Origin of the sequence: Blastococcus sp. KM273128 (genome assembly GCF_021698975.1) — a bacterium.
In the GTDB taxonomy this organism is placed as follows: domain Bacteria; phylum Actinomycetota; class Actinomycetes; order Mycobacteriales; family Geodermatophilaceae; genus Blastococcus.
Genome location: NZ_SSXA01000006.1, coordinates 56,950 through 111,534, shown reverse-complemented (window position 1 = coordinate 111,534; position 54,585 = coordinate 56,950). Strand labels below are relative to the sequence as shown.

The 54,585-nt window shown below is 74.7% G+C and carries 59 protein-coding genes, 1 tRNA gene and 2 pseudogenes (2 of these 62 cut by a window edge); 27 read left to right on the top strand and 35 right to left on the bottom strand.

The features are described from left to right. Positions 1-189, top strand: the 3' portion of a protein-coding gene (locus E9529_RS03450) for a hypothetical protein (protein ID WP_236829702.1). 210 nt of this gene lie to the left of the window's left edge; only the last 189 of its 399 coding nucleotides appear in the window; the start codon falls outside the window, past its left edge; the stop codon is at positions 187-189. Continuing rightward, the gene (locus E9529_RS03445) at positions 186-1,088 is read left to right on the top strand and encodes a cytochrome c oxidase assembly protein (RefSeq protein WP_236829701.1); all 903 of its coding nucleotides are present in this window, start codon (positions 186-188) and stop codon (positions 1,086-1,088) included. The genes E9529_RS03450 and E9529_RS03445 overlap by 4 nt, the downstream gene beginning before the upstream one ends. A gap of 6 nt (positions 1,089-1,094) precedes the next feature. On the opposite strand, the gene E9529_RS03440 is transcribed toward E9529_RS03445, so the two are convergent. Beyond that, complete coding sequence (locus E9529_RS03440; RefSeq protein ID WP_236829700.1) at positions 1,095-1,505, bottom strand: phage holin family protein; 411 nt, start codon at positions 1,503-1,505, stop codon at positions 1,095-1,097. Positions 1,506-1,598: 93 nt separating this feature from the next. Next, positions 1,599-3,068 carry an NAD(P)/FAD-dependent oxidoreductase gene (locus E9529_RS03435; RefSeq protein ID WP_236829699.1) on the bottom strand — a complete coding sequence of 490 codons (1,470 nt, stop codon included), beginning with the start codon at positions 3,066-3,068 and terminating at the stop codon, positions 1,599-1,601. A 190-nt stretch (positions 3,069-3,258) separates the two neighbouring features. Here E9529_RS03435 and fdh point away from each other — a divergent pair. The 3 genes and pseudogenes from fdh (at position 3,259) to nrfD (ending at position 8,623) form a co-directional block, all read left to right on the top strand. Beyond that, positions 3,259-6,558: pseudogene (fdh, locus tag E9529_RS03425) on the top strand (formate dehydrogenase). Next, entirely contained in the window at positions 6,555-7,592 is a 1,038-nt protein-coding gene (locus tag E9529_RS03420; RefSeq protein ID WP_236829696.1) for a 4Fe-4S dicluster domain-containing protein, read from the top strand. The pseudogene fdh and the gene E9529_RS03420 overlap by 4 nt, the downstream one beginning before the upstream one ends. Beyond that, positions 7,589-8,623 (top strand): NrfD/PsrC family molybdoenzyme membrane anchor subunit, encoded by a 1,035-nt coding sequence (nrfD, locus tag E9529_RS03415; protein WP_236829695.1) that lies wholly within the window; start codon positions 7,589-7,591, stop codon positions 8,621-8,623. The genes E9529_RS03420 and nrfD overlap by 4 nt, the downstream gene beginning before the upstream one ends. A 6-nt stretch (positions 8,624-8,629) precedes the next feature. Here nrfD and E9529_RS03410 read toward each other — a convergent pair whose 3' ends face one another. After that, positions 8,630-9,655: an SDR family oxidoreductase gene (locus tag E9529_RS03410; RefSeq protein WP_236829694.1), complete on the bottom strand. Its 1,026-nt coding sequence runs from the start codon at positions 9,653-9,655 to the stop codon at positions 8,630-8,632. 155 nt (positions 9,656-9,810) lie between these two features. Next, on the bottom strand, positions 9,811-10,350 hold the full coding sequence (locus E9529_RS03405; protein WP_236829693.1) for a hypothetical protein: 540 nt from the start codon (positions 10,348-10,350) through the stop codon (positions 9,811-9,813). 115 nt (positions 10,351-10,465) lie between these two features. Between E9529_RS03405 and E9529_RS03400 the strand changes: the two genes are divergently transcribed. The 4 genes from E9529_RS03400 to E9529_RS03385 all read left to right on the top strand — a co-directional run bounded on the left by E9529_RS03400 (position 10,466) and on the right by E9529_RS03385 (position 12,506). Further along, positions 10,466-10,542, top strand: a tRNA-Met gene (locus tag E9529_RS03400). A 133-nt stretch (positions 10,543-10,675) separates the two neighbouring features. Next, the gene (locus E9529_RS03395; RefSeq protein ID WP_236829692.1) at positions 10,676-11,992 is read left to right on the top strand and encodes a cytochrome P450; all 1,317 of its coding nucleotides are present in this window, start codon (positions 10,676-10,678) and stop codon (positions 11,990-11,992) included. Continuing rightward, the gene (locus tag E9529_RS03390) at positions 11,989-12,207 is read left to right on the top strand and encodes a ferredoxin (protein WP_236829691.1); all 219 of its coding nucleotides are present in this window, start codon (positions 11,989-11,991) and stop codon (positions 12,205-12,207) included. The genes E9529_RS03395 and E9529_RS03390 overlap by 4 nt, the downstream gene beginning before the upstream one ends. A gap of 8 nt (positions 12,208-12,215) precedes the next feature. Further along, complete coding sequence (locus E9529_RS03385) at positions 12,216-12,506, top strand: GNAT family N-acetyltransferase (protein ID WP_236829690.1); 291 nt, start codon at positions 12,216-12,218, stop codon at positions 12,504-12,506. Between the two features lie 56 nt (positions 12,507-12,562). Here the strand turns inward: E9529_RS03385 and E9529_RS03380 are convergent, their stop codons facing one another. Continuing rightward, the gene (locus tag E9529_RS03380) at positions 12,563-13,072 is read right to left on the bottom strand and encodes a VOC family protein (RefSeq protein ID WP_236829689.1); all 510 of its coding nucleotides are present in this window, start codon (positions 13,070-13,072) and stop codon (positions 12,563-12,565) included. A gap of 101 nt (positions 13,073-13,173) precedes the next feature. On the opposite strand from E9529_RS03380, the gene E9529_RS22545 reads away from it, so the two are divergent. Further along, positions 13,174-14,043, top strand: a complete 870-nt coding sequence (locus E9529_RS22545) for a polysaccharide pyruvyl transferase family protein (RefSeq protein WP_236829688.1) — start codon at positions 13,174-13,176, stop codon at positions 14,041-14,043. Here the strand turns inward: E9529_RS22545 and E9529_RS03370 are convergent. Further along, complete coding sequence (locus tag E9529_RS03370; RefSeq protein WP_236829687.1) at positions 14,021-14,902, bottom strand: glycosyltransferase family 2 protein; 882 nt, start codon at positions 14,900-14,902, stop codon at positions 14,021-14,023. The two genes, E9529_RS22545 and E9529_RS03370, sit on opposite strands and share 23 nt — an antisense overlap. A 113-nt stretch (positions 14,903-15,015) precedes the next feature. On the opposite strand from E9529_RS03370, the gene map reads away from it, so the two are divergent. Together map and E9529_RS03360 are read left to right on the top strand one after the other, a co-directional pair. Continuing rightward, entirely contained in the window at positions 15,016-15,786 is a 771-nt protein-coding gene (map, locus tag E9529_RS03365) for a type I methionyl aminopeptidase (RefSeq protein ID WP_236829686.1), read from the top strand. 43 nt (positions 15,787-15,829) lie between these two features. Continuing rightward, positions 15,830-16,147 (top strand): antibiotic biosynthesis monooxygenase, encoded by a 318-nt coding sequence (locus E9529_RS03360; RefSeq protein ID WP_236829685.1) that lies wholly within the window; start codon positions 15,830-15,832, stop codon positions 16,145-16,147. Positions 16,148-16,149: 2 nt separating this feature from the next. Here the strand turns inward: E9529_RS03360 and E9529_RS03355 are convergent, their stop codons facing one another. The 4 genes from E9529_RS03355 to E9529_RS03340 all read right to left on the bottom strand — a co-directional run bounded on the left by E9529_RS03355 (position 16,150) and on the right by E9529_RS03340 (position 20,881). Next, the gene (locus E9529_RS03355; RefSeq protein WP_236829684.1) at positions 16,150-17,286 is read right to left on the bottom strand and encodes a cystathionine gamma-synthase; all 1,137 of its coding nucleotides are present in this window, start codon (positions 17,284-17,286) and stop codon (positions 16,150-16,152) included. Next, positions 17,283-18,665: a cystathionine beta-synthase gene (locus tag E9529_RS03350; protein WP_236829683.1), complete on the bottom strand. Its 1,383-nt coding sequence runs from the start codon at positions 18,663-18,665 to the stop codon at positions 17,283-17,285. The genes E9529_RS03355 and E9529_RS03350 overlap by 4 nt, the downstream gene beginning before the upstream one ends. A 70-nt stretch (positions 18,666-18,735) precedes the next feature. After that, positions 18,736-19,908: a zinc-dependent alcohol dehydrogenase gene (locus tag E9529_RS03345; protein ID WP_236829682.1), complete on the bottom strand. Its 1,173-nt coding sequence runs from the start codon at positions 19,906-19,908 to the stop codon at positions 18,736-18,738. A gap of 25 nt (positions 19,909-19,933) precedes the next feature. Beyond that, positions 19,934-20,881 carry an SRPBCC family protein gene (locus E9529_RS03340; RefSeq protein WP_236829681.1) on the bottom strand — a complete coding sequence of 316 codons (948 nt, stop codon included), beginning with the start codon at positions 20,879-20,881 and terminating at the stop codon, positions 19,934-19,936. Positions 20,882-20,982: 101 nt separating this feature from the next. Here E9529_RS03340 and E9529_RS03335 point away from each other — a divergent pair, with 101 nt between their 5' ends. Together E9529_RS03335 and E9529_RS03330 are read left to right on the top strand one after the other, a co-directional pair. Then, on the top strand, positions 20,983-22,005 hold the full coding sequence (locus E9529_RS03335) for an aldo/keto reductase (protein ID WP_236829680.1): 1,023 nt from the start codon (positions 20,983-20,985) through the stop codon (positions 22,003-22,005). Next, complete coding sequence (locus E9529_RS03330) at positions 22,002-23,345, top strand: FGGY family carbohydrate kinase (protein WP_236829679.1); 1,344 nt, start codon at positions 22,002-22,004, stop codon at positions 23,343-23,345. Before E9529_RS03335 ends, E9529_RS03330 begins: the two co-directional genes overlap by 4 nt. Here the strand turns inward: E9529_RS03330 and hisN are convergent, their stop codons facing one another. Together hisN and E9529_RS03320 are read right to left on the bottom strand one after the other, a co-directional pair. Then, complete coding sequence (gene hisN, locus E9529_RS03325) at positions 23,346-24,185, bottom strand: histidinol-phosphatase (RefSeq protein WP_236829678.1); 840 nt, start codon at positions 24,183-24,185, stop codon at positions 23,346-23,348. 22 nt (positions 24,186-24,207) lie between these two features. Next, positions 24,208-24,390, bottom strand: coding sequence for a DUF2795 domain-containing protein (locus E9529_RS03320; RefSeq protein WP_236829677.1), 183 nt, complete (start codon positions 24,388-24,390; stop codon positions 24,208-24,210). 53 nt (positions 24,391-24,443) lie between these two features. On the opposite strand from E9529_RS03320, the gene E9529_RS22540 reads away from it, so the two are divergent. Next, positions 24,444-24,980 carry a DUF2087 domain-containing protein gene (locus E9529_RS22540; protein ID WP_236829676.1) on the top strand — a complete coding sequence of 179 codons (537 nt, stop codon included), beginning with the start codon at positions 24,444-24,446 and terminating at the stop codon, positions 24,978-24,980. 86 nt (positions 24,981-25,066) lie between these two features. Then, positions 25,067-25,891 (top strand): hypothetical protein, encoded by an 825-nt coding sequence (locus tag E9529_RS03310; RefSeq protein ID WP_236829675.1) that lies wholly within the window; start codon positions 25,067-25,069, stop codon positions 25,889-25,891. 68 nt (positions 25,892-25,959) lie between these two features. Here E9529_RS03310 and rsgA read toward each other — a convergent pair whose 3' ends face one another. The 3 genes from rsgA to E9529_RS03295 form a co-directional block, all read right to left on the bottom strand. Further along, on the bottom strand, positions 25,960-26,949 hold the full coding sequence (gene rsgA, locus E9529_RS03305) for a ribosome small subunit-dependent GTPase A (RefSeq protein WP_236829674.1): 990 nt from the start codon (positions 26,947-26,949) through the stop codon (positions 25,960-25,962). A gap of 23 nt (positions 26,950-26,972) precedes the next feature. Continuing rightward, positions 26,973-28,253 (bottom strand): 3-phosphoshikimate 1-carboxyvinyltransferase, encoded by a 1,281-nt coding sequence (gene aroA, locus E9529_RS03300; RefSeq protein ID WP_374201306.1) that lies wholly within the window; start codon positions 28,251-28,253, stop codon positions 26,973-26,975. 109 nt (positions 28,254-28,362) lie between these two features. Beyond that, on the bottom strand, positions 28,363-29,826 hold the full coding sequence (locus E9529_RS03295) for an NAD-dependent succinate-semialdehyde dehydrogenase (protein ID WP_236829672.1): 1,464 nt from the start codon (positions 29,824-29,826) through the stop codon (positions 28,363-28,365). Positions 29,827-29,964: 138 nt separating this feature from the next. Between E9529_RS03295 and E9529_RS03290 the strand changes: the two are divergent. Together E9529_RS03290 and E9529_RS03285 are read left to right on the top strand one after the other, a co-directional pair. Further along, positions 29,965-30,576, top strand: a pseudogene (locus tag E9529_RS03290) (SOS response-associated peptidase); the annotation flags it as partial. Between the two features lie 97 nt (positions 30,577-30,673). Next, a complete protein-coding gene (locus E9529_RS03285; RefSeq protein WP_236829724.1) occupies positions 30,674-32,152 on the top strand; it encodes a fused MFS/spermidine synthase in 1,479 nt (492 codons plus the stop codon). On the opposite strand, the gene ybaK is transcribed toward E9529_RS03285, so the two are convergent. Beyond that, positions 32,140-32,679 (bottom strand): Cys-tRNA(Pro) deacylase, encoded by a 540-nt coding sequence (gene ybaK / locus E9529_RS03280; RefSeq protein ID WP_236829671.1) that lies wholly within the window; start codon positions 32,677-32,679, stop codon positions 32,140-32,142. The genes E9529_RS03285 and ybaK overlap by 13 nt on opposite strands. A gap of 196 nt (positions 32,680-32,875) precedes the next feature. Between ybaK and E9529_RS03275 the strand changes: the two genes are divergently transcribed. Then, on the top strand, positions 32,876-33,574 hold the full coding sequence (locus tag E9529_RS03275) for a sigma-70 family RNA polymerase sigma factor (RefSeq protein ID WP_308195248.1): 699 nt from the start codon (positions 32,876-32,878) through the stop codon (positions 33,572-33,574). Beyond that, the gene (gene rsrA, locus E9529_RS03270; protein ID WP_236824725.1) at positions 33,571-33,909 is read left to right on the top strand and encodes a mycothiol system anti-sigma-R factor; all 339 of its coding nucleotides are present in this window, start codon (positions 33,571-33,573) and stop codon (positions 33,907-33,909) included. The genes E9529_RS03275 and rsrA overlap by 4 nt, the downstream gene beginning before the upstream one ends. 132 nt (positions 33,910-34,041) lie before the next feature. On the opposite strand, the gene E9529_RS22930 is transcribed toward rsrA, so the two are convergent. Further along, a complete protein-coding gene (locus tag E9529_RS22930) occupies positions 34,042-34,116 on the bottom strand; it encodes a 50S ribosomal protein bL37 (protein WP_014377707.1) in 75 nt (24 codons plus the stop codon). 175 nt (positions 34,117-34,291) lie between these two features. Between E9529_RS22930 and E9529_RS03265 the strand changes: the two genes are divergently transcribed. Together E9529_RS03265 and E9529_RS03260 are read left to right on the top strand one after the other, a co-directional pair. After that, the gene (locus tag E9529_RS03265) at positions 34,292-35,338 is read left to right on the top strand and encodes a biotin carboxylase N-terminal domain-containing protein (RefSeq protein WP_236829670.1); all 1,047 of its coding nucleotides are present in this window, start codon (positions 34,292-34,294) and stop codon (positions 35,336-35,338) included. A 20-nt stretch (positions 35,339-35,358) separates the two neighbouring features. Beyond that, positions 35,359-35,619, top strand: coding sequence for a biotin/lipoyl-binding carrier protein (locus E9529_RS03260; protein WP_236829669.1), 261 nt, complete (start codon positions 35,359-35,361; stop codon positions 35,617-35,619). Positions 35,620-35,677: 58 nt separating this feature from the next. On the opposite strand, the gene E9529_RS03255 is transcribed toward E9529_RS03260, so the two are convergent. Both E9529_RS03255 and E9529_RS22535 read right to left on the bottom strand, forming a co-directional pair. Next, positions 35,678-35,872 (bottom strand): GNAT family N-acetyltransferase, encoded by a 195-nt coding sequence (locus E9529_RS03255; protein WP_236829668.1) that lies wholly within the window; start codon positions 35,870-35,872, stop codon positions 35,678-35,680. Then, entirely contained in the window at positions 35,785-36,174 is a 390-nt protein-coding gene (locus E9529_RS22535; protein ID WP_236829667.1) for a hypothetical protein, read from the bottom strand. Before E9529_RS22535 ends, E9529_RS03255 begins: the two co-directional genes overlap by 88 nt. A 75-nt stretch (positions 36,175-36,249) precedes the next feature. Between E9529_RS22535 and E9529_RS03245 the strand changes: the two genes are divergently transcribed. Continuing rightward, entirely contained in the window at positions 36,250-37,731 is a 1,482-nt protein-coding gene (locus E9529_RS03245; protein ID WP_236829666.1) for a sensor histidine kinase, read from the top strand. 125 nt (positions 37,732-37,856) lie between these two features. Here the strand turns inward: E9529_RS03245 and E9529_RS03240 are convergent, their stop codons facing one another. Both E9529_RS03240 and E9529_RS03235 read right to left on the bottom strand, forming a co-directional pair. After that, positions 37,857-38,108: a WhiB family transcriptional regulator gene (locus E9529_RS03240; RefSeq protein ID WP_236829665.1), complete on the bottom strand. Its 252-nt coding sequence runs from the start codon at positions 38,106-38,108 to the stop codon at positions 37,857-37,859. A gap of 279 nt (positions 38,109-38,387) precedes the next feature. Further along, complete coding sequence (locus tag E9529_RS03235; RefSeq protein WP_236829664.1) at positions 38,388-39,413, bottom strand: diacylglycerol kinase family protein; 1,026 nt, start codon at positions 39,411-39,413, stop codon at positions 38,388-38,390. A gap of 89 nt (positions 39,414-39,502) precedes the next feature. On the opposite strand from E9529_RS03235, the gene E9529_RS03230 reads away from it, so the two are divergent. Beyond that, complete coding sequence (locus E9529_RS03230) at positions 39,503-39,985, top strand: hypothetical protein (protein WP_236829663.1); 483 nt, start codon at positions 39,503-39,505, stop codon at positions 39,983-39,985. 16 nt (positions 39,986-40,001) lie between these two features. Here the strand turns inward: E9529_RS03230 and E9529_RS03225 are convergent, their stop codons facing one another. The 7 genes from E9529_RS03225 to sodN form a co-directional block, all read right to left on the bottom strand. Beyond that, positions 40,002-40,784 carry an HAD-IIA family hydrolase gene (locus E9529_RS03225; protein ID WP_236829662.1) on the bottom strand — a complete coding sequence of 261 codons (783 nt, stop codon included), beginning with the start codon at positions 40,782-40,784 and terminating at the stop codon, positions 40,002-40,004. A gap of 16 nt (positions 40,785-40,800) precedes the next feature. Further along, a complete protein-coding gene (locus E9529_RS03220; protein ID WP_236829661.1) occupies positions 40,801-41,238 on the bottom strand; it encodes a hypothetical protein in 438 nt (145 codons plus the stop codon). After that, positions 41,235-41,741 (bottom strand): GNAT family N-acetyltransferase, encoded by a 507-nt coding sequence (locus E9529_RS03215; protein ID WP_236829660.1) that lies wholly within the window; start codon positions 41,739-41,741, stop codon positions 41,235-41,237. Before E9529_RS03215 ends, E9529_RS03220 begins: the two co-directional genes overlap by 4 nt. Continuing rightward, entirely contained in the window at positions 41,738-42,535 is a 798-nt protein-coding gene (pssA, locus tag E9529_RS03210) for a CDP-diacylglycerol--serine O-phosphatidyltransferase (protein WP_236829659.1), read from the bottom strand. The genes E9529_RS03215 and pssA overlap by 4 nt, the downstream gene beginning before the upstream one ends. Positions 42,536-42,543: 8 nt before the next feature. Beyond that, positions 42,544-43,221 (bottom strand): phosphatidylserine decarboxylase, encoded by a 678-nt coding sequence (locus tag E9529_RS03205; protein ID WP_236829658.1) that lies wholly within the window; start codon positions 43,219-43,221, stop codon positions 42,544-42,546. Positions 43,222-43,302: 81 nt separating this feature from the next. After that, positions 43,303-43,716: a VOC family protein gene (locus E9529_RS03200; protein WP_236829657.1), complete on the bottom strand. Its 414-nt coding sequence runs from the start codon at positions 43,714-43,716 to the stop codon at positions 43,303-43,305. 181 nt (positions 43,717-43,897) lie between these two features. Further along, positions 43,898-44,302 carry a superoxide dismutase, Ni gene (gene sodN, locus E9529_RS03195; RefSeq protein WP_222194002.1) on the bottom strand — a complete coding sequence of 135 codons (405 nt, stop codon included), beginning with the start codon at positions 44,300-44,302 and terminating at the stop codon, positions 43,898-43,900. Between the two features lie 51 nt (positions 44,303-44,353). On the opposite strand from sodN, the gene E9529_RS03190 reads away from it, so the two are divergent. Beyond that, positions 44,354-44,740, top strand: a complete 387-nt coding sequence (locus E9529_RS03190; protein WP_236829656.1) for a S26 family signal peptidase — start codon at positions 44,354-44,356, stop codon at positions 44,738-44,740. Here E9529_RS03190 and E9529_RS03185 read toward each other — a convergent pair. Beyond that, positions 44,726-45,328, bottom strand: coding sequence for a dTDP-4-dehydrorhamnose 3,5-epimerase family protein (locus E9529_RS03185; protein ID WP_236829655.1), 603 nt, complete (start codon positions 45,326-45,328; stop codon positions 44,726-44,728). The two genes, E9529_RS03190 and E9529_RS03185, sit on opposite strands and share 15 nt — an antisense overlap. Before the next feature lie 53 nt (positions 45,329-45,381). On the opposite strand from E9529_RS03185, the gene E9529_RS03180 reads away from it, so the two are divergent. Then, on the top strand, positions 45,382-46,575 hold the full coding sequence (locus E9529_RS03180; protein WP_236829654.1) for an NADP-dependent malic enzyme: 1,194 nt from the start codon (positions 45,382-45,384) through the stop codon (positions 46,573-46,575). Here the strand turns inward: E9529_RS03180 and E9529_RS03175 are convergent. Genes E9529_RS03175 through E9529_RS03165 form a run of 3 tightly spaced genes read right to left on the bottom strand, consistent with a single transcriptional unit; the run spans position 46,565 to position 50,560 of the window. Then, positions 46,565-48,004: an aminotransferase class V-fold PLP-dependent enzyme gene (locus E9529_RS03175; RefSeq protein ID WP_236829653.1), complete on the bottom strand. Its 1,440-nt coding sequence runs from the start codon at positions 48,002-48,004 to the stop codon at positions 46,565-46,567. The genes E9529_RS03180 and E9529_RS03175 overlap by 11 nt on opposite strands. Further along, complete coding sequence (locus E9529_RS03170) at positions 48,001-49,341, bottom strand: MFS transporter (protein ID WP_236829652.1); 1,341 nt, start codon at positions 49,339-49,341, stop codon at positions 48,001-48,003. Before E9529_RS03170 ends, E9529_RS03175 begins: the two co-directional genes overlap by 4 nt. A gap of 22 nt (positions 49,342-49,363) precedes the next feature. Next, positions 49,364-50,560: an RtcB family protein gene (locus E9529_RS03165; RefSeq protein WP_236829651.1), complete on the bottom strand. Its 1,197-nt coding sequence runs from the start codon at positions 50,558-50,560 to the stop codon at positions 49,364-49,366. Between the two features lie 67 nt (positions 50,561-50,627). Here E9529_RS03165 and E9529_RS03160 point away from each other — a divergent pair, with 67 nt between their 5' ends. Further along, positions 50,628-50,912, top strand: a complete 285-nt coding sequence (locus tag E9529_RS03160) for a hypothetical protein (RefSeq protein ID WP_236829650.1) — start codon at positions 50,628-50,630, stop codon at positions 50,910-50,912. A gap of 6 nt (positions 50,913-50,918) precedes the next feature. Here E9529_RS03160 and E9529_RS03155 read toward each other — a convergent pair whose 3' ends face one another. The 3 genes from E9529_RS03155 to E9529_RS03145 form a co-directional block, all read right to left on the bottom strand. Continuing rightward, a complete protein-coding gene (locus E9529_RS03155; RefSeq protein ID WP_236829649.1) occupies positions 50,919-51,632 on the bottom strand; it encodes a metal-dependent hydrolase in 714 nt (237 codons plus the stop codon). A gap of 213 nt (positions 51,633-51,845) precedes the next feature. Continuing rightward, a complete protein-coding gene (locus E9529_RS03150; protein ID WP_236829648.1) occupies positions 51,846-52,025 on the bottom strand; it encodes a DUF6104 family protein in 180 nt (59 codons plus the stop codon). 76 nt (positions 52,026-52,101) lie between these two features. Next, on the bottom strand, positions 52,102-54,585 hold the 3' portion of the coding sequence (locus E9529_RS03145) for a multifunctional oxoglutarate decarboxylase/oxoglutarate dehydrogenase thiamine pyrophosphate-binding subunit/dihydrolipoyllysine-residue succinyltransferase subunit (protein ID WP_374201305.1). It continues 1,302 nt past the right edge of the window; only the last 2,484 of its 3,786 coding nucleotides appear in the window; its start codon lies off the right edge, out of view; the stop codon is at positions 52,102-52,104.

Here is a 54,585-nt window from a genome sequence, read left to right as displayed (position 1 = left end):
GACCTCGCCGTCCGCGTCGACGGTGACCAGCGCGCCGTCACACCGGTGCTCGACCCCGGCGAGGTGCACGAGCTGGGGTTCACCGTGGCGGCGGACGAGCGCGTCGAGCTCTGGTGCACGGTGACCGGGCACCACGCCGCGGGCATGCACACGGTGCTCGACGTCGTCACCCCGGAGGCCGGGCCGTGAGCGGCCTGCGTCCCGGCAGCATGCTGGCCCACCCGCTGGGTGGTGGTGACGACTGGTCGTACGCCACGATCGTCCTGCTGGGGCTGGCCGCCCTGGGCTACACCTGCCTGCTGGCGTGGTCGGCCCCACGCCGCCGGTCCCCCTGGGCGGTCGCCGCCCCGGGAGCGGCGTGGCTGGCCGGTCTGACGGCCCTCGGTGCCGCGCTCGCCTCGCCGCTGGAGCGGCTCGCGGAGGACTCCCTCACCGCGCACATGGTCCAGCACCTGCTGCTGACCATCGTGGCCGCGCCCCTGCTGGTCGTCGCCGATCCGGTGCCGCGGGTGCTGAGCGCGCTGCCGCCCCGCGCCCGGGAGGTGGTCGCGCGGCCGTGGTCGGCCGTGGTCCGGGGTGCCCGCCGTCCCGGCGTAGTCCTCGTCGTCGCCGTGGGGTACCTCGCCGTCGTCCTCCTGTGGCACCTGCCCGACGCCTACGAGGCGGCCGTCCGCTCGGAGGCCGTGCACGTCGCGGAGCACCTGACCTTCCTGGCCGCGGCGGCGGTCTTCTGGTGGTGCGTGCTGCGGATCCCGCGCCGGCGGCTCGGTCAGCTGGTGGCCGGGCTGGTCGCCGTCGTCGTGCCGGCGTTCGGGGAGGCGGTGCTCGGCGGGGCCATGATGCTGTCGTCCACCCCCTGGTACGCGGTGTACGTGGAGACGGCGGCCGACCACGGCTTCGACCCGGTGGCCGACCAGCAGGTGGCGGGCGCCGTCCTGTGGGCCGCCGGCACGCCGGTCTACCTGCTGGCCGCCGTCGTGCTGGTGCTGCGGCTGGTGCGTTCCGCACCCTCGGACGACGGGCCGCCGGTGCCGGTCCCGCCCATGCCCGACCGGGCCCGCCCGGCGCTGGACGCCGCAGGCCGTTGAGCCCGCTCAGCCCGCCGTCGGGGGCCCCTCGGCGGCGGTGACGGCGCGGACGTCCTCGCGGAGGCTGTCCACCACCTCGTCCGGGACGATCGGCCACGCCCGGCGGAGCTCGGCCAGCGCCCCGGCGGTCAGCGCGCCGGCGCCGCCGGCGAGGAGGCCGGTCGCCAGCGCGGCGGAGGTCGTGGGGGTGAGCCTCCGGTCCAGGAGCCGCAGCAGCAGGGCGGTGGTGCTGCCGACGGCCATCCCTCCGAGGACGCCGGCGGCGCCGAGGAGCGCGCCGGCGCGACCGGCCTGCCGCGCCTTCCCGGCCAGCTCGGCCTGGGCGTGCTGCAGCTCCTTCCGGACCAGGGTGGAGAGGTCGGCGCCCAGGGACTGGATCAGGTCGCTGGTGGAGCTGTTCGGGGTCGGCTCGCTCATGGGGAGCTCCTCGCGCTCGGGCGTATGGACCGGTGCGGCACCACGTCCGCTACCCGACGGCACCGGGCGCCGAACCCGGACCCGGCCGGGACGTCAGGCCGCGGGCGGCCGCAAGGGCGGCGCCGTCGCGACCCCGAAGACGTCCCGCAGCGCGACCCGGGCCGCGTTGTCGCCGCACATGCCGTGGACCGCAGGCCCCGGCGGGGTGGCCGACGAGGCCAGGTAGGTGCCCGGTACGGGGGTCCGGTACGTGTTCCACCGGGGCACCGGGCGGGCGAGCATCTGCCGGAGGGAGGCCTCGCCGTTGGAGATCTCCCCGCCGACGTAGTTGGGGTTGTAGGCCTCCATCTCCGGTGCGCGCATGGTGTGCCGGGCGAGGACGGTGTCGCGGAAACCGGGGGCGAACCGCTCCACCTGCGCCTCGACCCGCTCGGTCAGGTCGGCGTCGGAGCCGTTCGGCACGTGCGCGTACGCCCACAGCACGTGCCCGCCGGACGGCGCCCTCGTCGGATCGGCCACGGTGGGCTGCACGGCGATCACGAAGGGCCGGTCGGTGTGCCGCCCCGAGGCCGGGGCGGACTCGGCCGCGACCGTCTCCTCGAGGTCGCCGGAGAGGTGCACCGTGCCGGCGCGGCGCACGTCGGGGTGGGTCCAGGGCACCGGCTCGGACAGCGCCCAGTCGATCTTGAACACCCCGGGACCGTGGCGGTACCGGGACACCCAGCGGCGGTAGCCCTCGTGGACCCGGTTCCCGGCCATGCGCACGAAGGCCTGCGGCGTGGTGTCGAGCAGGACGGCGGGCACGCCGTCGAACTCGCGCAGGTCGGTCACCTCGTGCCCGGTGACCACCTCGCCGCCCTGCTCCCGGAGCGCCGCGACCATCGCGTCGGCCATCCGCTGCGAACCGCCCTCGACCAGCGGCCAGCCGCCGTGGTGGGCGAGCATGCCCTGCAGCAGGCCCAGCCCGCCGGTGATCGCGCGGGTCAGGTCCAGCGTCCCGTGCGCGGCCGCACCGGCGAGCAGCGCCCGCGGGGCGTCGGTGCGGAACCACCGGCGGGCCAGCCAGCGGACGTTCGGCAGGCCGTTGACGGCGAAGGAGGCCATCGCCGGGAGGCTCCGGGTCGGTATCCGACGCAGCGCGCTCCCGAGGAAGTAGTCGACGAGGTCGTCGCCCGCGTCGAGCAGCGGGCCGAGCAACCGGCGGTAGGCGGGGCCGTCGGGCCCGAACCCGTCGGCCGTCTCCGCCAGCGACCGGTGGGCCACCGCGGCCCGGCCGCCGTCGAGGGGGTGCGCATAGGGCACCTCGGGATGCACCAGGCGGACCCCGCGGGACGGGAGGTCGAACTCGCGGAAGAACGGCGCGACGGCCGCCATGGGGTGCACCGAGGCGCAGACGTCGGAGACGAAGCCCGGCCGGGTGAGCTCCGCCGACCGGATCCCACCGCCGGGCCGGTCGGCGCGCTCGACGACCCGCACCCGCAGGCCGGCGGCGGCCAGCCGCAGGGCCGCCGCCAGCCCGTTCGGCCCCGACCCGACGACGACGGCATCCGGCTTCCCGCTCACCACCCCATGCTGGGCGAGGTCCCGGGGACCGGCCAGCCGGCCCGTGAGGCCGCAGTCGCGGAGGTGCAGGTCACCCGGCCGGTGGCTAGGGTCGGGACCGGCAGCCGAACGGGCCGAGGTGTGCGACCGGAGACCGTGCCTGCACGCCCGGCACCCCGTCCGCCCCCGAGAGGGGCGGGCCCCCCAGGAGGTGCTCGTGAAGACCTGGCTCGATGCGTGGCCGGTGGTCCGGCAGCTCACCGGTGACGATCCCCTGGGCCGCGGCGACGCCGTCCGCAGCAAGCGGACCGACGGCCTCACCCCCCGGACGGCCACCGCCGACCGGGTCGTGCAGAGCGTGTGCCCCTACTGCGCGGTGGGCTGCGGCCAGCGGGTGTACGTGCAGGACGAGCAGGTCACCCAGATCGAGGGCGACCCCGACTCGCCGATCAGCCGAGGCCGCCTGTGCCCCAAGGGCGCGGCCAGCAAGAACCTCGTCACGAACTCGACCCGCGAGACGAGGATCCGCTACCGCCGCCCGTACGCGACGGAGTGGGAGGACCTCGACCTCGACACCGCGATGGACATGATCGCCGACCGGGTCATCCGGACCCGGCGCGAGACCTGGCAGGACGAGGTCGACGGCAAGCGGGTCAACCGCACGATGGGGATAGCGAGCCTCGGAGGGGCGACCCTCGACAACGAGGAGAACTACCTCATGAAGAAGCTCTACACCGCCCTGGGCGCGGTGCAGGTCGAGAACCAGGCGCGCATATAGCACTCCTCCACGGTCCCCGGTCTGGGGACCACGTTCGGTCGTGGCGGCGCGACGATGCCGCAGCAGGATCTCGCCAACTCCGACTGCATCGTCATCCAGGGCTCGAACATGGCCGAGGCCCACCCGGTCGGCTTCCAGTGGGTGATGGAGGCCAAGGCGCGCGGCGCCACGGTCATCCACGTCGACCCGCGGTTCACCCGCACCAGCGCGCTGGCCGACCTCCACGTCCCGCTTCGGGCGGGCACCGACATCGCCTTCCTCGGCGGGCTGATCAACCACGTGCTGCAGAACGGGCTGGAGTTCCGCGAGTACGTCGTCGCCTACACCAACGCCGCGGCCATCCTCCGGGACGACTTCCGGGACACCGAGGACCTCGACGGGCTGTTCTCCGGCTACGACCCCGACAAGGGGGAGTACGACGAGACGACCTGGCAGTACGAGGGCACGTCGGTGACCGCCGCCGCCGGGCAGCGCCAGGCGCCCAAGCCGGGGGCCTCGGGCTCCTCGGGGGGCGGGCAGCCCCCGAGCGCGCCGGACGCCGAGGAGCACTCGGAGGGCAGCTCGGAGCAGGCCGGCAGCGGGGGGATGCCCGTGGGCGGGAAGCCGGAGCGCGACGAGAGCCTCCAGCACCCCCGGTGCGTCTTCCAGGTGCTCAAGCGCCACTACGCGCGCTACACCCCGGAGATGGTGCACGAGGTCTGCGGCGTCGAACCGGCCGTGTTCCGGAAGGTGGCCGACGCGCTCACCGCCAACTCCGGACGCGAGCGCACCAGCGCGTTCGTCTACTCGGTCGGCTGGACGCACCACACCGTCGGCGTCCAGTACGTCCGCGCCGCGGGTGTGCTGCAGGCCCTGCTCGGCAACATGGGCCGGCCCGGCGGGGGCATCCTCGCGCTGCGCGGGCACGCCAGCATCCAGGGGTCGACCGACATCCCGACGCTGTTCAACCTGCTGCCGGGGTACATCCCGATGCCGCACGCCCGCGAGGACCGCGACCTCGACGACTTCGTCGCCGAGGCGTCGGGCTCGGTCGGTTACTGGGGCAACATGCGCAAGTACGCCGTCAGCCTGCTCAAGGCGTGGTGGGGGGATGCCGCGCAGCCGGAGAACGACTTCTGCTTCGACCACCTGCCCCGGCTGACCGGCGACCACAGCAGCTACCAGACGATCGCCCAGCAGATCCAGGGCACCGTGCCCGGCTACTTCCTGGTCGGCGAGAACCCGGTCGTCGGCCACGCCAACGGCAAGATGGCGCGGCTGGGGCTGGCCAACCTCGACTGGCTCGTCGTCCGCGACCTGCAGCTGATCGAGTCCGCGACGTTCTGGCAGAACGGTCCGGAGATCGAGACAGGTGAGCTGGTCACCGAGCAGATCCCCACCGAGGTGTTCTTCCTCCCCGCGGCCGCGCACGTGGAGAAGGACGGATCGTTCACCAACACCCAGCGGCTGCTGCAGTGGCACTCCCAGGCCGTCGAACCGCCGGGGGACTGCCGCAGCGACCTGTGGTTCTACTTCCACCTCGGGCGCAGGATCCGCGAGAAGCTCGCCGGCTCGACCGACCCCCGCGACCGGCCGGTCCTGGAGCTCACGTGGGACTACCCGACGCACGGGCCCCAGGACGAGCCCAGCGCGCACGCGGTGCTCCGCGAGATCAGCGGGACCGGACCGGACGGCACGGCGGTCTCCGGGTACACCGAGCTGGCCGACGACGGCTCGACCAGCTGCGGGTGCTGGATCTACTCCGGCGTCTTCGCCGACGAGGTGAACCAGGCCAACCGGAAGAAGCCGCGCACCGAGCAGGACCTGGTGGCGCTCGAGTGGGGCTGGGCGTGGCCGATGAACCGCCGGGTCCTCTACAACCGCGCCTCGGCCGACCCGGAGGGCCGGCCGTGGAGCGAGCGCAAGAAGTACGTGTACTGGGACGAGGACGAGGGGAAGTGGACCGGTCCCGACGTGCCGGACTTCCAGGCGACCAAGCCCCCCGACTTCGTCCCGGCGGAGGGCGCCACGGCCGAGGACGCCCTCTCCGGCACCGACCCCTTCGTCATGCAGGGGGACGGGAAGGCGTGGCTCTACGTGCCGGCCGGCCTGGCCGACGGGCCGATGCCGACCCACTACGAGCCGGCAGAGTCCCCGGTGCCCAACCCGCTGTACCAGCGGCAGGCCAACCCGGCCCGCAAGGAGCTGCGAGGGGCGTGGAACCGGGCGAACCCGGCGATGGACGAGACGTTCCCGTTCGTCGTCACCACCTACCGGCTCACCGAGCACCACACGGCCGGCGGGATGAGCCGCGCCCTGGAGTACCTGGCCGAGCTGCAACCGGAGTTCTTCTGCGAGGTGAGCCCCCAGCTGGCCGCCGAGCGCGGACTCGAGCACATGGGCTGGGCGACCGTGGTGAGCGCGCGCAACGCCATCGAGGCACGGGTGCTGGTCACCGAGCGGATGCGCCCGCTGCGGGTCGCCGGGCGGGAGGTCCACCAGGTCGGCCTCCCGTACCACTGGGGCCAGAACGGCATCACCACCGGGGACTCGGCGAACGAGCTGCTCGGGGTCGTCATGGACCCCAACGTGCACATCCAGGAGTCGAAGGTGGCCACCTGCGACATCCGGCCCGGCCGGCGACCCCGCGGACCGGCGCTGGTCGAGTTCGTGGAGGAGTACCGCCGCCGGGCCGGCGTCGCCAGCGGACGGCTCGGCCCCAACGGCCGTGCCCCGATCGAGGAGCGGTCATGACGACGATCAGCTCGGCGAGCACCGCGTTCTCCGGGGACGACCCGCGCAACCGGCTGTTCGGGCCGGTCCCCGACGTCGCCGGTGAGCGGGGGTACGGCGAGGACCACCCACCCCGGGTCGGCTTCTTCACCGACACCTCGGTGTGCATCGGCTGCAAGGCCTGCGAGGTGGCGTGCAAGGAGTGGAACACGCTCCCGATGGACGACGCCGAGGGGAACCGGGCCCAGCTCGGCCTGACCGGGGCGTCGTACGACAACACCGGCATGCTGGGCGCCAACAGCTGGCGGCACGTCGCCTTCGTCGAGCAGAGCCGTGCCGTCGACCTGCCGATGCCCACCGTCGGGGCGCCGGGGAGCGCCGGCGGGCAGCGCCCGCTGGAGGACCCGCCGGTCGTCCACCCCGGGGTGCCGGCGTCGTCGACGACGGCGGAGCAGAGCGCGCCGCAGCAGACGTCGTCCGGCGACCGGGAGATCCGGTGGCTGATGAGCTCCGACGTCTGCAAGCACTGCACCCACGCCGCCTGCCTGGACGTCTGCCCGACCGGCTCGCTGTTCCGCACCGAGTTCGGCAGCGTCGTGGTGCAGGAGGACATCTGCAACGGCTGCGGGTACTGCGTGCCCGCCTGCCCCTACGGCGTGATCGACCAGCGGCAGGACGACGGCCGGGTGTTCAAGTGCACCCTCTGCTACGACCGGCTGACCGACGGTCTCCAGCCCGCGTGCGCGAGCGCCTGCCCCACCGAGTCCATCCAGTTCGGCGACCTCGACGAGCTCCGGGCCCGCGCCGACGCCCGGCTGGCCGCACTCCAGGACAAGGGCGTCGAGGGGGCGCGCCTGTACGGGCACGACGAGGACGACGGCGTCGGTGGAGCCGGTGCGTTCTTCCTCCTGCTGGACGAACCGGAGGTCTACGGCTTGCCGCCGGACCCGGTGGTGACCACGCGCGACCTGCCGTCGATGTGGCGGCACGTCGCGGCCGGCGCGGCGATGGTCGTCGGGCTGGTGGCCTCGGCTTTCGCGGGGCGACGCCGGTGACGGCGGCCGAGGGCCTCCCCGGGGCCGGCTGGCGCCGGGCGGACGGCCCACCCGCGCAGGACCGGGAACGGCGCCGCCGGTCGGGGGGCCGGCCGCCGCGCCCCGGCGAGTCGCTGGTGGGCGAGGCGGAGTTCACCTCCTACTACGGGCGCCCGGTGATCAAGCCGCCGGTGTGGAAGACGCCGGACGTGCCGCTGTACCTCTTCCTCGGCGGGGCGGCGGGGACGTCGGCGCTGCTGGGGACCATGGCGGAGCTGACCGGCCGCCCGGCCCTGTCCCGGGCGGCGCACCTGGCCGCGGGAGGCGGAGCGCTCACGTCGGTGGGCTTCCTCATCCACGACCTGGGCCGGCCCGCGCGGTTCCTCAACATGCTGCGGGTCTTCAAGCCGACCTCGCCGCTGTCGGTGGGGTCGTGGGTGCTGGCGCCGTTCAGCGCGCTGGCCACGGCGACGGCCGGTGCCCACCTGCTCGGCCGCTTCCCGCGGCTGCGGCTGCTCACCGGGCTGGGGGCCGCGGCGCTCGGCGGGCCGATGACGACCTACACCGCCGCGCTGCTCGCCGACACCGCCGTGCCGTCCTGGCACGAGGCGCACCGCGAGCTGCCGTTCGCGTTCGCCGGTTCGGCGATGGCCGCGGGCGGCGGCATCGCCGTCGCCAGCAGCCCCGCGGAGGAGGCGGGTCCGGCCCGGCAGGTCGCCGTCACGGGTGCGCTCGTGGACCTGGTGGCCATGCACCGCATCGAGCACGGTCACGGGCTGGTGAGCGAGCCGTACCGCACCGGCCGCGCGGGCCGGCTGCTGCAGGCCGCGCGCGCCTGCACGGTGACCGGGACGGCGCTGACCCTCGCCGCCGGCCGGCGGCGGGTCCCCGCGCTGCTCGGGGGCGCACTCCTGGCGGCCGGCTCGGTGCTCACCCGCTTCGGCGTCTTCGACGCGGGCATGGCCAGCGCCAGGGACCCGAGGTACACCGTCGAGCCGCAGCGGGCCCGGGCGGCCGAGCGGGACGCCGCGGCCGCCGGCACCCGGTCCTGAGGACCCTCAGCGCGCCCGGCGCCAGGCAGCCAGCCCCGAGGCGACCGCCCCGGCGCCGAGCGCGGCAAGGGCTCCGTGGTTGCGGGAGGCCCAGATCTGCGGGTCCCGGTCCCGTGTCCGGTGCCGGAAGCTGCCCCGGGCCCCGAAGTCGCGCCCCTCGGGCCCGTCGGCCGGTTCCCAGAGGTTGACGGGGTCGCTCGGTGACGCGGGCTCGCCGCGCTGCTGCCCCTCGTACCCGTTCCGGGCGAGGTACCAGTCCATGAACTGCGGCCAGACCTTGTTGCCGACGATCGTCCAGACGGTCGGGTTGCCGACCCACCACGCGCGGCGCCGGGGGTGCTCGCTCGCGTGCACGAGCGCCCGGGCCATCAGGTCGACCGGGTAGATCGGGGGGACCGGCTGCGGCCGTTCGGGCAGCTTGTTGAGCACCCAGTCGAACTGCGGGGTGTTCACCCCGGGCAGGTTGACCATCGTGATGCGCACGTTGCTGCCGTCGTGCCGCAGCTCGGTCAGCAGCGACTCGGTGAAGCCCTTGATGGCGTGCTTGGCCCCGCAGTAGACGCTCTGCAGGGGGATGCCGCGGTAGGCGAGCGCAGAGCCGGTCTGCACGATCACGCCCCGGTCCCGCGGCTTCATCCGCCGCAGCGCCGACATGGTGCCGTGCACGAACCCCAGGTAGGTGACCCGGGTGACGCGCTCCCACTCCTCGGCGGTGATCTGCTCGAACGGCGCGAACACCGTGCTGAAGGCGACGTTGCACCAGACGTCGATCGGCCCGAGCTCCTGCTCCACCCGGTCCGCCGCCGCCTCGACGGCCGCCGCGTCGGCGACGTCCACCGGGACCACCAGCGGGGTACCACCGGCGTCCCGGACGTCCGCGGCGGCCCCGGCCAGGCCTTTCTCGCCCCGGGCCAGCAGGGCGACCCGGTCGCCTCTGCGGGCGAAGGCGGCCGCGGTGGCGCGGCCGATCCCGCCGCTCGCCCCGGTCACGACGACGACCCGACCGTTCCTGGCTCCGTCCGTTCCGCGCACGGCAGCTCCTCCCGTGGTGGGCGCGGCCCGGCCGCGCCGTGTGGGTGCAGCGCTCCCCTCGGCGCCTCGCATCGCCATCGGTGTGTTCGCCGGGCGCGGGCTGCAAACCCCGTGCCCGGCGATCGACGGGGTCGCCGGGCAGGGAGCGGGGAGGTTCAGTCGCCGGCGGCAGCGTCAGGGGCGTGGGCGTTCCCGCCGAACAACCGCGCGGCGACCTCGCGCCGCGTCTCGGTCAGCCAGGCGTGCTGCCGGTTCGCCTGCTCGACGAGCTGGTCGAGCCGGTCGGCGTCCAGGCGGTGGTCGGCGTCGGCGACTTCGCGCAGGCTCTCGAAGCCGCTGCGCTTGGCGCGGACCGCGGAGGCGAGGAACTCGAACTCCACCAGGTCGCTCAGCGGCGAGCGGGCGAGCAGGCGGCCGTTGAGCTTCAGCCGCGAGACCTTCTCGCCCACCCAGAGGGCAGCCTGCTTGTACCGCTGCTCGGGGAGTCCCAGGTCGTGCAGGATCGCGCGGAGCGCGGCGTTCTCCTCGTGCAGCTCGGCCAGCAGCTGCTGGAGCGGAGGCTCGTACGGCGTGCCGCGGTGTACCCCGATCATCCGTTGCACCAGCTGGATGCCCCCGACCGAGGCGGCCAGGTGGTCGTTGAGGTAGACGGTCAGCAGGTCGACGTTGCGCAGGCGGGCGGGGGGATGGGACACGTGACCTCCTGGGAGAGCGGCTGGGAACAGTGTCGGGGTGGCCGAGTGCTCCGCGCGCGGTCGGGGACCGGCTGGACGCCGCTCGCCCCGGGGCGTGTACCCTGGGATGCACCGACGCGGGGTGGAGCAGCTCGGTAGCTCGCTGGGCTCATAACCCAGAGGTCGCAGGTTCGAATCCTGTCCCCGCTACCACGACGGAGGCCCGGTCACCGCAGGTGGCCGGGCCTCCGTGCATGCACGGGCCGGTGGCGTGCGGGGTGTGTTGTGTGTCACCCCGATTCTCTCTAGCGTGCGGAGCACGACCGCCGCCCAGGGAGGACCTCTCGTGTCCGTCGACGCCGCACCAGCACCCGGAACCGTCCCGCAGCCGCGCAAGGCGGGCGCTGCCGACCTCGGCATCGACCTGTCCGACCGCGACTTCTGGTCGCGCCCGCCGGCCGAGCGGCACGCCGTCTTCGACCGGCTCCGCGCCGAGCGGCCGTTCGCGTTCTTCGCCGAGCCGGAGATCCCCAACCTGCCGACCGGGCCCGGCTACCACGCGGTCACCCGCTACGCCGACCTGGAGGCGATCAGCTCCCAGCCCGCCGTGTTCTGCTCGGGGGAGGGGGCCGTCTCCATCCAGGACATCCCCGCCGACCTCAACGAGTTCTACGGCTCGCTGATCAGCATGGACGACCCGCGGCACGCGAAGATCCGCCGCATCGTCGCCAAGACGTTCACGCCACGGATGCTGGAGCGGGTGGTCGACTCGGTGGGGGTCGTGGTCGACGACGTGCTGGCCGCGGTGCGGCGGAAGGCCGCGGAGGGGGACGGCACCTTCGACGTCGTCGCCGACCTCGCCGCGCCCATCCCGCTGCGGGTCATCTGCGACATGATGGGCGTCCCGGAGCAGGACCGGGCGATGGTGCTGGCCAAGTCGAACGTCATCCTGTCCGGCGGCGACCCGGAGCTCGTCGAGGACGAGGAGGACCCGCTCACCGGGGTGCTCATGGCGGGCATCGAGCTGGCCGGGCTGATGGAGCGGCTGGCCGCCGAGCGGCTGGAGCAGCCGACCGATGACCTGACCACGGCGCTGGTGACCACCGAGGTCGAGGGCGAGAAGCTCACCCACCAGGAGATCGCCTCGTTCTTCATCCTGCTGCTGGTGGCGGGCAACGAGACCACCCGCAACGCGATCTCCCAGGGGCTGCTCGCGCTGCAGGAGCACCCCGACGAGCGGGCCCGCTGGGTCGCCGACCCGGGGCTCACCCGCACGGCGGTCGAGGAGATCGTGCGGTGGACCAGCCCGGTCACCTGGATGCGCCGCACCGCCACCCGCGACGGCGAGCTGAACGGCTACCCGTTCGCCGCGGGGGACAAGTTCCTGCTCTTCTACGCCGCCGCGAACCGCGACCCCGCGGTGTTCCCCGACCCGCACCGCTTCGACCTCGGCCGCGACCCCAACCCGCACGTCGGCTTCGGTTCCAAGGGGCCGCACTTCTGCCTGGGTGCGCACCTGGCCCGGCGTGAGCTGGCGGTCACCTTCGCGCGGGTCTTCGAGCAGCTGCCCGACCTGGAGATCACCGGCCCGCCCGCCCGGCTGCGGTCCTCCTTCGTCAACGGGCTCAAGCGGCTGCCCGCCCGGCTGGCGGACAGCCGGTGAGCCGCCTGGAGGCCGATCTGGAGCGCTGCGTGGGGGCCGGGGCCTGCGAGGCCCTGGCGCCGGACCTGTTCGAGGTGGGCGACGAGGGGACCGTGCTGGTGCTGCGCCCGCACCCCGAGGGCGCGGAGCTGCGCGACGCCGAGGAGGCGGTCCGGCAGTGCCCCACCCGCGCGCTGCAGCTGGTGGCGGAACAGCCGGCTCCCGCGGCGGGTTGACCGCGGGCATGGAGACCACCGTCATCGACGTCCCCGAGGCCGACCGGTTCGAGATCCGCGACGGCGACCGCGTGCTGGGGCTGGCCGCCTACGAACGCCGCGGCGACACCGTCGTGTTCACCCACACCGAGATCGACCCCGACGCCGGGCAGTCAGGGCTGGGCAGCACCCTGGTCCGCGCCGCCCTCGACGAGGTGCGGTCCCGCGGCGGGTCCGTGGTGCCGCGCTGCTCCTTCGTCGCCGGCTGGATCGAGCGGCACCCGGACTACGGCGACCTGGTCGTCGACCGGGACCGCTGAGAGAGGACCCCGTCCTCCCACCCTCCGCATGCCAGGGCGGGGGACGGGGTCCTCTTTCACAGGACCTTGGTGCCGTACATCTCGCCGAGCGGGTCGGCGATGAGCTCGATGCGGGCGCCGTCGGGGTCGCGGAAGTAGACCGAGACCCCGCTGTGCACCTCGTGCTCGACACCGGCCTCGGTGAGCCGCCCGACCAGCTCCTCCCAGCGCTGCGGGTCCACGCTGATCGCCATGTGGTGCAGCCCGCCGAGCACCTCCGCGTACGGCCCGACGTCCAGGCCGGGGAAGTCGAAGAACGCCAGCAGGTTGCCGTTGCCGATGTCGAAGAAGAAGTGCGAGGAACCCGGGTAGTCGCGGTTCTCGATCAGCTCGGTGAGCGGGAACCCGAGGACGTCCTGGTAGAAGCGCACCGTGCGCTCGACGTCGCTGCTGATCAGCGCGGTGTGGTGCAGCCCCCGTGCGGTGGAGGCCGGCCGGGTGCCCGGCGGCCGCAGGTGCGCGGCCCTGATCCGGTCGCGCTCGGCCTCGAGGGCGGGCAGGTCGCGGTCCTGGTCGGTGGTGCTCACGGCGTCTCCTCGTGGGTCGGCGGTGACCGCTCCAACCCGTGGGACGCGGATCTCCTTCCCAGCGGATGCCCCGGGCGCACCCGGCTGCCAGGGTGGAGGTCGTGCGTGTTCTCGTGGCCGGGTGGTTCAGCTTCGACGAGGTGATCGCCACAGTCGGCGACGAGCTGGGGGCGGAGGCGGTGACCGGTTGGCTGACCGACCTGGGCATCGACCACGACGTCGCCTGGGCCCCGTACCTGGAGCGGGGGGTGCACTGGCGCGACGTCGACCCGGCCGGCTACACGCACCTGGTCTTCACCACCGGGCCGGTCGGCGACCTACCCGGCCTGCGTGACCTCACGTCCGCGTTCGCGGCAGCGCAGCGCTGGGCGGTGAACGTCTCCGTCGTCGACGCCGCCGGCCGGGCGATGTTCGACGAGGTCTGGGAGCGGGATGCCCCCGGCGTGACCCGGCCGGACCTCGCGATCGAGGGCTCCGCGGCGGAGGCCCCCGTCGTCGCCGTCGCGTTCGCCCCGCTGCAGGGGGAGTACGGCGACCGCAGCCGGGCCGACCGCGTGCGCGGTGTCATCGAGGAGTGGCTCGCCTCCCGGGCCCTGCCGTGGTTCCCGGTCGACACCGATCTGTACGAGAAGCCGCACCCCCGCCGGCCGGCGCAGGTGGAGGCCCTCCTCCAGCGGTGCGACGTCGTGGTCAGCATGCGGCTGCACGGGCTCGTGCTGGGGCTCAAGAACGACCGCCCGGTCATCGCCTGCGACCCGATTGCCGGCGGGGCCAAGGTGGCCGGCCAGGCCCGCGCGCTGGACTGGCCCCTGCTCCTGGACGCCGACGAGGTCACCGCCGAGGCGCTCGACGCGGCGCTGTCCCGCTGCCTGTCCGGTGAGCTGGCGGGGGCGGTCGGGCGCTCCCGGAGCCGCGGGGAGGCCGGGACCGACGAGGCGCGGCGCTGGTTCACCGCGCAGCTGGGTCGCTGAGCGGGCGCTGCGCCAGGGCGAACCGCCGCTCCACCTCCGCGGGGACCAGCCGCCGCTGCCGCAGCGCGGCGGGCAGCCGGCGGGCCCAGCCCCGCAGCGCCGTCCGCGCGGCCGCGTCCGACGGAGCCCGTCCGGCCAGCCGGGCGGTGGCGGCCAGCGCCACCGGGAGCGGCCGGCGCAGCCAGTCGACCAGCAGGTCGTTGCGGGTCTGCAACGCCCAGCGCCGCGGCGAGAGGGTCGGCGGGCCGGCCGGGTCGTGCCAGGCGACGACGTCCTCGGCGAAGCTCTGCTGCCAGCCGGCGGCCGCCAGGTCCAGTGCGAGCAGGTGCTCCTCGCCGGCGAAGAACAGCAGCGGGGAGAACCCGCCGACCGAGAGGTACGCCTCGCGCCGGACCACCGTCGCGAACGCGGGGTAGCTCAGCACGTCGGGTCCCGGCGTCCCCGGCGCCCGTCCCAGGACGGCGGCCCGGTGCTTGCGGGTGACCGGGTCGACCGACCCGTCGGCGGCCATGCGCACCTGCCCGGCGAGGAGGGCGACGCCGGGGTGCTCGTCGAGCAGGTCGGCCGCGCGGTCGAGGGCGCCGGCGGCCCACCACGAGTCGTCGTCGGCGAAGGCGACGAACGGGGTCCTGGCGTGCTGCACCCCCACGGTCCGCGCCACCGCCCCGCGGTTGACCGGCAGCTCCACCACCGCCACGGCCGGGTGCCGGGCGCGGACGGCGGCCGCGGTGCCGTCCGAAGAGCCGTTGTCGACGACGACCACCGGGTGGCGGCCGTCGTCGAGGTGGGCCAGCGACCGCAGCAGGGACTCCCGCCGGTCCCGGGTGGCGACGACGACGGTCACGCGCGGAGGGCTCATCCCGCCCTGCGTACCGCGACGGCGGGTTCCTCGAACACCGCCGCCGGCAGCCCGGGCCGGACCGCCGTCCACCTCCGGGATAGCTTGGCCGCTGACGACCAAGGAGGGTCACCGTGATCGAACTGCGCACCCCGGGCGAGCTGGACGCGATGCGGGCCGCCGGTGCCGTGGTCGCCGACATGCACGCGGCGGTCCGCGCGCTCGCGGCACCGGGTGTGCGGCTGACCCAGCTCGACGCCGTCGCCCGCGACGTCCTGGCCGACGCCGGCGCCACCTCGCCCTTCCTCGGCTACGCGCCGCTGCCCACCACCCCGCCCTTCCCCGGGGTGCTGTGCCTGTCGGTGAACGACGTCGCGCTGCACGGCATCCCGACGCCGGAGGTGCTCGAGGACGGCGACCTGCTCAGCGTGGACGCCGGCGCGGTGCTCGACGGCTGGGTCGGGGACGCCGCGATGACCTACCCGGTGGGCACGCCGCGGCCCGAGGACCTCGCGCTGGTTGAGACGACCGAGCGCGCGCTGGCGGCGGGGATCGCCGCGGCCGTCGTCGGCAACCGGATCGGCGACATCTCCGCCGCGATCGGCGCGGTCGGCCGGGCCGGCGGGTGCGGCATCAACACCGACCAGGGCGGCCACGGGGTGGGGCGCACCATGCACGAGGCGCCGTCGGTGCCCAACGAGGGGCGCGCCGGCCGCGGGGTGCCGCTGCGCCCGGGCCTGGTCATCGCCATCGAGCCGTGGTTCCTGGCCGGCGGCAACGACGACTACACGGTCGACGCCGACGGCTGGACGCTGCGCAGCGCGGACGGCAGCCGGGCCGCCCACGTCGAGCACACCGTCGCCGTGACCGCGGACGGACCCCGGATCCTCACGGCGCCGCGCTGACGACCCACCGGCGAGGTGCCCGGCGGGCCGTACGGTGCACGGCGTGATCCTCGAGCACGCGGAGCTGTCCGTGACCCCCGGCCGCGAGGCCGAGTTCGATGCGGCGTTCCGGTCCGCGGCCCCGATCATCTCCGCGTCGCCGGGCTTCCGGCGGCTGATGCTCTCCCGGTGCGTGGAGCGCGAGCACGTCTTCCTGCTGCTCGTCGAGTGGAACAGCGTGGAGGACCACACCGAGGGCTTCCGCGGGTCGCCGGGGTACCAGGAGTGGCGCCGCCTGCTGCACTCCTTCTACGACCCGTTCCCCGTGGTCGAGCACTTCCGCCCGCTGTTCATCGTCGGGCCGACCCCGGCGGGAGCCTGACCTCAGCCCAGCGCCTGCTCCAGGTCGGCCACGAGGTCCTCGACGTCCTCGATGCCGACCGAGAGGCGGACCAGGTCGCCCGGCACCTCCAGCGGGGAGCCCGCAGCGCTGGCGTGGGTCATCCGGCCCGGGTGCTCGATCAGCGACTCGACGCCACCCAGCGACTCGGCCAGCGTGAACAGCTTCGTCCGCTCGCAGACCCGCAGCGCCGCCGCCTCGCCGTCCCGGAGCCGGAACGAGATCATGCCGCCGAAGCCGGACATCTGCTTCGCCGCGACCTCGTGACCGGGGTGGCCGGGGAGCCCCGGGTAGAGCACCGCCGCCACCTCCGGCCGGCCGACCAGGAACTCCGCGATCCGGGCGGCGTTGGCGCAGTGCCGGTCCACCCGGACGCCGAGCGTCTTGAGGCTGCGCAGCACCAGCCACGCGTCGAACGGGCCGGCGACCGCCCCCATCGCGTTGTGGTTGTAGGCCAGCTTCCCGCCGAGCTCCGCGTCGCGGGTGACCAGCGCCCCGCCGACGACGTCGGAGTGCCCGCCCAGGTACTTCGTGGTCGAGTGCACGACGACGTCGGCGCCGAGCGTCAGCGGCCGCTGCAGGTAGGGCGAGGCGAAGGTGTTGTCGACGACGAGCAGCGCGCCCGCCTCGTGCGCGATCGCCGCCGTGGCCTCGATGTCGGTGATGTTCAGCAGCGGGTTGCTCGGCGTCTCGCACCAGACCACCCGCGTGGTGGGCCGGATCGCCGCCCGCAGTGCGTCGGGGTCGTCCAGCGCGACCGGCGTGTGCTCCAGCCCCCACTCCGACAGCACCCGCGAGATCAGCCGGAAGGTCCCGCCGTACGCGTCGCCACCGAGGACGACGTGGTCACCGGCCCGGCAGACCGTCCGCAGCAGGGTGTCCTCGGCGGCCAGCCCCGAGGCGAAGGCCAGCGCGGTGCTGCCCTCCTCGAGCGCGGCCAGGGCGGCGTGCAGGGTGTCGCGGGTCGGGTTGCCGCTGCGGCTGTACTCGTAGCCGCCGCGCAGCCCGCCGACGCCGTCCTGCTTGTACGTCGTCGTCAGGTGCAGCGGCGGGATCACCGCGCCGGTGGCCGGGTCGGGCTCCTGCCCGGCGTGGATGGCCCGGGTGTTGAAGCCGGTCACCGGGCCACCCCCGCGAGGTGGCCGAGCACGTCCTGCCGGGTGACGACGCCGGCGGGCTTGCCGTCGACGTGCACGAGCAGCGCGTCGGCCGAACCCAGCTGGGCGACGGCCGCGTGCACCGCCTCGCCCGAGCCGACGATGGGCAGCGGTGGGGACATGTGCTTCTCCACCCGGTCGGCGAGCGAGGCGCGGCCGGCGAACAGCGCGTCGAGCAGCGTCTTCTCGTCGATCGAGCCGACGACCTCGCCCGCGGTGACCGGTGGCTCGGCCCGGACGACGGGGAGCTGGCTGACGCCGTACTCGCGGAGGATGTCGATCGCGTCGCGGACGGTCTCGTTGGGGTGGGTGTGCACCAGCGTCGGCGTCTCGCCGGACTTGGTGTGCAGCAGCTCGCCGACGGTCTCCCCGCCGGACTCCTCGAGGAAGCCGTAGTCGGCCATCCACGCGTCGTTGAAGATCTTGCCCAGGTAGCCGCGGCCGCCGTCGGGCAGCAGCACCACGAGGACGTCGTCCTTGGTCAGCCGCTCGGCCACGCGCAGCGCCGCCACGACCGCCATCCCGCAGGAGCCGCCGACCAGCAGGCCCTCCTCGCGGGCGAGCCGGCGGGTCATCGCGAACGAGTCGCCGTCGGAGACCGCGACGATCTCGTCGGCGACCTCCTTGTCGTAGGTGCTGGGCCAGAAGTCCTCGCCGACGCCCTCGACCAGGTAGGGGCGGCCGGTGCCCCCGGAGTAGACCGAGCCCTCGGGGTCGGCGCCGATGACCTGCACCCGGCCGCCGGACTGCTCCTTGAGGTAGCGGCCGACCCCGCTGATCGTGCCGCCGGTTCCGGCCCCGGTGACGAAGTGGGTGATCCGGCCCTCGGTCTGCGCCCAGATCTCCGGGCCGGTCGTCTCGTAGTGCGAGCGCGGGTTGTTCGGGTTGGAGTACTGGTCGGGCTTCCACGCGCCGGGGGTCTCGCGGGCCAGCCGGTCCGACACCGAGTAGTACGACCGCGGGTCCGCCGGGTCGACGGCGGTGGGGCAGACGACGACCTCGGCGCCGTAGGCCTTGAGCACGTTGATCTTCTCCTGCCCGACCTTGTCGGGGCAGACGAAGATGCAGCGGTAGCCGCGCTGCTGGGCGACCAGGGCCAGGCCGATCCCGGTGTTGCCGCTGGTCGGCTCGACGATCGTGCCGCCGGGCTGCAGCTCGCCGCCGGCCTCGGCGGCGTCGACCATGCGCACCGCGATCCGGTCCTTCACCGAACCGCCGGGGTTGAGGTACTCGACCTTGGCCAGCACCAGCGGGGCGTCCGGGCCCAGGTGGCGGGTCACGGACGACAGCCGGACCAGGGGGGTGTTGCCGACCAGGTCGACGACGGACTCGGCGTACTGCACGGGTGCCTCCTCGGACCCGGGCCGGCCTCGTCGCCGGCCCGGTCGTGCTCATCCCACCAGACGGGGCCGGTCAGGGCTTGAGGACCACCTTGGTGCAGTCGTCCTCCTTGTCCCGGAACATCCGGTAGCCCTCCGGTGCCCGGTCCAGCGGCAGGGTGTGCGAGATCAGGAACGTCGGGTCGATCTCGCCGTCGCGGATCTTCTCGTACAGCGGCTTCAGGTAGCGGTGCACGTGCGCCTGACCGGTGCGCACGGTCAGCGACCGGTTCATCAGCGAGCCGACCGGGAACTTGTCCATGAGCCCGCCGTAGACGCCGATGACGGAGACGGTGCCGCCGCTGCGGCACGCCATGATCGCCTCGCGGAGGGCGTGCGGGCGCTCGGTCTCGGCCATGACGGCGGTCTTGGCGCGGTCGTAGGCGTCCACCGCGGTGGTGGGGTGGGTGGCCTCCAGCCCGACGGCGTCGATGCACCCGTCCGGCCCACGGCCGGCGGTGAGCTCGTTCAGCGCGTCGAGGACGTCGACCTCCTCGTAGTTCAGGACGTCGGTGGCGCCGGCCTCCCGCGCCTTGTCGAGCCGGTAGCCGAACCGGTCGATGGCGACGACCCGTTCGGCGCCGAGCATCTTCGCGCTGGCGACGGCGAACAGGCCCACGGGGCCGGCGCCCCAGACGGCGACGACGTCACCGGGGGAGATGTCGCACATCTCCGCGCCCATGTAGCCGGTGGGGAAGATGTCGGTGAGGAACAGCACCTGCTCGTCGGTCAGGTCGTCCTCGACCTTGAACGGGCCGACGTCGGCGAACGGCACGCGGGCGTACTCGGCCTGGCCGCCGGGGTAGCCGCCGACCAGGTGCGAGTAGCCGAAGATGCCGCAGGGGGAGTGGCCCCACAGCTTCTCGGCCATGCCGGCGTTCGGGTTGGAGTTCTCGCACACGGAGAACAGGCCGCGCTCGCAGGCGTTGCACGCGCCGCACGCGATGGGGAACGGGACGACGACGCGGTCGCCGACACGCAGGTTCGAGACGCCCCGGCCGACCTCGACCACCTCGCCCATGAACTCGTGGCCGAGGATGTCGCCCTTCTTCATCGTGGGGATGAACCCGTCGTAGAGGTGCAGGTCCGAGCCGCAGATGGCGGTGGAGGTGACCTTCACGATCGCGTCGCGGTCGTTGAGCAGCCGCGGGTCGGGGACCTCGTTGACCTCGACGTGGTTCTTGCCCATCCACTGGGTGGCGCGCACGGGGGTGGTCCTTCCGGTCGGCGGGTCAGGAGCGGGGGACGGCGGGCTGCTGCTTCGCCATCCGGCGGGCCAGCGGGCCTTCGGGGGTGCCCTCGGAGCGGACCACCTGCCCGGTCTCGAGGATCTGCTTGAAGCGCGCGAGGTCGTCGCGGACCTGCTGGTCGGGGGCCTCGCCGAAGAGCTTCGCGACGGCCTTCCCTGCCTTGCCGCCGGGCTGGGCGTAGGCCAGCCGCACGCGCACCTCGGTGCCCTGGTCGCCGGGGGCCGGCCGGAACTCGACGACCCCGGCGTTCTCGACGTCGGCACCGGGGAGCGACCGCCAGCGGATCCGCTCGCCGGGGGACTCCTCGACCACCTCGGCGACCCACTCCACCGTGCGCCGGCCCGGTGCCTCGGCGACCCAGTGCCAGCGTCCTATGCCGGCGGGGCGCACCTCGCGCACGTGGGCCATGAACTCCGGCAGCCGGGAGAAGTCGTGCCAGCGGGCGTGGACCTCCTGCGGCGGCCGGTTCACGGTGGCGGCCGCGGAGACGTCGATCGCGCTCTTCCAGGGCGCCGAGGAGGGCAGCAGCTCGCGGGCGGCGCTGCGGCTCCCCGCCCGGCGGGACCGGGCGGCGGTGAGCAGGTCCAGGGCGGCGAGCCCGGCGACGGCGGCCGTCGCGGTGCGCAGCCGCCGGCCGCGCTCGCCGCCGCGGTGGGACAGGGCGACCCCCATGGCGGTCAGGTCGACGGCGTCACCGGCCACCCGGGTCCAGGCCCAGCCGGGGCGGCCGGCGAGCAGCGGCAGGGCGTGCAGGAGCTCCCGGGCCCCGACGAGCGGGATCACCGAGAGCGCGGTCGCCGAGTCGTCGACCCCCGAGACGCGCGCGACGCCCTTCGGGTCCCGCAGCATGGCGACGCCGAGGCCGGCGCTGGCCAGGCCCAGGACGCGGGCGGTGCGGCGCGCTGCGGGACGGGTGCGGCTCGAGCTCATCGGGTCCTCCGGTAGGTCGGTGCCCGCACCGGCTACCCGGCGGCCCGGTGGGGAAACGGGAGCGGTGGCGGGCGGCGCGACACGCGGACGAGGATGCGGGCATGCCCACCACGCCTCCCGCCGTTACCCGCACGCTCGGTCGCGACGGCCTGACCGTCTCCGCCCAGGGCCTGGGCTGCATGGGGATGAGCCAGATGTACGGCCCCGCGGACCGGGCGGAGTCGATCGCGACCGTCCACCGCGCGCTGGAGCTCGGCGTGACCTTCCTGGACACCTCCGACGTCTACGGCAGCGGCCACAACGAGGAGCTGGTGGGCGAAGCGATCGCCGGTCGGCGCGACGAGGTGCAGCTGGCGACGAAGTTCTCGCTGTCCCGGACCCCGGACGGCGGGGTGCGGATCGACGGCCGCCCCGAGAACGTGCGCGCCTGCGCGGAGGCGAGCCTGCGCCGGCTGGGGGTGGAGGTGATCGACCTGTACTACCAGCACCGGGTCGACCCGCGGGTGCCGATCGAGGACACCGTGGGGGCGATGGCCGAGCTGGTGGCCGAGGGCAAGGTGCGCCACCTCGGGCTGTCGGAGGCCAGCGCCGCCTCGATCCGCCGCGCGGTCGCCGTGCACCCGATCGCCGCGCTGCAGAGCGAGTGGTCGCTGTGGACCCGCGACCTCGAGGGTGAGGTGCTCGGGGTCGCGCGGGAGCACGGCATCGGCATCGTGCCGTTCAGCCCGCTGGGCCGTGGCTTCCTCACCGGCGCGATCCGCAGCCCCGAGGACTTCGGCGCGGACGACTGGCGGCGCGGCCACCCGCGGTTCACCGGGAAGGCATTCACGGCCAACCTGCGGTTGGTCGACGCCGTCCGCGAGCTCGCCGCGGAGAAGGGGGTGACCGCCGGGCAGCTGGCGCTCGCCTGGGTGCTGGCGCAGGGGGACGACGTCGTGCCGATCCCGGGCACCAAGCGCCGCGCCTACCTGGAGGAGAACGTCGCGGCGAACGCCGTCGAGCTCTTCGCCGAGGACCTGGCCCGGTTGGACGAGATCGCGCCCCCGGGGGCGGCCGCCGGTGGGCGGTACGTCGACAGCAGCTACGCCTACGGCGACAGCCCGGAGCACCGGCCGGTCTCGTGACCGGCCTGTTCCTCGGCGCGGACCTCGGCACCAGCGGGCTGAAGCTGGTGGCGCTCGACGACGACGGCGCCGTCGTGGCGGAGGCCGAGGCGGCGTACGCCCACGACCGGCCGGCGCCGGACCGCGCCGAGATCGACGTGGCGGTCTGGCGCCGGGCGTTCGACACCGCGCTCGCGGAGCTGCTCCCCGCGCTCCGCGGATCCCCGGTGCAGGCGCTGGGCCTGTCCGGCCAGATGCACGGCGCGGTGCTGGTCGACCGCGCCGGGCGCGCCCTGCGCCCGGCGCTGCTGTGGCCCGACTCCCGGGCGGGTGCGGAGCTGGGCCGGTGGCGCCGACTCCGGAGGGACGACCGGGCGGCGCTGGCCAACCCCCTGGTGCCGGGCATGACCGGGCCGATGGTCGCCTGGCTGGCGGCCCACGAACCGGAGGTGGTCGAGCGAGCAGCCACGGTGCTGCTGCCCAAGGACGCCCTGCGTGCCTCGCTCGTCCCCGGCGGGCCGCTGGTCACCGACCGGAGCGACGCCTCGGGCTCGCTGCTCTGGGACGTCCCCTTCGACGCCTGGTCGGGTGCGGCGGCCCGCGCGGCCGGGATCCCGTTCGAGCTCCTGCCGGGGGTCCGCCCCTCGGCCGAGGTGGCCGGGACCACGCAGCTCGCCGCCGGCGAGATACCCGTCGTGGTGGGCGGCGCCGACACCCCGCTGGCGTTGCTGGCGGCCGGGACGGCCGTGGGGCTGCAGGTGAACCTCGGGACCGGTGCGCAGGTGCTGCGGCCGGGCTGGTCGCCGCGGCCGGTCGATGAACCGGTGGTGCACGGCTACGCCGACGTCGAGGGCGGCTGGTACCAGATGGCGGCGCTGCGGAACGGCGGCTCGGCGTGGGCCTGGGTCTGCGACGTGCTCGGCCTCTCCTGGCCGGAGCTGTTCGCGGCCGCGGCGTCGGTCCCCGGTGCCGGGGGCGTGGTGTTCCGGCCCTTCCTCACCGGCGAGCGCGGGGGAGTGGCCGGGCCGGACGACCGGGCCGGCTGGGACGGCCTCCACCCCGGCACCACCCGGGCGCAGCTGGCGCGGGCGGCGGTCGAGGGGGTCGTCCGGGCGATCGGGGCCGCGGCCGCGCTGCTCGAGCCACCCGACGACGGCGCCCCCGTGGTGGTCACCGGCGGCGGCGCGCGGGACCCGCTGGTGCAGCGGCTGCTCGCCGACGAGCTGCGGCGCCCGTTGCGGGTGCTGCACCTGCGCAGCGCGTCCGCCGTCGGTGCGGCGCTCCTGGCCGCCCGCGGCGCCGGTGCGGACGTCGTCCCCGCGCGGGGAGCCGGACCGGTGGTGGAGCCGTCTCGGACCTGATCAGGACGGCGGGACCGGCGGGGCCGAGGTCAGCTGGTTGACCGTCTCGGGCTGCCCCAGCTTCCCCAGCGCGGCGTCGTGCAGCCGGCCGTTGGTGGCCAGCGCGCTGCCCCCGGCCGGCCCGGGAGCCCCGGTGACGTCGGTGAACCGGCCACCGGCCTCCCGGACGATGACGTCGAGCGCCGCGAGGTCCCACAGCGACACCTCGGGCTCGCAGGCGATGTCCACCGCCCCCTCGGCCAGCAGCACGTAGCTCCAGAAGTCGCCGTAGGCGCGGGTGCGCCAGACGGAGCGGGTCAGGTCGAGGAAGCCGTCGAGCGCGCCCCGCTCCTCCCATCCCGAGAGGCTGGAGTAGCTGAGGCTGGCGTCACCGAGCCGCGACACCTCCGACACGCGGCACCGGGTGGCCGACTCCAGCCGGCGCCCGGTCCAGGCACCGACGTCCTTGGCCGCCCACCAGCGCTTGTTCAACGCCGGCGCCGACACCAGGCCCACCACCGGCTCGTCGCCGTCGAACAGGGCGATCAGCGTGGCCCAGACCGGCACGCCGCGGACGAAGTTCTTCGTCCCGTCGATCGGGTCGAGCACCCAGCGGCGCGACCCGTGACCGGTCGTCCCGAACTCCTCGCCGAGGACCGCGTCCCGGGTGCGGGCGCGGCCGAGGGTGATCCGCAGCTGCTCCTCGACGGCCCGGTCGGCGTCGGTCACCGGCGTGAGGTCCGGCTTGGTGTCGACCGTCAGGTCCTGGGCCTTGAAGCGGTCCATGCTGATCGAGTCGGCCTGGTCGGCCAGCACGTGTGCCAGCCGCATGTCCTCTGAGTAGCCCCGACCCGACGTCATGGGCACCCAACCTAGCGGTGCCTCAGTCGAAGACGGCGGAACTGACCCCGCTGGGCCCCTCGTACTCCCGGTCCTCGATCTTCTTCAGCGCCTCCACGACCTCGCCGTCGCCCCCGTGCTGCTCGGCGTGCTTGACGATGTCGTCCTTGCTCGCGGGGTAGTCGATGCCGGACAGGGCCTTCTGGATGTCGATCGGGCTCACCATGCGCCGCTCCCTACCCGCGCGACCGGGGTCGATGCACCGATTACCGTCGGGCCGTGGACGCGGCGACGATCGCGGGGCTCCTCGCGGACCCGGTGCGGCTCAAGGTGGTCGCGGCGCTGGCCCTGGGCGCCGGGACGATCGAGGAGGTCGCCGACGCCGCGGGGCTGGGGCTCAAGGAGGTCGCCCTCGCCGCCCGGAGGCTCGCGCGCGCGGGCCTGGTGCACCGCGACGGCCACGCCCTGGTGCTGCACGCGGAGCGGTTCGGGGCGGCAGCGCGGGCGGCCGCGGCGGCCGCGCCCGCGCCGGAGCCGCTGTCGGACGACCCGGCGGCCGACGCGGTGCTGTCGTCGTTCGTCCGCGACGGGCGCCTGGTGTCCATCCCCTCGCAGCGCAGCAAGCGGCTGGTGGTGCTCGACCACCTGGTGCGGGTCTTCGAGCCCGGCGTCCGCTACCCCGAGCGCGAGGTCAACGCGCTGCTCGCCGTCTGGCATCCCGACGTCGCTGCGCTGCGCCGCTACCTGGTCGACGAGGGGTTCCTCACCCGCGAGGCCGGCGTCTACTGGCGCAGCGGCGGCTACGTCGAGGTGTGAGGCCGGGTCGGCACGTCGACGGGTCGGGATGTCGGGATGTCGACACATCGCTCGGCCGGTCCCGCGGGGCGCGGGAGACTGCCCGCGTGCCCCCACCGTCACCCGACGCCTTCGCCGCCCTGGCCCGCTCCTCGCCGTGGCGCTGGTCGACGCTGCGCTTCACGGTGCACTGGCCGGGTGACCCCTGGAAGGGCGGCCGGGTCCGGGCGTGGCTGCGCCGTCCCGACCGGCTGCGGGTCGAGACGGCCGGCGGCGACCTGCTCAGGGCGGAGCGCACCGAGCCCGCGCGGGTGGGCCTGCTCGGACCGGACGGCGGATCGGTCCGGTCGACGACCTGGGCGTCGCAGTCGCCGCCGCCGGAGCTGCGGCCGGACGGACTGGTCGCGGTGCGGCCGGACCACCCGTTGCTGAGCTACGACGACCCGATGCACGACGACTACCACTGGGTGGCGATGCTCGACCCGGCGGAGCTCGCCGACCCGGGCCCGGACGCCGCCCCGGGGGACGCGCCGCTGCTGGTGGACGCGGTGACCGAGGTCGAGCACGGCGACCGGCCGGCGTGGGAGGCGGTCGTGCGGACGACGCCGGCGTACGAGCCGCGCTGCGGTTGCTGCCCGCTCCTGCGGTCCCGGGAGGTCGACGTCGCCGAGTACGACGCCGACCCGGCGTACCTGCTCGCGGGCTACCCCGAGCGGTACCGCGTGCGGCTGGACGTGCAGACCGGCGTCTGCGTGCTCACCGAGGCGGTCGGGGGAGAGATCGCGGGACGGGGGCACGACCTCCGCATCGAGGCGGTGGACGAGCCGATGCCCGACGACCTCTTCCTGGAGCAGCCCCGTCCCGAGGCTCGCGCCGAGCGTGGTGACGTGCTGGAACGGCCGGCCTTCAGGGGCCCGCGCCGAGCGTGGTGACGTGCTGGAACGGCCCCGTCCCGAGGCTCGCGCCGAGCGGAGCGAGGGGTGAGGAGGACGGGGTCCTCTCAGTAGCCGGGGCCGACCTGGCCGACGGCGGTGAGCAGCACCCGCACCGCGTCGAGCTGCTCCCGGCGCACCGGCCCCTCGGCGGCCCAGGCGTCCAGCGCGCAGTCGGGGTCCTCAGCGGTGTGCCCGCACCCCGGGGGGCACTCGGTGGCGGCCTCGGCGATGTCCTCGAACGCCACCAGGACGTCGTCGGCGGTGACGTGGGCGAGGCCGAAGGAGCGGATGCCCGGGGTGTCGATGACGGTGCCGCCTCCGGGCAGGTCGAAGAGCACCGCCGAGGAGGAGGTGTGCCGCCCCTTGCCGATCTTGCTGACGTCGCCGGTCGCACGCAGCGCGTCCGGCACCAGCCGGTTGACCAGCGTCGACTTGCCGACACCGGACTGGCCGACGAAGACGCTCATCCGGTCGCGCACCCGGTCGAGCAGGTCGTCCAGCGGGAGCTCCCGCGACATCGGCACCGCCTCGAGCCCGAGCCCGGCGTAGCGGTCGAGCAGCGGGCGCGGGGAGGTGAGGTCGGTCTTGGTGAGGCAGAGCAGCGGCTCCAGCCCCCCGGCGTAGGCGGCGACCAGGCACCGGTCGAGGAAGCCCAGCGCGGGCTCGGGGTCGGTGACCGAGGTGACGATGACGAGCACGTCGGCGTTGGCGACGACGACGCGCTCGGTCGGGTCGGTGTCGTCGGCGGTGCGGCGCAGCGACGTCGTCCGCTCCTCGATGACGACGATGCGGGCCAGCGTGTCCGGGCGCCCGCTGGTGTCGCCCACCACCCGCACCCGGTCGCCCACGACCACGCCGTGCCGGCCCAGCTCCCGGGCCCGCATCGCGGTGACGTCCACCGGCGCGCCGTCGGGGCCCTCGACGCGCACGGTCATCCGCCCGCGGTCGACGCCGACGACCAGCCCGGGGACGGCGTCGGCGTGCGTCGGGCGGGTGCGGGTGCGGGGGCGGGAGCCGCGCCGGTTGGGCCGGACCCGGACGTCGTCCTCGTCCATGCGCCGGGCGCCCCGCTGCGGGCTCAGGGGACGGCCCCGATCGGCTCGCCCAGCAGACCGGCCCAGCGTTCCCGGAAGTCGGGGAGGGTCTTGGTGACCGCGCCCGCGCCGGTGACCGTGATGCCCTCGACCGCCAGGCCGAGGACGGCGGCGGCCATCACCATGCGGTGGTCGGCGTAGGAGTCGAGCACCGCGGCTCGCCGGGGACCGGGCTCGATCTCCAGCCCGTCGGGCAGCTGCCGCACCCGGGCGCCCACCGCCGTCAGCACCTCGTCGAGCGCCTGCAACCGGTCGGTCTCGTGCCCGCGCAGGTGCGCGATCCCGGTGAGGCGCGACGGCCCGTCGGCGAGCGCGCACAGCGCGGCGAGCACCGGCGTCAGCTCGCCCACCTCGCCGAGGTCGGCGACCAGCGGCCGGACCGCCCCGGTGCCGGTGACCTGCAGCCCCGCGGCGGTGCGCGTCACCTCGGCGCCCATGGCCGGCAGCAGCCGGTCCAGGTGCGCGCCGGGCTGGGTGGTCACGGCGGGCCAGTCGCGCACCGTGACCCGCCCGCCGGCGACCAGCGCGGCGGCGAGGAACGGCGCGGCGTTGGAGAGGTCGGGCTCGACCACCCGGTCCAGCGCGGCGACCGGCCCGGGGGCCACCCGCCAGCCGCGGTCGGTGGTGGCGACGTCGACGCCGTGCTCCCGCAGGGTGGTCACGGTCATCTCGACGTGCGGCATCGAGGGCACCCCGCCGGCCAGCGCGAGGTCGAGGCCCTCGTCGAAGCGTGCGGCGGCCAGCAGCAGCCCCGAGACGATCTGCGAGGACTCCCCGGCGTCCACCTCGACGGGGCCGCCGCGCACCCGTCCGGCGCCGTGCACGGTGAACGGCGCCCGGCCGTGGCCGTCGTCGTCGACCCGCACGCCCAGGGCGCGCAGCGCGGTGATCAGCCCGCCGTTGGGCCGCTCGTGCAGCCGGGGGTCGCCGTCGACGCGCACCGGGCCGTCGGCCAGGGCGGCCACCGGCGGCAGGAACCGCAGGATCGTGCCCGCCAGCCCGGCGTCGATGGTGGCGGGGCCGCGCAGCGGGCCCGGGGTGACCAGCACGTCGTCGCCGTCGTCCGCCACCTGCACCCCGAGGGCGCGCAGCGCGGCGGCCATCAGGTCGGTGTCGCGTGCCCGCAGTGGCCGGACCAGCCGGCTCGGGCCGTCCGCGAGCGCCGCCAGCACCAGGGCCCGGGCGGTGAGCGACTTGGAGCCGGGCAGGGTGACGACGGCGTCGACGGGGGACGGGTGGTGCGGCGCCGCCCAGGCATCGGTCACGAGGACCATCCTGCCCGGTCGCCCGCAATGCACCACCCGGCCCCGTCCGACGGCCCCCTGCAGGGTCCCGCCGCGAGCTCGCGAGTGGCGGGGGGCAGGGGGTCCTTCCTCAGCCGGCCTGCGGCTTGTCGGCCTTCTTGACCGGCACCGTGCGCAGCAGCCGGCGGTTGGCGAACTCGAACATCGCCAGCTCGGAGAGCTCGCGGCCGTAGCCGGACCGCTTGATGCCACCGAAGGGCAGCTCGGGGGAGGAGGCGGTGGGCTGGTTGATCCACACCATGCCGGCCTCGAGCCGCTCGGCGACCGCGCGGGCGCGGTCGAGGTCGCCGCTCATCACCGTGGCGCCCAGCCCGAAGGCGCTGTTGTTGGCCAGCTCCACGGCCTCGTCGGCGTCCTTCACCTTGTAGACGACGGCTGCCGGGCCGAACAGCTCCTCGCTGTAGGCCCGCATCTCCGGCGTGACGTCGGTGAGGATGGTGGCCTCGACGAACGCCCCCGGGCGGTCGGGGCGGGTACCGCCGGCCACGACGGTCGCCCCCTTGTCGACGGCGTCCTGGATCTGCGCGTGCAGGTCCTGCGCGGCGCGCTCGCTGGACAGCGGCGCCAGCGACGTCGAGGGGTCGGCCGGGTCGCCGGGGGAGAAGGTGGAGAACGCCTGCCGGAGACCCTCGACGAAGGGCTCGTACAGCTCCTCGGTGACGATCAGCCGCTTGGACGCGGTGCAGGCCTGGCCGGTGTTCTGCATCCGGCCCATGGTCGCGGCCTTGACGGTGGCGGCCATGTCCTCGGCGTCGAGCACGATGAACGGGTCGCTCCCGCCCAGCTCCAGCACCGACTTCTTGAGGTGCTTGCCCGCCAGCGCCCCGACCGCGCTGCCCGCCCGCTCGCTGCCGGTGAGGGTCACGCCCTGGATGCGGGGGTCGGCGATGACCTGCTCGACGTCGGAGATGCGCAGGAACGTGTTGGTGAAGACGCCCTCGGGCGCCCCGGCGTCGGCGAACAGCTGCTCGATCGCCACCGCGCACTGCGGCGTGATCTCGGCGTGCTTGAGGATGACGGTGTTGCCGAGAACCAGGTTGGGCCCGGCCACGCGGACCACCTGGTAGAAGGGGTAGTTCCAGGGCTCGATGGCCAGCAGCACGCCGATCGGCCGGGTCTCGATGACGGCCTCGCCCTTGCCCATCAGCGGCTGGATCGGCGTCGGCTCGAGCAAGCCGGGGCCGTTGTCGGCGTAGTACTTGAGGATCATCGAGCAGAGCTTGAGCTCGCCGACGGCCTCGTCCCGGCGCTTGCCCATCTCCGTGGTGATGAGGGCGGCCAGGTCGTCGCGCCGCTCGTCCATGAGCTCGGCGGCCCGCCGGACGACGGCGGCGCGCTCCTCGACCGGTCGCTCCCGCCACTCCTGGTAGGCGGCGTGCGCCCGCTCGACGATCCCGTCGATGGCCTCGGTCGGGGTGAAGTCGAACTCCTTCTCGGTCTCGCCGGTGAAGGGGTTGACCGTGGCGTAGCGCCGGTCTGCGCTGTCGCTGGCGGTCTTCGGGTGGGCGGTCGGTGGGTTCTGCGTCGCGGTCACGCGGTGATCCTCGTCTCTCGTCGGGCGTTGCGACAGGGGGGCCTACCCGGTCCGCCCGACCGCACGCGCCGACCCCGGCCCGTCGGTGGGCGCACCTAGAGTCGGGGGAACAGCCCCGTGCCCGCGAGGAGGCACCCCATGTGCGGTCGCTACGCGGCCAGCCGCAAGCCCGAGGACCTCGTCCTCGAGTTCGAGGCGGTCCCCGCCCCAGGGCAGCCGTCGCTGCCTGCCGACTACAACGTCGCGCCGACCAAGGACGTCTACGTGGTCCGGCACGCCCGGGAGCGCGACGCCGAGGGCGCGCCCACCGGCGCGGGTCACCGCGAGCTGCGGTCGGTGCGCTGGGGGCTGGTGCCGTCGTGGGCCAAGGACGCGTCGGTCGGCAACCGGATGCTCAACGCCCGGGTGGAGTCGCTGACCGAGAAGCCGGCCTTCCGCAGCGCGGCCCGCTCCCGGCGGTGCCTGGTCCCGGCCGACGGCTGGTACGAGTGGGCCAAGCGCCTGGACTCGCCCGCCAAGCAGCCGTACTTCATCACCCCGGAGGACGGCTCGGTGCTCGCCATGGCCGGGCTGTGGGAGGTCTGGGGGAGGGGCGAGGACCGGCTCTACACATGCACCGTGGTCACCGCCCCGGCGACGGGCGCCCTCACGGAGATCCACGACCGCATGCCGCTGGTGCTGTCCCGGGAGCGCTGGGCGGAGTGGCTGGATCCGGCGCGCGACGACGTCGCGGAGCTGGCCCGTCCCACGCCGCCGGAGCTGGTCGAGGGCCTGGAGCTGCGGCCGGTGAGCCCGGCGGTCAACAGCGTGCGCAACCCCACCGCAGCCCCCGCCCCCCGGCGGTGCGCTGCCGGCCTGGGTCGCGGCCGGGCTGACCTTCCTCAGCTCCGGCGCCGTCCTGGTCCTGGAGATCGTCGGCCTGCGGCTCATCGCGCCCTACGTCGGCGTCACGGTGCAGACGAGCACTGCTGTGATCGGCTTCGCTCTCGCGGCGATCGCCGCCGGCGCCTGGCTCGGCGGCGCGACCGCCGACCGGACCGACCCGCGCCGCTTGCTCGCGCCGCTGCTGGTCGCCGGCGGCGCCCTGGTCGTCGCCGTGCTGCCGCTGGTCCGGTTCACCGGCTCGCTGCTCAGCGGCGCCGACGCCGGCGGGGTGCTGCTCCTGGCCGCCGTCGCCGTCGTCGTGCCCGCCGCGCTGCTCTCGGCCGTGCCGCCGATGGTGGTGAAGCTGCAGCTGGCCAGTCTGGACGAGACCGGCGCGGTCGTCGGCCGGCTCTCGGGGATCGGCACGCTCGGCGGGATCGCCGCGACCTTCGCCACCGGCTTCGTGCTCGTGGCGATCCTGCCCAGCAGCGTCATCCTCGTCGCCACCGGCGCGGTCACCGTGCTCACCGGCGTGGTGGTCGGCGTCGTGCTGCGGCGCGGGGGCGGCCCGCGGACCGTCCCGGCCGGCCTGCTCGCGCTGGTCGTGGTGGGCGGCGGCCTGGCCGCGGTGGCCCCGACGCCGTGCGAGGAGGAGACGGCCTACCACTGCGCGCGGGTGGTGGCCGATCCGGAGCGTCCGTCGGGCCGGGTGCTGATGCTCGACACCCTGCGGCACTCCTACGTCGACCTGACCGACCCGACCCACCTGGAGTTCGCCTACGTCCGGGCGATCGCCGCGGTCACCGACGCCGCCTTTCCAGCGGGGGAGCCGGTGTCGGCGCTGCACGTCGGCGGCGGGGGGCTGACGCTGCCGCGCTACCTCGCCGAGGTGCGCCCCGGGACGGAGAGCCTCGTGGTGGAGGTCGACCCCGAGGTGGTCGCCATGGACCGCGAGCAGCTCGGGCTGGAGACCTCGCCGGAGCTGCGGGTGCGGGTGGCCGACGGCCGGGTGGGGCTGGCCGAGGAGGCGCCGGGGGAGCGCGACCTCGTCGTCGGGGACGCCTTCGGCGGGCTCTCGGTGCCCTGGCAGCTCACCACGCGGGAGGCCCTGGAGCTGGTCGACCGGTCGCTGGCCGAGGACGGCGTCTACGCGGTCAACCTGATCGACCACCCGCCGCTGTCCTTCGTCCGGGCGGAGCTCGCGACGATGCGGGAGGTGTTCGACCACGTGGTCCTGCTGGCCCGCGCGCCCGTGCTCGCCGGGGAGGACGGCGGCAACGTGATCGCGGTGGCGTCGCAGCGGCCGCTGCCGGTGGCGGGGATCGCCGCGGAGCTGACCGGGCGCGACCTGGTCTGGCAGGTGGCCGAGGGGGAGGAGCTGGACCGGTTCGTCGGCGACGCGCGCGTGCTCACCGACGACTTCGCCCCCGTCGACCAGCTCTTGAACCCCTACGGCTCCTGACCGGCCCCTCGCAGGGGCCCGCCGCGAGTTGGCGAGTGGTGGGGGGTGAGGGGTCCTTTCGCGATCGCTGCGGTGCGGGCCCGGGTCAGCCGCACCAGCTCGGCCGGCGGCAGCTCCAGCTGGAGGCCGCGCCTGCCGGCGCTGACCAGCACGGTGGGGAAGTCCAGGGCCGAGGAGTCGACCACCGTGGGCAGCAGCTTGCGCTGGCCCAGCGGGCTGATGCCACCGACCACGTAGCCGGTGGCGCGCTCGGCGTCGGCCGGCTCGGCCATCGCCGCCTTCCGCCCGCCGGCCGCCACGGCCAGCGCCTTGAGGTCCAGCGTGCCGCTCACGGGGACGACGGCGACGGTCAGCGCGCCGTCGACGCGCGCGACCAGCGTCTTGAACACCTGGCGGGCGTCGGCAGCCAGCGCGGCCACCGCCGCCTCGCCGTGCCCCTGGTCGGCCGGGTGCTCGGGGTCGTAGGGGTGCAGCGCGTGCGCCACCTTCGCCTGCTCCACGACCCGCACCGCCGGGGTTGCCGCCACGGCGCGGCAGCCTACCCAGGTGTCGCGGGCGGGAATGCCGGCGCCGGGCGGTGCCGTTGGACCGGCCGTGAGCAGCACCCTCTCCACCCCCCGCGCCCGTGCCGCGCGCCGACGTCCCCCGGGCCGTCCCGACGCCGCGCGGCTAGGATCGACCGATGTGGCGCCCCGCGTCCGGGGGCCCCAGAGAGGACGGTCGGTGCCTGAGGAGTCCGCGGTCGAGAACACCGGTCAGCTGCCCGAGGCGGCGACCCCGGTGGAGGTGCCGGAGGCGCGCGAGGGCGGCAGCCGCACGGAGCTCGCCGAGACCCGCGCCGAGCGCGATGCGCGGTTCGAGCGGGACGCGCTGCCCTTCCTGGACCAGCTCTACCCGGCGGCCCTGCGGATGACCCGCAACCCGGCCGACGCCGAGGACCTGGTGCAGGAGACCTTCGTCAAGGCGTACTCCGCCTTCCACCAGTTCGCCGAGGGCACGAATCTCAAGGCGTGGCTGTACCGGATCCTGACGAACACTTACATCAACAGCTACCGCAAGAAGCAGCGGCAGCCGCAGCAGTACCCCACCGACCAGGTGCAGGACTGGCAGCTGTACGCCGCCGAGGAGCACACCTCGTCGGGTCTGCGCTCGGCCGAGATCGAGGCGCTGGACCACCTGCCCGACTCCGACATCAAGGAAGCGCTGCAGCAGCTCCCGGAGGACTTCCGGCTGGCGGTCTACCTGGCCGACGTCGAGGGCTTCGCCTACAAGGAGATCGCCGAGATCATGGGCACGCCCATCGGCACGGTGATGTCCCGGCTGCACCGCGGTCGACGCGGGCTGCAGAAGCTGCTGGCCGACTACGCCCGGGAGCGCGGCTTCGTCCGCGCCGGGGCCGGTGAGGAGGCGACCCGCCCGTGAGCGACGAGCTGGGGGCCGGCGAGCCCCTCGAGATCAACTCGTGCGACGACGTCCTCACCCACGTCTTCGAGTTCCTCGACCACCAGACCTCCGACGAGCGCCGCACCGTGATCGCCGAGCACCTGGACGAGTGCTCGTCGTGCCTGCGGCAGTTCGGCATCGAGGCGGAGTTCAAGGCGCTGGTGCGCCGGCGCTGCGGCGGCGACAAGCCCCCGACGGGCCTGCGGGAGCGCATCAAGATGCAGCTGACGAGCGTCTCCTTCGAGGAGGACGGCACGCAGGTCAGCGTCGAGCGGCTGACCGTCGAGCACTCGGAGGAGCGCCCGACCGCCTGACAGGACCACCCTGCCCCCCACGGCTCGCAGGCTCGCCGCGGGCCCCTGCAGGATGGCCGTTCCAGCATGTCACCGGGGCCAGACGTGCAAGCGCCCCGTCCGCCGGAGGCGGACGGGGCGCTTGCACGTCGTTCAGGCGTTGGGGCGCTTGCCGTGGTTGGCCTTGTTCCCCTTGCGGGAGCGACGCTTGCGTCCGCGCTTGGACATCGCTGCCCTCCTCTCTCATGCTGCTGACGGGCCGGGTGGCCCAGGACCGGTGCGGAGCCGTGACCGGCGCACGCGGGGTGCGCGGCGCCGGACGACCCGCCAAGCTGACCCGACAAGCCTCTCACGGGGCGCCCCGGCCGTGCGCCGGGCCGGGCGAGTTCGAAGAGGAGCATCAGTGCCGCAGCTGGGGATCGAGACCGTCCTCGTCGCCGGACGGGGGCCGGCGGGGTGCGCCGCGATCCGGGCGTGCCAGCGGCTCGGTCTCAAGGCCGTCGCGGTGCACAGCGAGACGGAGCGCTCCGCCCGTCACGTGCGCCTGGCCGACGACGCCGTCCTCCTCGGGCCGGCGCCGGCTGCCGAGTCCTACCTGGCCGTCGACCGCATCGTCGAGGCGGCGCGGCGCAGCGGCGCGGACACGGTGCTCCCCGTCCCGCCCGCGCTCGCCGGGAACGTCCGGCTCGCCGGCGGGGTCATCGCCGCGGGCCTGCGGTGGGCGGGGCCCGGCCCGGAGGTGCTCGAGCGGCTCGGCGGGGACGGTGTGGAGCCGGCCAGCGAGCAGGGTTTCCTGGCCTGGGTGACCGACGAGGGGCTGCGGTTCACCACCCCGGTGGCCCGTGACCGCGCCGCGGGCATCGCGCGGGTCTCCTGGACCCCCCGCGAGCCGGGCCGGTTGCCGGCCGCGGCGCACCGCCTCGCCGAGGTGGGCTGGCGCGGGCTGGTCACCGTCGGGATCGCTCCCGACGGCTCGCTGGCCGAGGTCGCGGCCGGCTTCTCGCTGGACATGGCGGTGCTGGAGCGCTCCCACGGCGTGGACGCCGTCGAGCTGGCGCTGCGCAGCGCAGCCGGGCCCCGGGAAGCGGGTGCGGGTCCCGCGGCCCGCCCCGCACCACGGGCAGCCGTCGTCGCCCAGCTGCGCGCCACCCTGCCGCCGGGGACCGCCGGGCGGATCAGCGGCCGACTCCCCGGAACCGGTCGCCCACCGGCCGACGACGGCACCGACCTGGTCGCGGTGAGCGGCTACGAACCCGGTGACCGGCTGGACGGCTGGTACGACGCCCTGCTGGCCACCGTCAGCAGCGGTGCGGACGACGTGACGACGGCGGCCCGCGCGGTCAGCCGGGCGCTGTCCGGGCTGCCCGAGACCGGCGTGCCGCACGACGGGCCGGAGGTCTGCGCGGTGCTCGGGCGGCTCGCCGGGGGACGGGCGGCGCCGGCCACCTGACGCCGGTCGGCCGTGCTTGGATGGGGGCTCACGATCGGCGGGCGCGGGAGGTACCGGTGGCGGCGGAGGAGATCCACGCGGAGATGGTCTCCAGCGTCTGGAAGGTGCTGGTGCAGCCCGGGGCGCAGGTGTCGGCGGGGGACACGCTGGTGATCCTCGAGTCGATGAAGATGGAGATCCCGGTGCTCACCGAGCGGACGGGCACCGTGCAGGAGCTGCACGTGGTGGAGGGCGAGGTGCTCCAGGAGGGCGACCTCATCGCGGTCGTCGCCTCCACCTGAGGGAGGACCCCGCCCTCCCCACCCCCCGCTCGCTCGGAGCGGTGCCCTGGACGGGGACTCACACGTCCACGGCGTAGACCAGCAGGTCGACGCCGGGCACCGGCGTCCAGTCGCGCTCGGGCAGCCGGGTGAATCCCAGCCGTTCGTAGAGCCGGTGGGCCGCGGTCATGCGGGTGCCGGTGGAGATGACGACGCGCCGCCGGCCGGCCTGCCGGGCGCGGGCCAGGCAGGCGCGCACCAGCGCCTCGCCCACGCCGCGGCCCTGCGCGCCCGGGTCCACCACGAGCATGCGGAACCGGCCTCGTCGGGGGACTCCAGCACCTCGCCGAAGTCGCCGCCGGGCACGAAGGCGACGCTGCCGACGACCTCGCCGGCGTCGTCCCGGGCGACCAGCAGCTCGGCCACCCGCGCGCGGCCGGCCACGTCGGCCAGCTCGGCCGCGTAGCCTGCCGACGCCAGCCCGCCGTCCACGTAGACCCGCACGGTGAGGCCGGCGATGCGGTCGTGGTCGGCGGGGACGGCCGGCTCGATGCGCAGGGCGGGCAGCGGCAGCACGGCGCCCAGGCTAGGCGGGGGCCGGTCCCGCCCGCGCGGGGGACGCTCCGGAGCGCGTCCTAGGCTCGGGCCACCATGAGCAGCCTCTCGGAGCGCCTCACCCGCGGGACGGCGTCCAGCCCCGCCCAGGTCGACCACGCCCGCCGCCTCGTGGCCGACTGGCAGCTGCTGGCCGACCTGGCCTTCGCCGACCTGACGCTCTGGGTGCCGCAGCCCTGCGGGTCGTGGTGGTGCGTGGCGCAGGTGCGCCCGCTGACCGCGCCCACCAGCCGTCCGGAGGACATGGTCGGCGTCGAGCTGGACGCCGAGGCAGCCCGCCCGTTCGCCGCGGCGCTGCGGGAGGGGCGGCCCGTCACCGACGGGGAGCCGGACTGGTCGGGGTCGACCCCGCGCCGCCGCGAGGTCATCCCGGTGCGGCACGAGGGCGTGGGCATCGCCGTGCTGGCCAAGGACACCAACCTGGCGGTGACCAGGTCGCCGTCGACGCTGGAGCTGACCTACCTGGACATCGCCGCGGACCTCTGCCTGATGGTCTCCGCGGGCACCTTCCCGCCGGTCACGATGCAGGACGCGGAGATGAGCCCGCGGGTGGGCGACGGGCTGGTGCGCCTGGACCGGGCCGGCCGGGTGTCCTATGCCAGCCCGAACGCGCTCTCGGCCTACCGCCGGATCGGCGTGGCCGGGGACCTGGCCGGGGCCGACCTCGCCGAGGTGACGTGCCGCGCGGTGACCGACCGCGTGGCCGGGGAGGCGGCCGCGGCGGGCATCACGGCGGCGGCGGCGGGGCGCTACCTGGACCCGATGGACGTCGAGGGCGCCAGCGCGACGCTGCTGCTGCGGGCCCTCCCGCTGCAGGCCCCCGGCGCCGAGCACGGGGCGCTGGTGCTGGTGCGCGACGTGACCGACGTCCGCCGGCGTGACCGGGCCCTGCTGACCAAGGACGCGACCATCCGGGAGATCCACCACCGGGTGAAGAACAACCTGCAGACGGTGGCGGCGCTGCTGCGGCTGCAGGCCCGGCGGATGACCGAGCCGGCGGCCCGGGCGGCGCTGGAGGAATCGGTGCGGCGGGTGGCCTCGATCGCCGTGGTCCACGAGACCCTCGCGGGCAGCCGGGAGGACGTCGTCGACGTCGACGACGTCCTCGACCAGGTTCTGCCGATGCTCGGTGACCTCACCAGCGTGGGACCCGCGGCCCGCACCCGGCGGACCGGGTCGTTCGGGGAGCTCCCCGCGGCCGCGGCGACGCCGCTGGTGCTCGCGGTCACCGAGCTGCTGCACAACGCGGCGGAGCACGCCTTCCCCGAGGGGGAGCCGGGGGTGATCGAGCTGGTCGCCGAGCGCGACGGGGGAGACCTCCGCGTCCGGGTCCGCGACGACGGTCAGGGGTTGCCACCCGGCTTCGACCCCGCGGCCAGCGACGGCCTCGGGCTGCAGATCGTGCGCACGCTGGTCACCAGCGAGCTGGGCGGCAGCCTGGCGATGGGCCCGCTGGAGGGCCGCTCGGGCACCGAGGTGGTGCTGACGCTGCCGGAGAGCGCCTGGCCGCGGCGCTGAGCCTCCTGGCCCCGGACGACGCCGAGGCCGGCCCGGGGAACCCGGACCGGCCTCGTGGCGGTCGGTGCGACTGCGGTGGTGCGGACGCCGCCGGGGTGGCCCGGCGGCGCGGTCGTGCTCCGCGGTCAGGCGGTGTGGACCCGGGTGCGAGCCTGGCGCCGCTTCAGCGCGCGCCGCTCGTCCTCGGAGAGCCCACCCCAGACACCGGAGTCCTGGCCGGAGCGCAGGGCCCAGTCCAGGCACGACGAGACCACCGGGCAGCGCTGGCACACGGCCTTGGCCTGCTCGATCTGGACGAGCGCGGGGCCGGTCGTCCCGATCGGGAAGAACAGCTCCGGGTCCTCGTCCCGGCAGAACGCGCGGTGGCGCCAGTCCATGGCGTTGTACTCCTCGATGTCGTCTGCGGTCGGTACGTCAGTCGCTGTGCTCGGTCTGCGATCGCCGGGCCGACGCCGGTGACCCGGCGTCATGTCGTGAGCGACTTCCTGCTTTGTTACCGGCAGGTTGCGTCCCGGCAGCGATGTTTTCACGTGCCGGACGCCTGTCAAGGGAAACGCGGTCAGCGCTGACCCCCGCGTGAGCAACTTCACCACGCCCGTGCTAGGCCCGCCACCCGGCGGGAGGAAAACCCTTGTCGAATGCGCGCGGAGGTGGTCTCAGGCGATGACCCGCAGCGCGTGCGGGACGTTGGTGATCCGCAGCCCCGTGGCGGTCCCGAGGTGGTCGCCGTCGACCTGCCAGCCCTGCGGCCGCACCGCCGTGACGGTCAGCTCCTGCAGGTCGTGCCACCGGTGCAGGCCGCGACCGCGCAGGTCGGGCTCGGGGCGCATGGTCTGGCGCAGCGCGCGCAGCATCCGGGCGGTGCCGGTGCGCCCCAGGGCGAAGACGTCCAACCCCGTGTCGAAGGAGGCCTGCGGGGTCGGGTTGACCGGCCGGGCCCCCAGGTAGGTCCAGGGGCTGACGTTGGAGACCAGGCAGAGGAAAAGCTCCTCGACGGGCGGCTCGCCCGGGACCTGGAGGGTCATGGCCGGCCGACGCCGCTCGCGGCCGAAGAGGAAGGCGCTGGTGCCCTCGCGGACGTAGAGGGCGCCGGTGGACCGCCGGCCCCGCGCGCGACGGGCCTCGACCCGCGCGATCACCTCGGCGTCGAAGCCGAAACCGGCGGCGAAGACGAACCAGCGGGGGTCGGTCCACCCCGGGCCGTCGGCGGCGGCGTCGGCGCGGGCGACCGCCTCCGCCGCCGACGGCGCCACCCCGGTGACCGCGGCGGTGCTGGTGCCGGTGGCGCTGGCCGTGCCGAGAGAGACCGAGCGGGTGCGGCCGGTGCGCAGCGAGGCGAGGATCTCCGCGGTCGCCTCCACCGGGTCCCGGGACCGGCCCAGCGCGCGGGAGAACACGTTGGTCGAGCCGCCGGGCACCACCGCCAGCGCGGGCACCCCCGGCCCGGGGCCCCGCGCGAGCAGGCCGTTGACCACCTCGTTGACCGTGCCGTCGCCCCCGAGCGCGACGACGACGTCGAAACCGTCCCCGGCGGCCGAGGCGCCCAGCTCGTGACCGTGCCCGCGGTGGGTCGTCTCGGCGACGTCGACCTTCAGCTCGCTGGCCAGGGCGCCGACCAGCACGTCGCGCATCTTGGCCGTGGTGGTCGTGGCCGCAGGGTTGACGACCACGAGCGCGCGCATGCCGCCAGGCTAACCAGGGGGATCGCGGTGCACGGCGGAGGTCGTCGGCGCGGACCGGGCGAAGCGGCCTGCCGCGTAGTCTCGCCGGTGTGACCGAGGACCGCGGCACGCCCGCCCCGCCGCCCCGTCGCCTCGCCGACCGGCTGTTCGGTGCGTCGGTGGCGCAGCCGGTGGCGCGCCCCGCCGCGCCGGGGAGGCAGGCGCCGCCGTCGCTGCGCCGGGCGGCGCTCGTGGTGGCGCTGGAGGGGCTCGCCTTCGGCGTCCTGACCCTGGTGCTGCTCTACCTCACGCTGACCGGCAACGCGGAGAGCGTGCCGCGCGCCCTCGCCGAGGTGGTGCTGGCGGCGCTGGCCGCCGGCCTGCTCCTCGCGGCCGCGCGCGGGCTCTGGCGGGTGGCGGACTGGGCCCGCGCCCCGGTGGTGGCCCTCCAGCTGTTCCTCGGGCTCACCGGGTTCACCCTCGCCTTCTCCGCGCAGCAGCCGCTGATCGGTCTGCCGATCCTGGCGCTGGTGGGGGCGGTGCTGTACCTGCTCGCGGCGCCGGACTCGCGGCTGGCCTACGAGGACCGCTGAGGGGCGGTCGGGCTACTCAGACGAGGTCGATGACGTCGGCGATGGAGTCGCAGACGCGGCTCGGCCGGAACGGGAAGCGGCTGATCTCGTGCTCCGCGGTGGAACCGGAGAGCACCAGCACCGTCTCCAGCCCCGCCTCGATGCCCGCGACGACGTCGGTGTCCATCCGGTCCCCGACCATGATCGTGGACTCCGAGTGCGCCTCGATCCGGTTCATCGCGCTGCGGAACATCATCGGGTTGGGCTTGCCCACGAAGTAGGGCTTCGCGCCGGTCGCCGCCGTGATCATCGCGGCCACCGACCCGGTTGCCGGGAGCGGGCCCTCGGGGGAGGGGCCGGTGACGTCGGGGTTGGTCGCGATGAAGCGCGCGCCGCCCTCGACGAGCCGGATCGCGCGGGTGATCGCCTCGAAGGAGTACGTGCGCGTCTCGCCCAGGACGACGTAGTCCGGGTCGGTGTCGGTCATGACGTAGCCGACCTCGTGCATCGCGGTGGTGAGCCCCGCCTCGCCGATGACGTAGGCCGAGCCGCCGGGGAGCTGCGTGGCGAGGAAGTCCGCGGTCGCCAGCGCCGAGGTCCAGATCGCCTCCTCCGGCACGAGCAGGCCGGTGCGGCTCAGCCGGGCCGCCAGGTCGCGCGGCGTGAAGATGGAGTTGTTGGTGAGCACGAGGAAGCGCCGGCGCCGCTCGACCAGCCGGTCGAGGAACTCCTTGGCGCCGGGCAGCGCGTTCCCCTCGTGGACGAGCACCCCGTCCATGTCGGTCAGCCAGCACTCGATCGGTCCGCGTTCGGTGGTCATGGTGCTCATCCCTCGGTCAGTGCCACGTGCGAGGTGTGCCCTCGGCCAGGTGGAGGTCGGCGAAGCGCGCGCGCTTCCGGATGATCCCTCGGAGCGAGTGCGGCGCCGGCACCGCCAGGGCCGGACCTCCGTCGCGGTGTTCCAGCTCGACCCGGACGGCGTCGGAGCCCTCGTGCCGGACGTCGGCGACGAAGGCGACGGCACGGATCGGGTCGCGCTCGGCGACGGCGCCGGCGTGCAGGAGCTCCGGCACGGCCTGCGACGGCGGCCGCTCACCAAGCCCCGGGTCGCCGTGGGCGAAGCCGATCTCCCCGTCAGCCGTCAGCGTCGACGAGCACGGGAAGAACTCCCCGTGCTCGTCGAGCAGCTGCTCGGCCGTGTCCACCGCGGGGCCGACCAGCGAGTCGCGATCGCCCTGGACCGGCTGAGGCGTGCCCCCGCGCCGGTCGGTCATGACGGAGACGCTAGCGGTCCGGTCGTCCCCTCCACGGATGCGAACCTGGACAGCGCGTCGTCGGTCAGGCGGAACACCGTCCACCCGTCCATCGGGACCGCGCCGACGGCGCGGTAGAACTCGATCGACGGGGTGTTCCAGTCCAGCACCGACCACTCCAGCCGGCTGTAGCCGCGCTCGACGCACACCGCCGCGAGGGTGCGCAGCAGCTCCTTGCCGAGGCCGGAGCCCCGGTGCTGCGGCTGGACGTAGAGGTCCTCGAGGTACACGCCGTGGGTGCCGCGCCAGGTGGAGAAGTTGAGGAACCACAGCGCCACGCCGACCACCTCGCCGTCGACGTCCGCCACGTGGCCGAAGAGGGCGGGCGAGTCGCCGAACAGGCAGGCGGTGAGCTGCTCCTCGGTGAGCCGGACCTCGTGCAGCGCGCGCTCGTACTCGGCGAGTTCGCGCACCAGCCCCACGACCGCGGGGACGTCGTCCGGACGGATCGGCCGCACGGTCACGAGAGCGACTCCTTCAGCCGCTCCGGCACCAGCCGGCCCAGCGGTGAGAGCACCGGTACCAGGACCGGGGCCAGCAGGTAGCCGTAGGCCAGCACGCAACCGGTGACCACGGGGAACAGGGCGAAGCCGACCACCAGCAGCACCGCGGTGGCGACCAGCCCGTACGGGCGGCCGCTCTTCGGGCTGACCAGCGACCGGAAGGAGCGGAACCGGATGTTGGTGACCATCAGCACCGCCGGGACGGCGACCACGAGCAGCACCCAGAGCCGGTCGCGGCCCTGCATGTCGTCGCCGAAGGCGAACACGGAGGCGAGGACGACGCCGGCCGCGCCGGGGCTGGGCATGCCGGTGAAGTACCGCTTGTCGGCGGTGGGGTCGATCGTGGTGTTGAACCGGGCGAGCCGGATCGCCGCGCACGCCACCCAGAGGAAGCACACCACCCAGCCCAGCGGGTCCCACTCGTCGCGGCCCTCGGAGAACAGCGTGAAGGCCAGCAGCGCCGGTGCCAGGCCGAAGGAGACCAGGTCGGCCAGCGAGTCGAACTGCAGGCCGAAGGGGGTCACCGCGCCCACCAGTCGCGCGACGGCGCCGTCGGTGATGTCGAACAGCACCGAGAGCCCGATGAGGACGGCGGCCAGGCCGTGGTCGCCGCGGATGGAGACCAGGATGGCGGCGAAACCGCACATCATGTTGCCCAGGGTGAACAGGCTGGGCAGGGTGGCCAGCGCCCGCCGGCGGCTGCCGCGCACCGAGCCCCGCACGAACTCCACGGTGGCCGTGCGCCGTGTCGGCACCGCGGGCCTCAGCGGGTGTCGGGCCAGCGGGCGATGACGCTCTCGCCGCCCCGCACGCGCTGTCCCTCCGTCACGGTGATGGTGCACTCGCGCGGCACGAACACGTCCATGCGCGAGCCGAACTTCATCAGCCCCATCCGTTCCCCCGTCGCCAGCGTCCGGCCGACCCCGGTGCGGGTCACGATCCGGCGCGCCAGCACGCCGACGATCTGCCGGAAGACCACCGTGCGCTCGCCGTCGCGGAGCCGGATCTCGCTGCGCTCGTTGCGGTGCGCCGACTCTTTGCGGTAGGCCGCCAGGAAGCTGCCCTTGCGGTAGGAGCTCTCGACCACCTCCCCGCGGTAGGGGGAGCGGTTGACGTGCACGTCGACGACGGACAGGAAGACGCTCACCTGCTGCCAGCCGCCCTCGGGGGCGTCGCCCGGGGCCACGCCTTCCTGCGGCTCACCGGCGACCATGACCACGCCGTCGGCGGGCGAGAGGACGTCGTCCGGACCGGGGGGCGTGGTGTCGCACCGGCGGTCGGGGTCGCGGAAGAAGACCGCCATGTAGGCGGCCAGACCGAGCAGGGGCCAGGCGGTGAGGCGGGGCCAGCGGCGACCCGTGACCCGGGCGCCGGCGGCGAGCAGGGCGGCCGGGGTCAGCGGGCCGGCGATGAAGGGCCAGCCGGCGGGGTCGATGCGCATGGTGGCCCCCACGCTACCGGGGGCGCTCGCGCCGGGTCGCGCCGTCGCCGGACCACCGGGTCCGGCGACGACGCCCGGGGCTCAGGTGGCGGGTGTGGCGGCGTTCACCAGCCAGCGGATGCCGAACCGGTCGGTGACCTGCCCGAACGTGTCGCCCCAGACCTGCTTCTCGAACGGCACGTCGACGGTGCCGCCGGCGGAGAGCTCCTCGAAGTACCGGGTGAGGGTCTCGGTGTCGTCGCCCGACAGGGAGCAGGAGACCTTGTCCGGCCCGCCTGCCGCCGGGTCGTGCCCGTCGGAGGCCATGAGCTCCAGGCCGGCGTCGGTGCGGAGGAAGGCGTGCATGACGCCGTCGTCGGGGTACTCGCCGCCACCACCGCCGGCGTCACCGAAGGTCATCACCTCCAGCTCCCCGCCCATCACCGAGCGGTAGAACTCCATCGCGGCGCGGGCGTCGCCGGCGAAGTGCAGGTAGGGGTTGAGCCGGATGGCCATGGTCGCTCCTCGGGTCGCGGACGGTCCCAGGAGGGACGGGGGCCGCGCCCGGAACTCATCGGTGCCCGGGAACGTCACCGGCCGGCGACCCCTCGGGGTCGCCGGCCGGTGACGTGCTGGAACGGCCCCGTCCCGAGGCTCACCCCGAACCTGCGAGGGGTGAGGAGGACGGGGTCCTCTTTCAGGCCGCGGCCTTGGTCTCCCAGAAGATCTTGTCGATCTCGGCGATGTAGTCGAGCAGCTTCTGGCCCTCGGCCGGGTCCATGCTGCCCTTGCCGCCGGCGGCGCCCGCCTGCTTGGTGGCCTTGTTGAACAGCTCGTGCAGCTGCGGGTACTTCTCGAAGTGCGGGGGCTTGAAGTAGTCGGTCCACAGCACCCACAGGTGGTGCTTGACCAGGTCCGCCCGCTGCTCCTTGATCATGATCGCCCGGGTCCGGTAGACCGGGTCCTCGTTGCTCTGGTACTTCTCCTGGATGGCCTTGACCGACTCGGCCTCGATGCGGGCCTGGGCCGGGTCGTACACGCCGCAGGGGAGGTCGCAGTGCGCGGTGGCCTCCACGGCGGAGAACATGCGGAACAGACGCATGGGAGGTGCCTCCGGGTTCGTGGGGATGGATCTTCTGCGACCCTACCCGCGGTGATCAGCGCGAACACGTCGGCCGGTCGCGGTCCGGAGGGCGTCCCCGGGCTGGCGACGCGCTGGGTGCTGGCCCGGGTGAGCGGCCCGTCGATGTCGCCGACGGTCCGCCACGGGGACCGCCTGCTCGTCCGCCGGCTGCGGGCCGGTGCGGCCGTGCGCGCGGGCGACGTCGTGCTGGCCCGTTTCCCGGCCCGGCCGGAGCTGCTGGTGGTCAAGCGGGTGCGCCGCGCCGTCGAGGGCGGGCACTGGGTCGAGGGCGACAACCCCCTCGTCGCCGACGACAGCCGCGCGTTCGGGACCGCCGCCGTCGTCGGCCGGGTGGTGGGGCGGCTGTGGCCGCGTCCGGGCCGGCTGTCCCCGCCGCCCGGGTCAGGCGCCGCGTAGCCGCGCGTACCGCTGGGTGCACTCCGCCATCGTCGGCAGCAGCCCCTGCTCCCGGGCCTCGGCGAGGGTGGGCGCCGCGCGGTCCTTCGCCGACAGCTCCGGCGCGACGTCGGCCGGCCACGGCAGGGCGAGGTCGGGGTCGAGCGGGGAGACGCCGAACTCGCGGGCGGGGTCGTAGGGGGAGGACACCAGGTAGGTGACCGAGCTGCCGTCGGCCAGGGAGAGGAAGGCGTGCCCGAGCCCCTCGGCGAGGTAGACCGCCCGCGGCCGCCCGCTGTCGAGCAGCACGGTGTCGTGCGCCCCGAAGGTGGGCGAGCCGACCCGGACGTCGACGACGACGTCGAGCACCCGGCCGGCCGGGCAGTAGACGTACTTGGCCTGACCGGGGGGCACGAGGGCGAAGTGCACCCCCCGCAGCGCGCCGGCCGCCGAGACGCTGTGGTTGGCCTGGGCGAGGGAGAGCGGGTGTCCCACTGCCTGGGACAGCAGGTCGGCGCGGTACCACTCGGTGAAACGGCCCCGCGTGTCCCCGTGAGCCGTCAGGTCGATCACGAAACTGTCGGGCACGGCGAGCTCGCGGATCTGCACGACCGCACCGTAGCGACAGAGCCCCGGTCGGCCGGGTTTACGCTGCTGTGCCCATGAGCGGAAATGCGGCCTCCGGGGACCACGTCGGCACCGACCGTTTCGCCTCCGACCCGGCGTTCGCGGTGCACGAGGGCGGCAAGCTCTCGGTGTCCTCGACCCGCTCCATCGGCTCGATCGCCGACCTCGCCCTCACCTACACCCCGGGGGTCGCCCGGGTCTCCAGCGCGATCGCCGCCGAGCCCGACCTGGCCCGCCGGTTCACCTGGGCCCCCCGCGTCGTCGCCGTGGTCTCCGACGGCACCGCGGTGCTCGGCCTCGGCGACATCGGGCCGGTGGCCTCGCTGCCGGTCATGGAGGGCAAGGCCTGCCTGTTCAGCGAGTTCGCCGGGCTCTCGGCGGTGCCGATCGTGCTCGCCACCACCGACGTGGACGAGATCGTCGAGACGGTCGCGGCGATCGCACCGTCCTTCGGCGGCATCAACCTGGAGGACATAAGCGCCCCCCGCTGCTTCGAGATCGAGGCCCGGCTGCGCGACCGCCTGGACATCCCGGTCATGCACGACGACCAGCACGGGACGGCGATCGTGGTGCTCGCCGCGCTGCGCAACGCCGCGCGGGTGGTGGGCCGGGACCTCGCCGACCTGCGGGTCGTCGTCTCCGGCGCCGGGGCGGCCGGCGTCGCCTGCACCAAGATCCTGCTCGAGGCGGGGGTGGGCGAGATCGCCGTCGCCGACTCGCAGGGCATCCTGCATGCGGGGCGCGAGGTCACCGGCACCAAGCAGTGGCTGGTCGAGAACACCAACCGGTCGGGCTTCGCCGGCACGATGGCGGCCGCGCTCGAGGGAGCCGACGTGTACCTCGGCGTCTCCGGTGGCTCGGTGCCCGAGGCGGCGATCGCCTCGATGGCCGACGACGCGATCGTGTTCTCGCTGGCCAACCCGATTCCCGAGGTCGACCCGGAAATGGCCGCCAGGCACGCCGCCGTCGTCGCCACCGGCCGCAGCGACCTGCCCAACCAGATCAACAACGTGCTGGCGTTCCCCGGCGTCTTCCGCGGGGCGATCGACGCCGGCGCCACCCGGATCACCGAGGAGATGAAGCTCGCGGCCGCCTCCGCGATCGCCGGTGTCGTCGGCGAGGACCTGCGGGCGGACTACATCGTCCCGAGCCCGCTGGACCGCCGGGTGGCCACCGCCGTCGCCGAGGCCGTGGCCGCCTGCGCCCGGGACCAGGGCGTCACCCGCTGAGCTCCGGGCGGTAGACCCGGCCCAGCACGCCGGCGAGCAGCCGCTCGGCGACCGGCCGGGGGAGCGCCGCCACCAGGGCGTGCACCGGGGCCATGCGCTCGGGCAGCGACCCGCCGGAGACCCCGGCCAGCTCCAGGAGCGCCTCCACCTCGGCGACCGTCAGCGCCGCCGGGTCGATCGTGGCGGCCGCGGCGACCAGCCCCGGGTCCGGCACGGGGCGCGGGAGGACGGCCGCGGCTCGCGCGGCGTCGCGGAGGTCCGCCAGCAGCGCCTCCACCCGGCCGGCGGTCGCCGCCGTGACCGTGAGGTGCAGGGTGGCGGGGAGGTCGCCGCCGTCCTGGGCGAAGGGCGGCTGGGGCTGGAGCAGCCAGCCGCGCGCGGTCATCTCGTCGGCGAGGTGCAGGACGTCGACGCCGGCGGGGCCGTCCGCGGCCAGCGCGACCAGCGTGGCGACCGGCCGGCCGACGACCCGGAGCCCCTCGATCGCCGCCGCCCCGGCGGCGAGCCGCACGGTCGCCGCCCGCGCGCGGCGGGCCAGCTCCCGGTACCCGTCGGTGCCCAGCCAGCGGTGCACCGCCCAGGCGGCGGCCATCGCTCCGGCGGGGCGGGTGCCGGCCAGGGTCGGGTTGACGACCGGGTAGCCGGGCCAGCCCGCGGTGCTGAACCAGTGCGCGTGCCGCAGCTCGGGTGTGGCGGTCAGCAGCAGGGAGACGCCCTTGGGGGCGTAGCCGTACTTGTGCAGGTCCACCGAGAGCGACGTCACGCCAGCTACCGAGAGGTCGAACGGCTCGGGGACGTCGCCGAGGAACGGCAGCACCCACCCGCCGATGCAGGCGTCCACGTGGCAGGGCACCCCGGCGGCGGCCGCGAGCCCCGCGACCTCCCCGACCGGGTCGAGGACGCCGTGCGGGTACGACGGTGCGCTCACGACCACCAGCACCGCGCGCTCGTCCAGCTCGCGGGCCACCGCCGAGGGGTCGGCCCGGCAGGTCACCGGGTCGACCGGGATGTCGACGACCTCGACGTCGAACAGGTGCGCGGCCTTCCGGAAGGCGGCGTGGGCGGTGACGGGCAGGAGCATGCGCGGCCGCCCTCCGCCGCCGCGGGCGCGCCAGTGCTCGCGCGCGGCCAGGACGGCGAGCTGGCAGCTCTCCGTGCCGCCGCTGGTGAGCGTCCCGACGGCGTCCGGACCGCCCCCCAGCAGCCCGAGCGCGGCCCCGACCAGGTCGTTCTCGATGCGGGCGACGCTGGGGAAGGCGGTCGGGTCGAGCGCGTTGGTCCACTGGAACGCGGCCTGCGCGGCCGCGGCGAGCTGGTCGACCTCGGCGAGCCCCGAGTCGTAGACGTAGGCCATCGTCGCCCCGCCGTGGGTGGGCACGTCGCCGCGCTGCAGCGCGGTCAGCTCGGCGAGCACGTCCTGCGGCGTCACGGGACCTCCTGGGTGGGGACGGCGTCGAGCCGGTAGCGGGCGAGCACGGGCAGGCTGACGAGCACGAGGAGGGCGGGGACCAGGGTGAAACCGATGCGGACGGCGAGCACGGCGCCGGAGGGCTGGGCGACGACCTCGCCGCCGGTGGAGGAGACGTAACCGGCGACCGCGAGCAGCCCGCCGAGCAGCCCGGGGCCGACGGCCAGACCCAGCGTCTCCGCCGCCGTCCAGACGCCGGTGAAGACGCCCGCCCGGCGCGCGCCGGAGGCGGCCTCGTCGGCGGCGATGACGTCGGGCAGCATCGCGAGCGGGAACATCTGCATGCCCGCGTAGCCGGCGCCCACCAGGACCACGAGGGCGACCGCGATCCCCGTGCCGCCGGTCGGGACGACGGCGAGCGCGCCCGCGGCCCCGGTGAACAGCCCCGAGGAGGTCAGCAGGCCGGCGCGCTTGCCCACCCGGCGGCCCACCCGCAGCCACAGCGGCATGACGAGGAGGGCGGGGCCGACCAGCGCGGCGAACAGCAGCGTGCCCGCGGCAGGGTCGCCGAGCACCTGCTCGGAGAAGTAGGGGACCCCGGCCAGCATCACGCCGATGCCGAGCGCCTGGACGACGAAGCCGGTGAGCAGCACCCGGAACGGCCGGGAGCGCCACGCCAGACGCACGGTGTCGCCGAGCCGCCCCTCGCTGCGCACCCGGGTCAGCGTCGGGGCGTGCCGGGTGCCGACGACGGCGCCGAGCATGCCCAGGGCCAGCAGCGCGGCGACGAACACTGCCATGGCCAGGTGCCCGGCGCGGCCGCCCCCGAAGGCGTCGACGACGGCGGGTGCGCCCGCGCCGGCCAGCAGGATCCCGACCGCGAGCGCGGCGACCCGCCACGACATCAGCGCCGACCGCTCGTCGGGGTCGTCGGTGATCTCCGCCGGCTGGGCGACGTAGGGGACCTGGAAGCAGCCGTAGGCGGTGGCGGCGAGCAGGAAGGTGACCGCCACCCAGGCCGCGGCCACCCCCGGCGGGGCACCCGGGCCCGCGAACACCAGGACGAACAGCGGGGGCAGGGTGACCCCGCCGGCCAGCATCCACGGCCGGCGGGGCCCCCAGCGGCTCTCGGTGCGGTCCGAGCGGTTGCCGATCCAGGGGTTGAGCAGCACGTCCCAGGCCTTGGGCGCGAACACCACCAGGCCGGCGATCCCCGCGGCCACGCCGAGCACGTCGGTCAGGTAGTAGAGGAGCAGCAGCCCGGGGACCGTGCCGAACGCCGCCGTCCCGATCGAGCCCGTGGCGTAGCCCAGGTGCGTGCCCCGGGTCAGCCGGGCGCCCGGTGAGACGGCGGTCACGAGTTCGAGACGGTAGCGGACGTCAGTCGCCCTTGACGTTCACCAGCTGGCGCAGCGTGTGCCGGACCGCCACCAGATCGGCGGCGTCGGCCATCACGACGTCGACGTCCTTGTACGCCGCCGGGATCTCGTCGAGGAACGCGTCGCTGTGCCGCCACTCGATCCCGCGCATCGACTCCTCGAGCTGGGCCCGCGTGAACGTCTTGCGGGCCCTCGTGCGCGAGAACACCCGCCCGGCCCCGTGCGGGGAGCTGTTCAGCGACTCGGGGTTGCCCCGGCCGGTGACCACGTAGCTCGCCGTCCCCATCGAGCCGGGGATGAGGCCGGCCTGCCCCTGCTCCGCCTGGATGGCGCCCTTGCGCGACACCCACAGCTCCTCGCCGAAGTGCCGCTCGAGCTGGGTGAAGTTGTGGTGGCAGTTGACCTGCTCGAGCCGGGGCGTCGCGTCGGCGCGCATGTGCCGGGCCAGGCAGTCGGCGACCCGGTCCACCATCTCCTCGCGGTTGAGCAGCGCGAAGTGCTGGGCCCAGCGCAGCTCGGCGATGTAGCGGTCGAACTCCGGGGTGCCCTCGTCCAGCCAGGCGAGGTCGCGGTCGGGCAGGTCCAGGCCGTCCCGGCGCGCCCGCTCCTGCGCGATCGCGATGTGCTTCTGGGCGATCCTGTTGCCCACCCCGCGGCTGCCGGAGTGCAGGAAGAGCCAGACCCGGTCACCCTCGTCGGCGGTCACCTCGATGAAGTGGTTGCCCGATCCCAAGCTGCCCAGCTGCAGCGCCCAGTTCGGGGCGGTCGTCGTCACCGAGCGCAGCACGCCGTCGCCGAGCTCGTCGGCCGTCGCCTCGAGCTCGGCGACCCGGCGGCGGGCGGTCTCGGTGAGCTTCTTGTTGTAGCGGCCGGCCGACAGCGGGACGGCGCGCTCGATGTCGCCGCGCAGCGGGGCGAGCGGGCCGCGGGCCCGCACCTCGTCCACCGACCAGGGGGTGCGGACGGCGATCATGCCGCAGCCGATGTCGACGCCGACCGCGGCCGGGATGATCGCCCGCCGGGTGGGCAGCACCGAGCCGACGGTGGCGCCCTTGTCTAGGTGGGCATCCGGCATGAGCGCGACGTGCGGGGTGACGATGTCGAGGAAGGCGGTGCGCTCGGCCTGCCGGCGGGTCTCGTCGTCGAGGATGCTCGCCCAGTTCAGCAGCTTGTCCGAGAGTCGCTCCACCCGCTGCATTCTCCGGCGGTGCCCGGCCGGCGGCGACCTGTTTACCCCGGCGCCTGGTTCCGGGTAGGGAGCGCCCATGGCAGCGGTGGCCGCGACCGGCACGTGGGTCGATCCCGACGACGGGACTCGGTACCCCGCCGGGGAGGTGCACGCCTGGGAACGCGGGCGCAACGAGACGGTCTGCGGGTTGTCGCTGAGCCGCTCGCGGCTCACCCGCTTCCCGCACGTCGGCTGGCCGGACGTCCAGCCGGAGTCCGGCCGGCACGCCGAGGAGGTGCAGGCGGTGTGCCGCCGCTGCCGGGCCGGTCAGGGCGCCCGGCGCGACGACCGCGGGTGGACGCGCACGAACCCGCGGCCGTGAGGCGGCTCAGCCCGCGCTGAGGAACCGGTCCACGAGCGGGTCCAGCGCGGTGTGCAGGTCGGTGTTGGTGTAGGCGAGGACGACGGTGGCGACGACGAACAGCGGCACCAGCGCGACCCGTTCCACGGTGGCGCCGGTGCGGATGGGCGAGAGCGCCAAGCGCTTGCGCTTGACCAGCCAGAGCAGCGGCACGGGCACCCCGGCGGTGGTGATCGCGTCCCCGACGACGTGGGTGAGCACACCGGCCGCGACCGCCCAGGGCAGCCAGGACGGGCTGCCGGTGTGGTCCAGCAGCAGCCAGGCGCCACCCCACGACAGCAGCAGGTTGCCCAGGATCGTCGTCTCGGCGCGGCCCGGGATGACGAAGTGCAGGGCGCGCAGCGCGAGCCCGATGGCCAGCGCCATCAGGAGGAGGCTGGACCAGAAGGCGCCGGAGGCCGCCACCGCGAGCGCCCCGAAGGCGATCGGCGCGAGGACGGCGTCGTGCGTGCCCCAGCGGTGACCGCCCGCCAGCGCACCGATCGCCCCGGCCGGCACATCGGTGACGGGCCCCCACATGTCCGACACGGTGGAGTTGCGGTGGTCGAGGTCGGGGAGCATCGCGAACCCGCCGACGGCGGCCACCCAGGCCCCCTGGGCGACGGCGCCGTGCACGGGCGCCCACGGCAGCGTCGCCGCGCCCGCGGCGAGGCCGGAGAGCGCGTGGGAGTGACCGAGCATTCACCCAGAGTGCCGGGGCGGTGTGGGGGCGCGAGGTAGGCGCGCGGCAACCGGCCCGAGCCGCCCCGCGCGGGGCGAGACGCGGGGACGGAGCCGGAGGCTCCTCGCCGCGGCTGCGCGGACGGGCTCAGCTCATGTGCGGGAGGGCACCTGGCCGCGGTGCGATCGGGAGGATCGCGATGTCACCGCGGTGCGGTCCGGAGGACCGCGGTGTCATTCGTCGTCGTCCGTGCCGCCGCGGGCCAGCCACGTGGCCAGCCGCTCGACGGGCACCTCGAAGTCGGGGTGCTGGTCGACGAACGCCTGCATCTGGTCGGCGAGCCAGGCCAGGGTGACCTGCTCCTCGCCGCGCCGCTCGGCCAGCTCCTCGAGGCCCCGGTCGGTGAAGTACATGCCGGAGAACCTACGACGCCCGGCTCCCGAGGTGATCGGGGGCCGGGCGTCGGAGGTGGTCGCGCCGAGGCGTGGGTCAGTCCGCGAAGGCCTCGGCGACCAGCTTGCGCTGCTCGACCTCGTGCACCTTCGCCGAGCCGACCGCGGGGCTCGCCGACGCCCGGCGGCTGACCCGCCGGAGGGTGCGGCCCTCGGGCAGCTCCTCGGGCAGGTTGACCGCCATGAACTGCCAGGCGCCCATGTTCGCCGGCTCCTCCTGCACCCAGACCACGTCCGAGGCGTTCGGGTAACGCTCGAGCTCCGCACGGATCTGCTCGGCCGGCAGCGGGTAGAGCTGCTCGACGCGGACGATCGCGGTGTCGGCGGTGCCCTCGTTCTCCCGCTGGGCCATCAGGTCGTAGGCGACCTTGCCGCTGCACAGCAGCACCCGCCGCACCGCGGAGCCGTCCAGCGGCTCACCGCCCACACCGGTGTCGGGCAGCACCGGGCGGAAGTTCTCCTCGGTGAACGCCTCGACCGGGCTGACCGCCGCCTTGGCCCGCAGCAGCGACTTGGGCGTGAAGACGACCAGCGGCCGGTGCACGTCCGAGAGCGCCTGGCGGCGGAGCAGGTGGAAGTAGTTGCCGGGGGTGGTGCAGTTGGCGACGGTCATGTTGTTCTCCGCCGACAGCTGCAGGAACCGCTCGATCCGGCCGCTGGAGTGGTCGGGGCCCTGCCCCTCCATGCCGTGCGGCAGCAGCAGGACGACGCCGGAGCGCTGCCCCCACTTCGCCTCGCCGGAGCTGATGAACTCGTCGATGACCATCTGGGCGCCGTCGACGAAGTCCCCGAACTGCGCCTCCCAGAGCACCAGCGCCTTGGGGTTGGCCACCGAGTAGCCGTACTCGAAGCCGAGCGCGGCGTACTCGCTCAGCAGCGAGTCGTAGACGAAGAACTTGGCCTGCTCCTCGGTGAGGTTGGCCAGCGGCGTGTACTCCGCGCCGTTCTCCCGGTCGATGAGCACCGAGTGGCGCTGCACGAACGTGCCGCGGCGGGAGTCCTGCCCGGCCAGCCGGACCGGCACGCCCTCCATCAGCAGCGAGCCGAAGGCCAGGAGCTCGCCCATGGCCCAGTCGATGCCGCCCTCGCTGGCCATCGCGGCCCGCTTCTCCAGCATCTTCTGCAGCTTGGGGTGCGGGGTGAAGTCCGGCGGGAAGGAGACGTGCGCGTCGCCGATGGTCTTGAGGACCTCCTGCGAGATCGCCGTCTGCACGGTGGACTCCTGCGGCGTGCGCGGGTCCATGACCGGCTCCGGCTTGGAGGAGTCCTGCGCGTCGTGGGTCTCGGCGAACGCCCGCTCCAGTTGGCCGCGGTAGTCCTTGAGGGCCTCCTCGGCCTCCTCGAGCGTGATGTCGCCGCGGCCGACGAGCGCCTCGGTGTAGAGCTTCCGGACCGAGCGCTTGCGGTCGATGATGTCGTACATCTGCGGCTGCGTCATCGAGGGGTCGTCGCCCTCGTTGTGCCCGCGGCGGCGGTAGCAGACGAGGTCGATGACGACGTCCTTCTTGAACTGCTGCCGGTACTCGACCGCCAGCCGCGCCACCCGGACGCAGGCCTCGGGGTCGTCGCCGTTGACGTGGAAGATCGGGGCGTTGACCATCCGGGCGACGTCGGTCGAGTAGAGCGTCGAGCGCGCCGAGCCGGGGCTGGTCGTGAAGCCGACCTGGTTGTTGATGACCACGTGCACCGTGCCGCCGGTGCGGTAGCCGCGCAGCTGGGAGAGGTTCAGCGTCTCCTGCACCACGCCCTGGCCGGCGAACGCGGAGTCGCCGTGCAGCAGCACGGGCAGCACCGTGAAGCCCTGCTCGCCCTTGTCGATCATGTCCTGCTTGGCGCGGACGATGCCCTCCAGGACGGGGTTCACCGTCTCCAGGTGGCTGGGGTTGCTGGCCAGCGAGACGGCGATCTCGGCGTCGGGCTGGAACGGGTTGCGGAACTTGCCGGTGGCGCCGAGGTGGTACTTCACGTCGCCGGAGCCCTGGACGGTGCCCGGGTCGATGTTGCCCTCGAACTCGCCGAAGATCTTGGCGTAGCTCTTGCCGAGCACGTTGGCGAGCACGTTGAGCCGGCCGCGGTGGGCCATCGCGATCGCGACCTCGTCGAGGCCGTGGTCGGTGCCGGCGATCAGCACCTCGTCGAGGATCGGGATGACCGACTCGCCGCCCTCGAGGCTGAAGCGCTTCTGGCCGACGTACTTGGTCTGCAGGAAGGTCTCGAAGGCCTCGGCGGCGTTGAGCCGGCCGAGCACGTGCTTCTGCTTCTCGCGGTCGGGCTGGGCGTGCTTGACCTCGATCCGCTGCTGGAGCCACTCGCGCTCCTCGGGATCGGTGATGTGCATGTACTCCACGCCGACGGTGCGGCAGTAGGAGTTGCGCAGCACGCCGAGGATGTCCCGCAGCGCCATGAGCCGCTCGCCGGCGAACCCGCCCACCGGGAACTGCCGGTCGAGGTCCCACAGCGTGAGCCCGTGCTGGAGGATGTCCAGGTCGGGGTGGGTGCGGACCTTGAACTCGAGCGGGTC

Excerpts from the sequence above, each read along its gene's own strand:
- E9529_RS03225 (WP_236829662.1), bottom strand. The coding sequence starts at position 40,784 with ATGACCACCGAACGCGGACCGATCGAGTGCTGGCTGACCGACATGGAC.
- E9529_RS03160 (WP_236829650.1), top strand. The coding sequence starts at position 50,628 with ATGGCAGCGGTGGCCGCGACCGGCACGTGGGTCGATCCCGACGACGGG.
- sodN (WP_222194002.1), bottom strand. The coding sequence starts at position 44,302 with ATGCGTCTGTTCCGCATGTTCTCCGCCGTGGAGGCCACCGCGCACTGC.
- E9529_RS03335 (WP_236829680.1), top strand. The coding sequence starts at position 20,983 with ATGCCCACCACGCCTCCCGCCGTTACCCGCACGCTCGGTCGCGACGGC.
- hisN (WP_236829678.1), bottom strand. The coding sequence starts at position 24,185 with ATGACGTCGGGTCGGGGCTACTCAGAGGACATGCGGCTGGCACACGTG.
- E9529_RS03245 (WP_236829666.1), top strand. The coding sequence starts at position 36,250 with ATGAGCAGCCTCTCGGAGCGCCTCACCCGCGGGACGGCGTCCAGCCCC.
- E9529_RS03150 (WP_236829648.1), bottom strand. The coding sequence starts at position 52,025 with ATGTACTTCACCGACCGGGGCCTCGAGGAGCTGGCCGAGCGGCGCGGC.
- E9529_RS03320 (WP_236829677.1), bottom strand. The coding sequence starts at position 24,390 with ATGGTGAGCCCGATCGACATCCAGAAGGCCCTGTCCGGCATCGACTAC.
- E9529_RS03440 (WP_236829700.1), bottom strand. The coding sequence starts at position 1,505 with ATGAGCGAGCCGACCCCGAACAGCTCCACCAGCGACCTGATCCAGTCC.
- E9529_RS03240 (WP_236829665.1), bottom strand. The coding sequence starts at position 38,108 with ATGGACTGGCGCCACCGCGCGTTCTGCCGGGACGAGGACCCGGAGCTG.
- E9529_RS03370 (WP_236829687.1), bottom strand. The coding sequence starts at position 14,902 with ATGAGCCCTCCGCGCGTGACCGTCGTCGTCGCCACCCGGGACCGGCGG.
- E9529_RS03260 (WP_236829669.1), top strand. The coding sequence starts at position 35,359 with ATGGGGGCTCACGATCGGCGGGCGCGGGAGGTACCGGTGGCGGCGGAG.
- E9529_RS03420 (WP_236829696.1), top strand. The coding sequence starts at position 6,555 with ATGACGACGATCAGCTCGGCGAGCACCGCGTTCTCCGGGGACGACCCG.
- E9529_RS03155 (WP_236829649.1), bottom strand. The coding sequence starts at position 51,632 with ATGCTCGGTCACTCCCACGCGCTCTCCGGCCTCGCCGCGGGCGCGGCG.
- E9529_RS03235 (WP_236829664.1), bottom strand. The coding sequence starts at position 39,413 with ATGCGCGCGCTCGTGGTCGTCAACCCTGCGGCCACGACCACCACGGCC.
- E9529_RS03220 (WP_236829661.1), bottom strand. The coding sequence starts at position 41,238 with ATGACCGACCGGCGCGGGGGCACGCCTCAGCCGGTCCAGGGCGATCGC.
- E9529_RS03385 (WP_236829690.1), top strand. The coding sequence starts at position 12,216 with ATGGAGACCACCGTCATCGACGTCCCCGAGGCCGACCGGTTCGAGATC.
- E9529_RS03340 (WP_236829681.1), bottom strand. The coding sequence starts at position 20,881 with ATGAGCTCGAGCCGCACCCGTCCCGCAGCGCGCCGCACCGCCCGCGTC.
- rsgA (WP_236829674.1), bottom strand. The coding sequence starts at position 26,949 with ATGGACGAGGACGACGTCCGGGTCCGGCCCAACCGGCGCGGCTCCCGC.
- E9529_RS03205 (WP_236829658.1), bottom strand. The coding sequence starts at position 43,221 with ATGCGCATCGACCCCGCCGGCTGGCCCTTCATCGCCGGCCCGCTGACC.
- E9529_RS03180 (WP_236829654.1), top strand. The coding sequence starts at position 45,382 with ATGAGCGGAAATGCGGCCTCCGGGGACCACGTCGGCACCGACCGTTTC.
- E9529_RS03165 (WP_236829651.1), bottom strand. The coding sequence starts at position 50,560 with ATGCAGCGGGTGGAGCGACTCTCGGACAAGCTGCTGAACTGGGCGAGC.
- E9529_RS03200 (WP_236829657.1), bottom strand. The coding sequence starts at position 43,716 with ATGGCCATCCGGCTCAACCCCTACCTGCACTTCGCCGGCGACGCCCGC.